General features: G+C 70.7%; 55 protein-coding genes and 1 tRNA gene (1 of these 56 running past the window's edge). 31 read left to right on the top strand and 25 right to left on the bottom strand.

Annotation, left to right across the window (positions count from 1 at the left end):
- A protein-coding gene (locus tag MKK64_RS28120) for a cold-shock protein (protein ID WP_279593245.1) crosses the window boundary here: on the bottom strand, window positions 1–134 show its beginning. It extends 652 nt beyond the left edge of the window; the window shows 134 of its 786 coding nt (coding positions 1–134); its start codon is at window positions 132–134; its stop codon lies beyond the left edge, outside the window.
- A 306-nt stretch (window positions 135–440) separates the two neighbouring features.
- Between MKK64_RS28120 and MKK64_RS18010 the strand changes: the two genes are divergently transcribed.
- The 3 genes from MKK64_RS18010 (at window position 441) to MKK64_RS18000 (ending at window position 2,960) form a co-directional block, all read left to right on the top strand.
- Entirely contained in the window at window positions 441–914 is a 474-nt protein-coding gene (locus MKK64_RS18010; protein ID WP_147729085.1) for a response regulator, read from the top strand.
- A 229-nt stretch (window positions 915–1,143) separates the two neighbouring features.
- Window positions 1,144–2,232 carry a Ppx/GppA phosphatase family protein gene (locus tag MKK64_RS18005; RefSeq protein ID WP_243936247.1) on the top strand — a complete coding sequence of 363 codons (1,089 nt, stop codon included), beginning with the start codon at window positions 1,144–1,146 and terminating at the stop codon, window positions 2,230–2,232.
- Window positions 2,229–2,960 (top strand): RlmE family RNA methyltransferase, encoded by a 732-nt coding sequence (locus tag MKK64_RS18000; RefSeq protein ID WP_147729083.1) that lies wholly within the window; start codon window positions 2,229–2,231, stop codon window positions 2,958–2,960. The genes MKK64_RS18005 and MKK64_RS18000 overlap by 4 nt, the downstream gene beginning before the upstream one ends.
- A 279-nt stretch (window positions 2,961–3,239) precedes the next feature.
- Here MKK64_RS18000 and MKK64_RS17995 read toward each other — a convergent pair whose 3' ends face one another.
- The 5 genes from MKK64_RS17995 to MKK64_RS17975 form a co-directional block, all read right to left on the bottom strand.
- Entirely contained in the window at window positions 3,240–4,472 is a 1,233-nt protein-coding gene (locus MKK64_RS17995; protein WP_243936246.1) for a DUF4167 domain-containing protein, read from the bottom strand.
- Between the two features lie 442 nt (window positions 4,473–4,914).
- Window positions 4,915–5,814, bottom strand: a complete 900-nt coding sequence (gene prmC / locus MKK64_RS17990) for a peptide chain release factor N(5)-glutamine methyltransferase (RefSeq protein ID WP_409567967.1) — start codon at window positions 5,812–5,814, stop codon at window positions 4,915–4,917.
- Window positions 5,811–6,896 carry a peptide chain release factor 1 gene (gene prfA / locus MKK64_RS17985; protein ID WP_243936245.1) on the bottom strand — a complete coding sequence of 362 codons (1,086 nt, stop codon included), beginning with the start codon at window positions 6,894–6,896 and terminating at the stop codon, window positions 5,811–5,813. Before prfA ends, prmC begins: the two co-directional genes overlap by 4 nt.
- A 60-nt stretch (window positions 6,897–6,956) precedes the next feature.
- The gene (gene ptsP / locus MKK64_RS17980; RefSeq protein WP_243936244.1) at window positions 6,957–9,221 is read right to left on the bottom strand and encodes a phosphoenolpyruvate--protein phosphotransferase; all 2,265 of its coding nucleotides are present in this window, start codon (window positions 9,219–9,221) and stop codon (window positions 6,957–6,959) included.
- 85 nt (window positions 9,222–9,306) lie between these two features.
- Entirely contained in the window at window positions 9,307–10,542 is a 1,236-nt protein-coding gene (locus MKK64_RS17975) for an aspartate kinase (RefSeq protein WP_243936242.1), read from the bottom strand.
- A 280-nt stretch (window positions 10,543–10,822) separates the two neighbouring features.
- On the opposite strand from MKK64_RS17975, the gene ubiG reads away from it, so the two are divergent.
- From ubiG to MKK64_RS17960, 3 genes are read left to right on the top strand one after another with little or no spacing between them, the layout of a single operon-like run.
- A complete protein-coding gene (gene ubiG, locus MKK64_RS17970; protein WP_147843242.1) occupies window positions 10,823–11,611 on the top strand; it encodes a bifunctional 2-polyprenyl-6-hydroxyphenol methylase/3-demethylubiquinol 3-O-methyltransferase UbiG in 789 nt (262 codons plus the stop codon).
- Between the two features lie 45 nt (window positions 11,612–11,656).
- Complete coding sequence (locus MKK64_RS17965; protein ID WP_243936240.1) at window positions 11,657–12,217, top strand: YbhB/YbcL family Raf kinase inhibitor-like protein; 561 nt, start codon at window positions 11,657–11,659, stop codon at window positions 12,215–12,217.
- Between the two features lie 49 nt (window positions 12,218–12,266).
- Window positions 12,267–13,241, top strand: coding sequence for an NADPH:quinone oxidoreductase family protein (locus MKK64_RS17960; protein WP_243936238.1), 975 nt, complete (start codon window positions 12,267–12,269; stop codon window positions 13,239–13,241).
- A gap of 4 nt (window positions 13,242–13,245) precedes the next feature.
- Here the strand turns inward: MKK64_RS17960 and MKK64_RS17955 are convergent, their stop codons facing one another.
- The 4 genes from MKK64_RS17955 to MKK64_RS17940 form a co-directional block, all read right to left on the bottom strand.
- Window positions 13,246–14,259, bottom strand: coding sequence for an adenosine kinase (locus tag MKK64_RS17955; protein ID WP_243936236.1), 1,014 nt, complete (start codon window positions 14,257–14,259; stop codon window positions 13,246–13,248).
- A gap of 67 nt (window positions 14,260–14,326) precedes the next feature.
- Window positions 14,327–14,881, bottom strand: a complete 555-nt coding sequence (locus MKK64_RS17950; protein WP_243936234.1) for a Uma2 family endonuclease — start codon at window positions 14,879–14,881, stop codon at window positions 14,327–14,329.
- A 43-nt stretch (window positions 14,882–14,924) separates the two neighbouring features.
- On the bottom strand, window positions 14,925–15,245 hold the full coding sequence (locus MKK64_RS17945; RefSeq protein ID WP_243936233.1) for a hypothetical protein: 321 nt from the start codon (window positions 15,243–15,245) through the stop codon (window positions 14,925–14,927).
- 77 nt (window positions 15,246–15,322) lie between these two features.
- A complete protein-coding gene (locus tag MKK64_RS17940) occupies window positions 15,323–16,204 on the bottom strand; it encodes a sulfite oxidase heme-binding subunit YedZ (RefSeq protein ID WP_243936232.1) in 882 nt (293 codons plus the stop codon).
- Between the two features lie 203 nt (window positions 16,205–16,407).
- Here MKK64_RS17940 and MKK64_RS17935 point away from each other — a divergent pair, with 203 nt between their 5' ends.
- Window positions 16,408–17,427 carry an aldo/keto reductase gene (locus MKK64_RS17935; RefSeq protein WP_243936231.1) on the top strand — a complete coding sequence of 340 codons (1,020 nt, stop codon included), beginning with the start codon at window positions 16,408–16,410 and terminating at the stop codon, window positions 17,425–17,427.
- Between the two features lie 131 nt (window positions 17,428–17,558).
- The gene (locus MKK64_RS17930; protein ID WP_243936230.1) at window positions 17,559–18,680 is read left to right on the top strand and encodes a DUF2336 domain-containing protein; all 1,122 of its coding nucleotides are present in this window, start codon (window positions 17,559–17,561) and stop codon (window positions 18,678–18,680) included.
- 71 nt (window positions 18,681–18,751) lie between these two features.
- Here the strand turns inward: MKK64_RS17930 and MKK64_RS17925 are convergent, their stop codons facing one another.
- On the bottom strand, window positions 18,752–19,090 hold the full coding sequence (locus tag MKK64_RS17925; protein ID WP_147844500.1) for a hypothetical protein: 339 nt from the start codon (window positions 19,088–19,090) through the stop codon (window positions 18,752–18,754).
- Between the two features lie 322 nt (window positions 19,091–19,412).
- Here MKK64_RS17925 and MKK64_RS17920 point away from each other — a divergent pair, with 322 nt between their 5' ends.
- From MKK64_RS17920 to MKK64_RS17910, 3 genes are read left to right on the top strand one after another with little or no spacing between them, the layout of a single operon-like run.
- On the top strand, window positions 19,413–21,308 hold the full coding sequence (locus MKK64_RS17920; protein ID WP_243936229.1) for a PAS domain-containing sensor histidine kinase: 1,896 nt from the start codon (window positions 19,413–19,415) through the stop codon (window positions 21,306–21,308).
- 32 nt (window positions 21,309–21,340) lie between these two features.
- Window positions 21,341–22,060, top strand: a complete 720-nt coding sequence (locus MKK64_RS17915) for a peptidoglycan-binding domain-containing protein (RefSeq protein WP_243936385.1) — start codon at window positions 21,341–21,343, stop codon at window positions 22,058–22,060.
- Between the two features lie 56 nt (window positions 22,061–22,116).
- The gene (locus MKK64_RS17910; RefSeq protein WP_243936227.1) at window positions 22,117–22,458 is read left to right on the top strand and encodes a DUF1491 family protein; all 342 of its coding nucleotides are present in this window, start codon (window positions 22,117–22,119) and stop codon (window positions 22,456–22,458) included.
- A gap of 44 nt (window positions 22,459–22,502) precedes the next feature.
- Here MKK64_RS17910 and gltX read toward each other — a convergent pair whose 3' ends face one another.
- On the bottom strand, window positions 22,503–23,846 hold the full coding sequence (gene gltX / locus MKK64_RS17905; RefSeq protein ID WP_243936226.1) for a glutamate--tRNA ligase: 1,344 nt from the start codon (window positions 23,844–23,846) through the stop codon (window positions 22,503–22,505).
- 173 nt (window positions 23,847–24,019) lie between these two features.
- Between gltX and MKK64_RS17900 the strand changes: the two genes are divergently transcribed.
- Both MKK64_RS17900 and MKK64_RS17895 read left to right on the top strand, forming a co-directional pair.
- The gene (locus MKK64_RS17900; protein WP_243936225.1) at window positions 24,020–24,337 is read left to right on the top strand and encodes a hypothetical protein; all 318 of its coding nucleotides are present in this window, start codon (window positions 24,020–24,022) and stop codon (window positions 24,335–24,337) included.
- 176 nt (window positions 24,338–24,513) lie between these two features.
- Window positions 24,514–24,588, top strand: a tRNA-Val gene (locus tag MKK64_RS17895).
- 129 nt (window positions 24,589–24,717) lie between these two features.
- Here MKK64_RS17895 and MKK64_RS17890 read toward each other — a convergent pair.
- Window positions 24,718–25,629, bottom strand: a complete 912-nt coding sequence (locus MKK64_RS17890; protein WP_243936383.1) for a neutral zinc metallopeptidase — start codon at window positions 25,627–25,629, stop codon at window positions 24,718–24,720.
- Window positions 25,630–25,716: 87 nt separating this feature from the next.
- Entirely contained in the window at window positions 25,717–26,613 is an 897-nt protein-coding gene (locus tag MKK64_RS17885) for a uracil-DNA glycosylase family protein (protein WP_243936381.1), read from the bottom strand.
- Window positions 26,614–26,841: 228 nt separating this feature from the next.
- Here MKK64_RS17885 and MKK64_RS17880 point away from each other — a divergent pair, with 228 nt between their 5' ends.
- On the top strand, window positions 26,842–28,515 hold the full coding sequence (locus MKK64_RS17880) for an electron transfer flavoprotein-ubiquinone oxidoreductase (protein WP_243936224.1): 1,674 nt from the start codon (window positions 26,842–26,844) through the stop codon (window positions 28,513–28,515).
- 277 nt (window positions 28,516–28,792) lie between these two features.
- Window positions 28,793–30,661 carry a tetratricopeptide repeat protein gene (locus MKK64_RS17875; protein WP_147841315.1) on the top strand — a complete coding sequence of 623 codons (1,869 nt, stop codon included), beginning with the start codon at window positions 28,793–28,795 and terminating at the stop codon, window positions 30,659–30,661.
- A 432-nt stretch (window positions 30,662–31,093) separates the two neighbouring features.
- Here MKK64_RS17875 and MKK64_RS17870 read toward each other — a convergent pair whose 3' ends face one another.
- A complete protein-coding gene (locus MKK64_RS17870) occupies window positions 31,094–31,390 on the bottom strand; it encodes a nucleotidyltransferase domain-containing protein (protein WP_243936223.1) in 297 nt (98 codons plus the stop codon).
- A 167-nt stretch (window positions 31,391–31,557) separates the two neighbouring features.
- Here MKK64_RS17870 and MKK64_RS17865 point away from each other — a divergent pair, with 167 nt between their 5' ends.
- A complete protein-coding gene (locus MKK64_RS17865; RefSeq protein WP_243936222.1) occupies window positions 31,558–32,433 on the top strand; it encodes a 4-(cytidine 5'-diphospho)-2-C-methyl-D-erythritol kinase in 876 nt (291 codons plus the stop codon).
- Window positions 32,434–32,492: 59 nt separating this feature from the next.
- On the opposite strand, the gene MKK64_RS17860 is transcribed toward MKK64_RS17865, so the two are convergent.
- Complete coding sequence (locus MKK64_RS17860; protein WP_243936221.1) at window positions 32,493–33,515, bottom strand: polyprenyl synthetase family protein; 1,023 nt, start codon at window positions 33,513–33,515, stop codon at window positions 32,493–32,495.
- Between the two features lie 161 nt (window positions 33,516–33,676).
- On the opposite strand from MKK64_RS17860, the gene MKK64_RS17855 reads away from it, so the two are divergent.
- Together MKK64_RS17855 and MKK64_RS17850 are read left to right on the top strand one after the other, a co-directional pair.
- Window positions 33,677–33,907: a DUF2007 domain-containing protein gene (locus tag MKK64_RS17855; protein WP_243936219.1), complete on the top strand. Its 231-nt coding sequence runs from the start codon at window positions 33,677–33,679 to the stop codon at window positions 33,905–33,907.
- Between the two features lie 2 nt (window positions 33,908–33,909).
- Window positions 33,910–34,659 carry a tRNA1(Val) (adenine(37)-N6)-methyltransferase gene (locus MKK64_RS17850; protein WP_243936217.1) on the top strand — a complete coding sequence of 250 codons (750 nt, stop codon included), beginning with the start codon at window positions 33,910–33,912 and terminating at the stop codon, window positions 34,657–34,659.
- Between the two features lie 73 nt (window positions 34,660–34,732).
- Here MKK64_RS17850 and MKK64_RS17845 read toward each other — a convergent pair whose 3' ends face one another.
- A complete protein-coding gene (locus MKK64_RS17845; RefSeq protein ID WP_187275371.1) occupies window positions 34,733–34,987 on the bottom strand; it encodes a hypothetical protein in 255 nt (84 codons plus the stop codon).
- 228 nt (window positions 34,988–35,215) lie between these two features.
- Here MKK64_RS17845 and MKK64_RS17840 point away from each other — a divergent pair, with 228 nt between their 5' ends.
- The gene (locus tag MKK64_RS17840; RefSeq protein WP_243936215.1) at window positions 35,216–36,070 is read left to right on the top strand and encodes a S49 family peptidase; all 855 of its coding nucleotides are present in this window, start codon (window positions 35,216–35,218) and stop codon (window positions 36,068–36,070) included.
- A 45-nt stretch (window positions 36,071–36,115) separates the two neighbouring features.
- Here the strand turns inward: MKK64_RS17840 and MKK64_RS17835 are convergent, their stop codons facing one another.
- Window positions 36,116–36,379, bottom strand: a complete 264-nt coding sequence (locus MKK64_RS17835; RefSeq protein ID WP_147725407.1) for a hypothetical protein — start codon at window positions 36,377–36,379, stop codon at window positions 36,116–36,118.
- A gap of 211 nt (window positions 36,380–36,590) precedes the next feature.
- On the opposite strand from MKK64_RS17835, the gene MKK64_RS17830 reads away from it, so the two are divergent.
- From MKK64_RS17830 to MKK64_RS17815, 4 genes are all read left to right on the top strand, one after another.
- A complete protein-coding gene (locus MKK64_RS17830; protein WP_147725406.1) occupies window positions 36,591–37,529 on the top strand; it encodes a glycine--tRNA ligase subunit alpha in 939 nt (312 codons plus the stop codon).
- Window positions 37,526–37,972, top strand: a complete 447-nt coding sequence (locus tag MKK64_RS17825; protein ID WP_243936213.1) for a DUF3828 domain-containing protein — start codon at window positions 37,526–37,528, stop codon at window positions 37,970–37,972. Before MKK64_RS17830 ends, MKK64_RS17825 begins: the two co-directional genes overlap by 4 nt.
- A 93-nt stretch (window positions 37,973–38,065) precedes the next feature.
- Complete coding sequence (glyS, locus tag MKK64_RS17820) at window positions 38,066–40,276, top strand: glycine--tRNA ligase subunit beta (protein ID WP_243936211.1); 2,211 nt, start codon at window positions 38,066–38,068, stop codon at window positions 40,274–40,276.
- 217 nt (window positions 40,277–40,493) lie between these two features.
- On the top strand, window positions 40,494–40,847 hold the full coding sequence (locus MKK64_RS17815; protein WP_243936209.1) for an endonuclease domain-containing protein: 354 nt from the start codon (window positions 40,494–40,496) through the stop codon (window positions 40,845–40,847).
- Between the two features lie 9 nt (window positions 40,848–40,856).
- Here the strand turns inward: MKK64_RS17815 and MKK64_RS17810 are convergent, their stop codons facing one another.
- Window positions 40,857–41,858: a magnesium transporter CorA family protein gene (locus MKK64_RS17810; RefSeq protein WP_147841290.1), complete on the bottom strand. Its 1,002-nt coding sequence runs from the start codon at window positions 41,856–41,858 to the stop codon at window positions 40,857–40,859.
- A gap of 213 nt (window positions 41,859–42,071) precedes the next feature.
- Between MKK64_RS17810 and groES the strand changes: the two genes are divergently transcribed.
- Both groES and groL read left to right on the top strand, forming a co-directional pair.
- Window positions 42,072–42,359 carry a co-chaperone GroES gene (groES, locus tag MKK64_RS17805; RefSeq protein WP_055886789.1) on the top strand — a complete coding sequence of 96 codons (288 nt, stop codon included), beginning with the start codon at window positions 42,072–42,074 and terminating at the stop codon, window positions 42,357–42,359.
- An 83-nt stretch (window positions 42,360–42,442) separates the two neighbouring features.
- Window positions 42,443–44,095 carry a chaperonin GroEL gene (gene groL, locus MKK64_RS17800; RefSeq protein WP_147725401.1) on the top strand — a complete coding sequence of 551 codons (1,653 nt, stop codon included), beginning with the start codon at window positions 42,443–42,445 and terminating at the stop codon, window positions 44,093–44,095.
- 326 nt (window positions 44,096–44,421) lie between these two features.
- On the opposite strand, the gene MKK64_RS17795 is transcribed toward groL, so the two are convergent.
- Window positions 44,422–45,075 (bottom strand): peptidase inhibitor family I36 protein, encoded by a 654-nt coding sequence (locus tag MKK64_RS17795; protein WP_243936206.1) that lies wholly within the window; start codon window positions 45,073–45,075, stop codon window positions 44,422–44,424.
- A 348-nt stretch (window positions 45,076–45,423) separates the two neighbouring features.
- Between MKK64_RS17795 and MKK64_RS17790 the strand changes: the two genes are divergently transcribed.
- The 3 genes from MKK64_RS17790 (at window position 45,424) to MKK64_RS17780 (ending at window position 48,434) form a co-directional block, all read left to right on the top strand.
- Window positions 45,424–45,717: a hypothetical protein gene (locus MKK64_RS17790; protein WP_147841289.1), complete on the top strand. Its 294-nt coding sequence runs from the start codon at window positions 45,424–45,426 to the stop codon at window positions 45,715–45,717.
- Window positions 45,718–45,846: 129 nt separating this feature from the next.
- Window positions 45,847–47,961 carry an ABC transporter ATP-binding protein/permease gene (locus MKK64_RS17785; protein ID WP_147841288.1) on the top strand — a complete coding sequence of 705 codons (2,115 nt, stop codon included), beginning with the start codon at window positions 45,847–45,849 and terminating at the stop codon, window positions 47,959–47,961.
- A 173-nt stretch (window positions 47,962–48,134) separates the two neighbouring features.
- Window positions 48,135–48,434, top strand: a complete 300-nt coding sequence (locus MKK64_RS17780) for a hypothetical protein (RefSeq protein WP_147725398.1) — start codon at window positions 48,135–48,137, stop codon at window positions 48,432–48,434.
- 80 nt (window positions 48,435–48,514) lie between these two features.
- Here MKK64_RS17780 and eda read toward each other — a convergent pair whose 3' ends face one another.
- The 3 genes from eda to MKK64_RS17765 all read right to left on the bottom strand — a co-directional run bounded on the left by eda (window position 48,515) and on the right by MKK64_RS17765 (window position 52,245).
- Window positions 48,515–49,129: a bifunctional 4-hydroxy-2-oxoglutarate aldolase/2-dehydro-3-deoxy-phosphogluconate aldolase gene (eda, locus tag MKK64_RS17775; protein ID WP_243936204.1), complete on the bottom strand. Its 615-nt coding sequence runs from the start codon at window positions 49,127–49,129 to the stop codon at window positions 48,515–48,517.
- Between the two features lie 22 nt (window positions 49,130–49,151).
- Window positions 49,152–50,975, bottom strand: coding sequence for a phosphogluconate dehydratase (gene edd / locus MKK64_RS17770; RefSeq protein WP_147725396.1), 1,824 nt, complete (start codon window positions 50,973–50,975; stop codon window positions 49,152–49,154).
- Window positions 50,976–51,135: 160 nt separating this feature from the next.
- Window positions 51,136–52,245 carry a type II asparaginase gene (locus MKK64_RS17765; protein ID WP_147725395.1) on the bottom strand — a complete coding sequence of 370 codons (1,110 nt, stop codon included), beginning with the start codon at window positions 52,243–52,245 and terminating at the stop codon, window positions 51,136–51,138.
- A gap of 178 nt (window positions 52,246–52,423) precedes the next feature.
- On the opposite strand from MKK64_RS17765, the gene MKK64_RS17760 reads away from it, so the two are divergent.
- Complete coding sequence (locus MKK64_RS17760; RefSeq protein ID WP_243936202.1) at window positions 52,424–52,639, top strand: hypothetical protein; 216 nt, start codon at window positions 52,424–52,426, stop codon at window positions 52,637–52,639.
- A gap of 139 nt (window positions 52,640–52,778) precedes the next feature.
- Window positions 52,779–53,027, top strand: a complete 249-nt coding sequence (locus tag MKK64_RS17755; protein WP_147725393.1) for a hypothetical protein — start codon at window positions 52,779–52,781, stop codon at window positions 53,025–53,027.
- A gap of 21 nt (window positions 53,028–53,048) precedes the next feature.
- On the opposite strand, the gene MKK64_RS17750 is transcribed toward MKK64_RS17755, so the two are convergent.
- Both MKK64_RS17750 and MKK64_RS17745 read right to left on the bottom strand, forming a co-directional pair.
- Window positions 53,049–53,324: a hypothetical protein gene (locus tag MKK64_RS17750; RefSeq protein WP_243936200.1), complete on the bottom strand. Its 276-nt coding sequence runs from the start codon at window positions 53,322–53,324 to the stop codon at window positions 53,049–53,051.
- Window positions 53,325–53,333: 9 nt separating this feature from the next.
- On the bottom strand, window positions 53,334–54,224 hold the full coding sequence (locus tag MKK64_RS17745; RefSeq protein WP_409567966.1) for a DNA/RNA non-specific endonuclease: 891 nt from the start codon (window positions 54,222–54,224) through the stop codon (window positions 53,334–53,336).
- 513 nt (window positions 54,225–54,737) lie between these two features.
- Here MKK64_RS17745 and MKK64_RS17740 point away from each other — a divergent pair.
- Window positions 54,738–54,896: 1-deoxy-D-xylulose-5-phosphate synthase N-terminal domain-containing protein (locus tag MKK64_RS17740; protein WP_243936377.1), on the top strand; the 159-nt coding region annotated here is incomplete at its 3' end.

Below are 54,896 nucleotides of genomic sequence, written 5' to 3'. Positions count from 1 at the left end.
CCACCGCCGCCGCCGAAGCCGCCGCCACCGTATCCGCCGCCACTCGGGGGAGCCTGATCAGGCCATCTCGGCTCTGCGCCACCCTCATCGAAGCCGCGCTTCTGCGGCCCCCGGAAATCACGACCACGTCCCATCGAAAGCTCGCCAAAAACCGTCCGCCGACCACGTCTCGAATACCGCGTGCGCGCCATCCCAGACAGCTCACGCCCCGCACTCCCATTACCCCCGGTCGCGGTAACCAAGAATAACGCCTCAGTCCTGACGCAATTGGCCGTTGACCGCAAGGACCTTGTTGTCGATCTGCTCGGAGTTCCATCACTTTCTCGTCGTCGTGAAACCCAGGCTTGCAGAGCGCGCCGTGTTAGGGAAGCGCAAAGGCCGGGCGCGTATGCAGGGGGACAGGCTCCCGCATCCGCCGGGGCCCGCGTGCCGCCCCCTCGATGATCGCGACCCCGACCTTCCCGGACTTCTCCGCCCTCGTGGTCGATGAGAGCCTCTACATCCGTCGAATCGTGCGCGACATGCTGATGCGCGTCGGCATTAAGCGGGTGCTGGAGGCGCCGGACGGGGCCGAGGCGCTCGGCGTGCTCGCCGAGAGCAAGCCCGACCTGACGATCATCGACTGGGACCTGGCGATCCTCTCGGGCGAGGAGTTCATCCGGCTGGCGCGCACGCCCTCGACCTCGCCCTGCCCAACGATTCCCATCATCCTGATGCTCGCCCAGCCGCGTCGGAACGTCGTCGACCGCGCGATCACCCTCGGCGTCAACGAGATCATCGCGAAACCGTTTTCGCCCAAGACGTTGTGGTCGCGCCTCGACGAGGTGATCAACCGGCCGCGACCCTACTCCCAGGTGAAGAGCCTGCTGCGGCCAACCTCCCGCGCCGCCAGCCTCGCCAAGGCGATGGCCTGACGCGACCGCGTGATCGCGCATCGCATCCGATGTCTCGGCGGCCGGGTCTCGGCGTCGGGCGAATGGTTTTCGATCCTCTTCGCCTACTGCGGTCGCGCCGACGGCCGTGGATGCAGTCCCGGCATTCGTGAACGGGACGTTGCAGTTCGCCGCCGAGCGAGTAGGGTCGAGCGTGAATGATGGCCGGGCGGTTCGCCGGGGCCAGAGATGGGAAAGCGCGGCGACGCCGATGAGGGACGAGAGTGGCGCGACCGCGCCGGCCCGCCCCCAGGGCGCGCCACCGGCAGGGGCACCCGGTTCCGCCCCCGCGGTCTCGCATCGCGACGTGCGCCGCAACGCCTACGCGGCCCTGGATCTCGGCACCAACAACTGCCGCCTGCTCATCGCCGAGCCGTCCTCGCACGGCTTCCGGGTGATCGACGCGTTCTCGCGCATCGTCCGGCTCGGCGAGGGGCTCGGCACCTCCGACCGGCTCAGCGAGGCGGCGATCGAACGGACGATCGACGCGCTGCGGATCTGCAAGGGCAAGATGCGCGCCCGCGGCGTCGGGCGGGCCAAGATCATCGCCACGGAGGCCTGCCGGCTCGCCGTGAACGGTGCCGAGTTCGTCGCGCGCGTGCGGGCCGAGGTCGGGCTCGATCTCGAGATCGTCGACCGGCAGACCGAGGCCTATCTCGCCGTCACCGGCTGCGCCGCGCTCGCCGACCCGCAAGCCGAATCGGTGGTGATCTTCGACATCGGCGGCGGCTCGACCGAGATCGCCTGGCTCGACGGCTCGGCCGCCAACCCCTCGACCGATCCGACCCTGCGCATCCGCGCCTGGGATTCGCTGCCGGTCGGCGTCGTCACCCTGGCCGAGCGCCACGGCGGCTCCGAGGTGACGCGGATGATGTTCGAGGGCATGGTCGAGGAGGTGGCCGAGATGCTGGGCCCCTTCGCGATCCGCGCGGCGGCCGCGGCGACGGCGCCCGGCTTCCACCTGCTCGGAACCTCCGGTACCGTCACCACCATCGCGGCGATGCACCTGCGCCTCGTGCGCTACGAGCGCCGCCGGGTCGACGGGCTGTGGATGAGCGACGCCGAGGTCGCCGGTGCGATCGACGACCTGCTCGACACGCGGCTCGACCAGCGGGCGGAGAACCCGTGCATCGGCCGCGACCGCGCCGACCTGGTCCTCGCCGGCTGCGCGATCCTGGAGGCGATCCGCCGTGCCTTCCCGGCCGAGCGCCTGCGCATCGCCGATCGCGGCCTGCGCGAAGGATTGTTGATGAACATGATGCGGGAAGACGGCGTGTGGCGCCGCGGGGGCTACCGGTGACCGACAGGCGTGGCGGAGCGGGCGCGACGGGCGGAGTCCGCGGCGATCTCAAGCAGCGCGTGAAGACCGGGCGCGGGCGCACCCATTCGCAGAAGAGCTGGCTCGAGCGCCAGCTCAACGATCCCTACGTCCAGCGGGCCAAGCGCGAAGGATACCGCTCGCGGGCGGCCTTCAAGCTGATGGAGATCGACGAGCGCTTCAAGCTGCTGAAGCCCGGCCAGCGCATCGTCGATCTCGGCGCCGCCCCCGGCGGCTGGTCGCAGGTCGCGGCGAAGATCGTCGGCGAGACCGGCCGCATCGTCGGAATCGACCTGCTCGAGATCGAGCCGATGCCGGGCGTCGAGTTCATCACCCTCGACTTCCTCGACCCCGAGGCGCCGAAGCGCCTCACCGGCCTGCTCGGCGGCCCGGCCGACCTCGTGCTGTCCGACATGGCCGCCAACGCCACCGGCCACAAGAAGACCGATCACCTGCGCATCATCGGGCTCGCCGAGACCGCGGCCGAGTTCGCCCGGGAGGTTCTGGCGCCCGGCGGCGCCTACCTCGCCAAGGTGCTGCAGGGCGGCACAGAGACCGCGTTGCTCACCGACCTCAAGCGCGACTTCTCCCTCGTGCGGCACGTCAAGCCGAATGCGAGCCGGGCCGATTCGAGCGAGCTCTACGTGCTGGCGACCGGCTATCGCGGGCCGACGCCGGCCCTCGCCCTCGCCGAGGCGGACGGGGACTGATTCGCGGCGCTCCGCCTGCTGCGCGCACGGGTGGTTTGGCTCGAAACGCCGGTGCCGTGGCACCCATGCCGGCTCGGTGACCTGCCGCGAGAGCCTATCGCTCGACGCCCGCTGGCACTGCCGGGAGGCCTGGATCTCACGTCTCTCCGGCCCGTTCTCTGCGTCTGAGCGTATCCCGACCGGGTAAAGGCCGGATCGGCCCTTCGGGGACCGACCTTCGGATACGAAAAAGGCCGCCCCGGAGATCCGGGGCGGCCTGTCTCGCGGGGATGATGGCGTCTACTCGACTGAGGAGGCGCCGTCCGGTGCCTTGGTCTCCGGCGAACCTTCGCCCTCGGTCCCCTCGAAGCGCGGGCGCCGCCGGCGACGGACCTTCGGAGCCGGCGCGTCCTCGCTTTCGGCCGTGGGCGGGCTCGGCGCCTGCGCCTCCGCCACGGGCGCTTCGGCGGCCGGCGGCAGGCGGGGCGGCGTCATCAGGAAGGCCGGGAGGCCGGCCGCATCCTCGGCGACGGGCCGCGGCTCCTCGCGGCGACGCTCGCGCCGGGCCGGAGCCTCGGCCCGGGCCGGCGCTTCCGCACGCACCGGCGCCTCGGCGCGGGCCGGCATCTCGGTCCGGGCCTCCTGGCGCGGCTCGCGGCGCGGCTGCTCCGTGCGTCCGTTCTCGTAACGGTTCTCGCGGGGCGCTTCGGCGCGCGGCTGCTCCTGACGAGACGGATCCTGGCGCGAAAGGTCCTGGCGCGGAAACTCGTCCCGCGGCTGATCGCGGCGGTTGAACTCGGCGCGGTTCTCCTGCCGATTGTCCTGGCGCGGATACTCCTGCCGCCCGTTCTCCTGCCGCCCGCTGTCCTGGCGGTTGAAGGTCTGCCGGGGCGCGTCCTGGCGATCGTAATCGGCGCGCTGGCCGTGCTCCTGGCGGCCCTGATCCTGCCGGCCGCCGTCCTGGCGGTTGCCGTCGGGACGCTGGTTGTCGAAGCGGGCGCCGTTGTCGAAGCGCGGCCGGTCGTTGCGGTTGTTCTGGAACCGGTCGCGGCGCTCCTGGCGGTCGCCGCGGTTCTGGTTCTGGCCGAACCTGTCCTGCTGGTTGCGATCCTGGCCGCGATCTTGGCGCCCGTCCTGCTGGCCGCCCTCGCCGCGGTTGTCGTAGGGCTGCGGCTGTTGGCCCGGATCGCCGTATTCGGGCGCGTAGCCGGCATAGCCCTGGCCGTTGGCCTCGCCGCCCTGCTCGTCGTCGCCGTCCTCCATGTCGTCGTCGTACGACCGCGAGGCGTAGCCGGCGCCGGCCTGCGGGCGGCCCTGCTCCTGCGCGCCGGAGATGATCCGGAAATAGTGCTCGCCGTGCTGGAAGTAGTTCTCCGCCGCCACCGGGTCGCCCGCCGCCTGCGCGTCCCGCGCGAGCTGAGCGTACTTGTCGGCGATGTGCTGGGCGGTGCCGCGGACTTTGACGTCGGGTCCGTTGGATTCGTAGGACCGGGTCAGCGGGTTCGGGCCCTTCGGCCGGTTCCGGCCGCGCACCCGTCGGTTCTGGTTTGGTCTCATCGGTCTCAGATGACCCTCGTTACTGCGAAAGGCGCGTCTGGTCGGGGGGAAGGCTGGGGGCCGGGCTCCCGAGGCGCCGCAGTGCGGGTCCTCGCCGGCGCCCGCGGACGGATCATCGGAATTGATCCACGACCCGCTCGCCTACCAGCCGTCTGTCCCGATCCCTCGGGGCCTACGCTTGCGTCCAAGACGCCCGTCGATTGTCAGGTTCGAAAACCGCCGCGCCGCTGCTCGAACCCGAGCCTACGTCTGATCGACGGTGGAGCGATCGGCCGCCACCCCGCAAAGGATGCGCTATACCGAACCTACGGCTTTCCGTCTTAACGGATCGTCCGCGAACCGCAAGTCGAGACGGGGGATCCAGCGCGAAGTTGATGGGGATTCCGGCGAATTTTGCGTGATCGGTGCCATAAATCCCCTATGCGGGCGCCTTGTCGGGCCGACCGACGAACGACGCGACCCGCGTATGCCCGGCGAGATCGCGCGTGATGCCGCTCTGTCGAAGGCCCGCCTTCCGGCCCAGCTCCGTCACGGCGTCCGCCTGATCGTAGCCGATCTCGAGGTGGAGCGAGCCGCCCGGCGCGAGCAACCCGCCTGCCGTCGCATCGACGATCCGTCGATAGGCCGCAAGCCCGTCGCCGCCGCCGTCGAGCGCGGCCATCGGATCGTGCTCGCGCACCTCGCGATCGAGGCCGGCGATCACGGCGCTGGCGATGTAGGGCGGGTTCGAGACCACCCGGTCGAACCGGCCCACGAGCGCATCGCACCAATCGCCGGCGACGAACAGGGTGCGATCGGCGACGCCGTTGTCGAGCGCGTTCGCGCGCGCCGTGCGCAGGGCATTCCAGGAGCGATCGAGGCCGATGCCGGTCGCGTTCGGCAGCGCGCTCAGCAGCGCGACCAGGATGCAGCCGCTGCCGGTGCCGAGGTCGAGGATGCGGAGGGGGGCCGCCGGGTCCGAAACCGTTTCCAGCGTGGCGTCGACCAACGTTTCGGTGTCGGGCCGCGGCACCAGCGTTTCCGGGGACAGCCGGAACGGCAGGCCCCAGAACTCCCACGTTCTGAGAATGCGGGCCACCGGTTCTCCGGCAACGCGCCGGCGCGCGGCGGCCTCCAACCTGTCCGCGCCCTCCGACCCGAGGGCTCGGCCGCCGTGCAGCGCGAAGTCGACGGCGCGGAGATCGAGCACGCCGAGCATCAGGAAGCGGGCATCGCCCTCGGGTATGCCCTCCGCGGCGAAGCATTCGGCAAGGCGCCGCAGGGCAAGGCTGCGCGTATGATCCGGGCGGACGATGCGCGCGTCGGCCCGTCCGCTCACGCCATGCCTTCGGCAGCGAGCAGCTCGGCCTGATGCTCCGTCACGAGCGCGTCGACCAGCTCGTCGAGGGCGGTGCCGGCGAGCATCTCCTCCAGCTTGTACAGGGTGAGGTTGATGCGGTGGTCGGTCACCCGGCCCTGCGGGAAGTTGTAGGTTCGGATGCGCTCCGAGCGGTCGCCGGTGCCGACCTGCGACTTGCGGTCGGCGGCGCGGACCGCATCCTTGGCCGAGCGCTCCGCATCGTAGAGCTTGGCCCGCAGCAGCGACATCGCGCGGGCGCGATTCTTGTGCTGGGAGCGCTCCTCCTGGACGAAGATCACGATCCCCGACGGCAGGTGGGTGATGCGGATCGCCGATTCGGTCTTGTTGACGTGCTGGCCGCCGGCCCCCTGCGAGCGCATGGTGTCGATCTTCAGGTCGGCGTCGTTGACGACGATGTCGACCTCCTCGGCCTCGGGCAGGACCGCGACGGTGGCGGCGGAGGTGTGGATCCGCCCCTGCGCCTCGGTGTCGGGCACGCGCTGGACCCGGTGGGCGCCGCTCTCGAACTTCAGGCGGGCGAACACGCCGCGGCCCTTCACCTCCGCCACGACCTCGCGATAGCCGCCGACGGTGCCCTCGCTCTCGGAGATGACCTCGACCTTCCAGCCCTTGGTGTCGGCGTACTTGGCGTACATCCGGAACAGGTCGCCGGCGAATAGCGCGGCTTCGTCGCCACCGGTGCCGGCGCGGATTTCGAGGATCGCGCTCTTCTCGTCGGCCGCGTCCTTGGGCAGCAGCATCAGCTGCAGGTCGCGGTGCGCCTTGATCAGCGCGTCCTCGGCGTCGGGCTTCTCGGCGGCGGCGAGCGCGCGCATCTCCGGGTCGCCGCCGGGCTCGTCGATCAGCGCCTCGACCTCGGCCAGGTTGGCGGCGGCGGCGCGATAGGCGTGGATGCCGGCGATCACGGGATCGAGATCCGACAGCTCGCGGGAGAGCTGGACGATGCTCTCCGAGCTCGCATCGCCGGCGGCGAGGGTGCCGGTGACGATGTCGTGGCGCACGAGGATGGCGTCGAGGCGGTCGGGGGGAAAGGGGATCATCGACCGGGGTCTACTCTGGGACGCTGACGGAAACGAGCCTGGTCTTCACGCTGGGCGGGGTCAGACCGGGATGCCGTGGGCCTTGGCGAAGGCGGCGAGCGCCGGGCGGATCGAGGCGCCGTCATGGGCGCGGGCCATCTCGGCGTCGATCACGTCGGCGATCGCCCGCGCATTGAGGCTCAGCACCATCGCCTTGATCGGGCCGATCGAGGCGGGCGACATCGAGAGGTCGCGGAAGCCCATGCCGATCAGCGCCATCGCCTCGAGCGGCCGTCCGCCGATCTCGCCGCACACCGTCACCGGGCATCCGGCCGCGTTCGCGCGCTCGGCGATCAACCGGAAGGCGCGGATCGCCGCGGCGCAGAGCGGATCGAACCGGTCCGCGACGCGGCGGTTCTCGCGGTCGACCGCAAACAGGAACTGCATCAGGTCGTTCGAGCCGACCGACAGGAAGTCGGCCACCTGCGCGATCTCGTCGATCTGGAACAAGAGCGAGGGCACCTCGACCATCGCGCCGAGGCGGCAATCGCTCGGCAGCGGATGGCCGTGGCGGCGCAGATGCGCCTTCTCGCGATCGACGATCGCCTTGGCCCGGACGAACTCGTCGACCGTGGCGACCATCGGGAACATGATCTTGAGCGGGCGCCCGGCCGCCGCCCTCAGCAGCGCGCGCAGCTGCACACGAAGCAGCGCCGGTCGGTCGAGGCCGATCCGGATCGCGCGCCAGCCCAGCGCCGGGTTCTCCTCCTCGAGCTTGGGCATGTACGGCAGGATCTTGTCGCCGCCGATGTCGAGCGTCCGGATCGTCACCGGCCGATCGCCGGTGGCGGCGAACACCGCCTCGTACAGCGCCTGCTGCTCGGCCGCCGAGGGCATCCGCTGCGCCACCATGAACTGCAGCTCGGTGCGGAACAGGCCGATGCCCTCCGCGCCCGTCTCGTTGAGGTGGCCGAGGTCGACGAGCAGGCCGGCATTGAGGTGCAGGCCGATGCGGATGCCGTCACGGGTGGTCGCGGGGACGTCGCGCAGCGCCCGGTACTGCTCCTGCCGCTTGGCGCGCAGGCGCACCATCTCGGCATAGGCCGCCTCGATCTCCGGCCCCGGGCGGACCTGGACCTCGCCGGAGACGCCGTCGACGATGATCGCGTCGCCCGAATCGCACAGCGCCGTCGCGTTCTCGACCTCGCCGACGGCAGGGATGCCGAGCGCCCGCGCGACGATCGCGATGTGGCTCGTCGGGCCGCCCTCCTCCAGCACGACGCCGCGCAGGCGCGACGGATCGTAGTCGAGCAGCGCCGCCGGGCCCATCGAGCGGGCGACCAGGATCGCGTTGTCGGGCAGGTAGGCGTCCGCGCCCGCGCCCTCCTGCCCGGTCAAGCGGCGCAACAGGCGGTTGGCGAGGTCGTCGAGGTCGTGCAGGCGATCGCGCAGGTACGGGTCGCTCTGGCGCATCATCCGGGCGCGGTTGTCCGACTGGACGCGCTCGACCGCCGCCTCCGCGGTCAAGCCCGAGACCACCGCCTCGCGCATCCGGCGCAGCCAGCCCTTGTCGTGGGCGAACATGCGCACCGTTTCCAGCACCTCGCGCGATTCGCCGGTGCCGATCTTGTCGCCGCGCTCGACCAGGTCGTCGATCGCCGAGCGCACCGCCTCGATCGCGGCCTCGAGCCGGGCGATCTCGGCCTCGACGTTCTCGGCGATCAGCGTCTTCACGACGATGCGCGGCTCGTGCAGCACCACGTGGCCGAGGCCGATGCCGTCGGCGAGCACGACGCCGCGAGCGTTGACGGCGCGGCGCGCCGCGGTGCCGGCGTCGGGAGCCAGCCCCTGCAGCTCGCCAGACGCGATCATCTCCGAGAGCACCATCGCGGTGGTCTGGAGCGCCTCGATCTCCTCGTCGGAATAGACGCGGTAGGTCTTGTTCTGGACGGTGAGCACGCCGAGCGTGTTGCCGGCCCGGAGCAGCGGCACGCCGAGGAAGGCGTGATACGCCTCCTCGCCCGTCTCCGGGCGGTAGGAGAAGGCCGGGTGGGTCTGCGCGTCGGAAAGCGACAGCGGCTCGGCCGTCTGCGCGATCAGGCCGACGAGGCCCTCGTCGGCGCGCATCCGGGTCAGGTGGACCGCCTCGCGGTTCAGGCCCTCGGTAGCGAACAGCTCGAGCGTGTTGTCGTCGCGCAGGACGTAGACCGAGCACACCTCGGCGATGACGTTGGCGGCGATGACCACGACGATGCGGTCCAGGCGCGCCTGGGGGCTGACCGGCTCCGCCATGGCTTCGCGGAGGCGGCGCAGCAGCAGGCGCGGGCCTCCGGGCGCAGCGGGCATCGTCTGGTCAATCCCCTGTCAGCGCGACGCCGGGTGTCGGCGCCGGGCAATCTCAGGTCGCACCCGTCGGACGGGCCTGCAAGCCTCAGGCCTGATCCAGGCCGTATAGCGAGTGGAGCGTGCGGACGGCAAGCTCGGTATAGGCCGCGTCGATCAGGACGGAGAACTTGATCTCGGAGGTGGTGATCGCCCGGATGTTGATGCCCTTGTCGGCCAGCGCTCGGAACGCCTTGGCCGCCACGCCGGCATGGCTGCGCATCCCGACGCCGATCGCCGAAACCTTCACCACGTCGGTGGCGCCCTCGATCTGCGCGAACCCGATCGTGTCGTGCGCCCGGTCGAGCACCGTGCGCGCCCGGTCGTAGTCGGCGGCCGGCACCGTGAAGGTCATGTCGGTGGTCGACTGGTCGCCCGACACCGTCTGGATGATCATGTCGACGTTGATGTTGGCGTCGGCCAGCGGCCCGAAAATCGCGGCGGCGACGCCGGGGCTGTCCTTGACGCGGCGAAGCGTGATCTGCGCCTCGTCCCGCGCGAAGGCGATCCCGGTGATGATCTGCTGTTCCACGTCTGTGTCCTCGTCGCAGATGAGGGTGCCGGGGCGCGCGGCGTCCGGCGGATCGAAGGAGGAGCGGACCGTGGTCGGCACCCGGTGCACCATGGCGAGCTCGACGGAGCGGACCTGCAGCACCTTGGCGCCGAGCGAGGCCATCTCCAGCATCTCCTCGAAGGTGACGCGCTCCATGCGCCGCGCCTTCGGCACGACGCGCGGGTCGGTTGTGTAGACCCCGTCCACGTCGGTGTAGATGTCGCAGCGCTCGGCGCCGATGGCGGCGGCGACGGCCACCGCGCTGGTATCCGACCCGCCGCGGCCCAACGTCGTGATCCGGCCGGTCTCGGCATGGATGCCCTGGAAGCCGGCGATCACCGCGACCTCGCCGCGCTTGAACCCTGCGTCGAGCCGGGCGCCGTCGATCTCCTCGATGCGGGCGGATCCGTGCGCGTCGGAGGTCAGGATCGGCACCTGCCAGCCCTGCCAGGAGCGGGCCGGGATCCCGGCCTTGCGCAGCGCGATCGCCAGGAGGCCCGAGGTCACCTGCTCGCCCGAGGCGACCACGGAATCGTACTCGGCGGCCTCGTATTCGGGGTCGGCGTCCTTGACCCAGCCGACGAGCTCGTTGGTCTTGCCCGACATCGCCGAGACCACGACCGCGACCTCGTAGCCGGCCGCGACCTCGCGGGCGACGTGGGCGGCCACGTTGCGGATGCGCTCGACGTTGGCGACCGAGGTGCCGCCGAATTTCATCACCAGACGGGGCATGCAGCGTCCGCGTTTCTCAAACTTCGTCGAACGACCGATCCGGGCTCAGATGTCCGGGCGTGTTCGGCGGCCTCCAACGATTCGCGAACGGCCGCGCCGCCGGCTGTACCGGACCGGCGTCCGGCGGGTACAAGCGGGGTCGGGGGCTGTCAACACGCCGCCAAGCTCCACTTACCCGGAATGCAGGGTCGGCCGCACCCGCTCCGCCGGTCGCCCGTGCGCGGTCGGCGCGGGACTGCGACCACCGAGCGCGCGCCGTCCCCGAATGGAAAGAGATCGGATGACCATCGACGAGACCGCCGCCGGGATCGAGGCGGGTGCGAGCAGCAGCGCGGGCCTCGGCTTCGTCGACCCCGGCGAGGTCGCCCGGTTCGATGCGCTCGCCGCGACGTGGTGGGATCCGCGCGGTCCGATGCGGGTGCTGCACCGCTTCAACCCCGTCCGCCTCGCCTACATCCGCGACGCGGTCTGCCGTCATCACGGGCGGTCGGTCGAGACGCCGTTCGCGCTGCAGGGCCTCTCGATCGTCGATGTCGGCTGCGGCGGCGGCGTGCTGTCGGAGCCGCTCGCGCGCCTGGGCGCCGACGTCACCGGCCTCGACCCGGCGGCGCAGAACATCGCCGCCGCGCGACGCCACGCGGAGGCCGAGGGCGTGCCCGTCGACTATCGCGCCGAGACCATCGAGTCTGTGGTCGCCGCGGGCGAGACCTTCGACGTGGTGCTGATCATGGAGGTGATCGAGCACGTGACCGACATGCCGGCCTTCGTCCGCACGGCGGCGTCGGCGGTGAAGCCCGGCGGCCTGCTCTTCGCCGCGACGCTCAACCGGACGATGCGCTCCTTCGCGCTCGCCATCGTCGGCGCCGAGTACATCCTCGGCTGGCTCCCCAAGGGCACCCACGACTGGGAGAAGTTCGTGACGCCGTCCGAGCTGTCGGCGGCGCTCGGCGGCGGCGGCCTGTCGGTCACCGACACCACGGGCGTCGTCTACAATCCGCTCACCGATGGCTGGCGGCTGGGCCGCGATACGGCGGTGAACTACATGCTGGCGGCCGAGCGCCCGGCCTAGGATGCCGGGCGCTGTTCGACCGGCGTCAGAAACGAAGGAGACCCGATGCTCGAGAAGATCCCCGCAGCGGTCGGTCAGGCCTTGTCCGGCCTCAAGGCCGGCCTCGAGAAGACCGTCTTCCACGCCGATTTCGCCGATGCCCCGGAGACGATCGCGCTGACGAGCCCGGCCTTCGCCGACGGCGCCGGCATGCCGGTCCGCTTCACCGCGGATGGCGACGGGACGTCGCCGCCGCTCGCCTGGAGCGGCCTTTCCGCGGGCACGGCGAGCGTCGCGATCCTCGCCGAGGATGCCGGCAGCCCGACGCCGCAGCCGCTGGTGCACCTCATCGTCTGGAACCTCGCGCCGGACGTTTCGGATCTGGCCGAGGGGGCGGCCTCCGCGAACGCGCGCGTCGATCTCGGCAAGAACAGCTTCCTCAAGGACGGCTGGCTTCCGCCCGACCCGCCCACCGGCCACGGCCCGCACCGCTACCTGTTCCAGGTCTACGCCCTCGACCGCCTCCTCGACCTGCCGGCCTCGCCGGGCCGCGGCGCCCTGGTCGATGCGATGCGCGGCCACGTCCTGGCCAAGGGATCGCTGGCGGGAACCTACGAGCGGCGCTGAGGCGATCGGCTGGCCTTGGGCAACTGGTGAAACGAACGGAAGGCGCGCGATGAAGGCTCTCCTGTGCACCCGGCTCGGCGGCCCGGACGACCTGTCGATCGCGACGCTGCCCGATCCCGTCCCCGGCCCGGGCGAGGCCCTGGTGCGGGTCACTGTCGCCGCGCTCAACTTCTTCGACACGCTGATCATCGCCGGGCGCTACCAAGTGAAGCCCGAGCTGCCGTTCTCGCCCGGGGGCGAGGCCTGCGGCGTGGTCGAGGCCCTGGGACCGGGCGCGGACGGCGTGCGGGTCGGCGATCGGGTGATCGTGCATGCCAAGCACGGCACCTGCCGCGAACGGCTCGCGGTGCCCGCACGCATGCTGACGCCGGTTCCGGCCGGGGTGAGCGACGAGCAGGCTGCCGGCCTCTCGATCACCTACGGCACGTCCCTCCATGCCCTGCGCAACCGCGCGAAGATCCGGCCCGGCGAATGGCTCGCGGTGCTCGGGGCGTCGGGCGGGGTCGGTCTCGCGGCGGTCGAGCTTGGGGCGCTGCTCGGGGCGCGGGTGATCGCCTGCGCCTCCTCGGAGGACAAGCTTGCCATCGCCCGGCAGCACGGGGCGGAGGTGGGCCTCGTCTACGATCCGGCCACCCTGCGCGACGCCCTGAAGGACGCGACCGGGGGCAAGGGCGTCGACGTGGTCTACGACGCGGTCGGCGACGCCTTCTCGGAACCGGCCTTCCGCGCGCTGACCTGGCGCGGCCGCTTCCTCGTCGTCGGCTTTGCCGCGGGCAAGATTCCCCGCCTGCCCCTCAACATCATGCTGCTGAAGGAGCTCGACGTGATGGGCGTCCACTGGGGTGTCTTCACCGAGCGCAAGCCGGAGGTGCACCGCGAGAACCAGCGCCAGATGCTCGCATGGGTCGCCGAGGGGCGGCTGACCGCGCGGGTGCACGGCGTCTACCCCCTCGAGGACTACGCCGCGGCCCTCGGCATCCTGAGCCGGCGCGAGGCGGTGGGCAAGGTGCTGCTCCGGCCCTGATCCTTCAGATCAGCCCCTGCGCCTTGGCGAGCGCGACGAGGTCGCCCTGCGGCCGGGCGCCGATGTGCTGGATCACCTCCGCCGCCGCGAGCGCGCCGAGGCGGGCCGAGGTGACGTAGTCGAGGCCGCGGGCGTGACCGGCCAGGAAGCCGGCGGCGAAGAGGTCGCCCGCGCCGGTGGTGTCGACCACCTCGCGCACCGGCGAGGCCTCGACCGAGCGGATCTCGCCGCCCTTCACCACCATCGCGCCCTCGGACGAGCGCGTGACGAGGCCGAGCAGGTGCCGCCCGCGGGCGTCGCGCTCGTCGCGGAGCGCCTTCAGCGCCGCGTCCGCGTCGTCGGTCTGGTACAGGCTCTGCAACTCGCCGATGTTGGCGAACAGGATGTCGACGCTGCCGTCGCGGATCAGCCCGAGGAACTCGTCGCGGTAGCGGCCGACGCAGAACGCGTCCGACAGGGTCAGCGCCACCGCGTTGCCGGCGCCGTGGGCGATCGTCACCGCCTTGCGGAACGCATCCTTGGCGGCCGGCGGATCCCAGAGGTAGCCCTCGAGGTAGACGACGCGGGCGCTCGCGACCGTCGCCTCGTCGAGGTCGGCCGGCGACAGGCCCTGGCAGGCGCCGAGATAGGTGTTCATCGTGCGCTCGCCGTCGGGCGTCACGAGGACGAAGCAGCGGGCGGTGGCCGGCCCGTCGGTCGCCACCGGCACGTCGAACGCGACGCCGGTCGCCTTCAGGTCGTGGCTGAACAGGCCGCCGAGCTCGTCGTCGCGGACCTTGCCGACGAAGCCGGTCTTGGCGCCGAGCAGCGCCGCGCCGACCGCCGTGTTGGCGCCCGACCCACCCGACACGATCGTCGCCGGCCCCATCGCGGAGAACAGCGCCTCGGCGCGCGGCTCGTCGATCAGCGCCATCGCGCCCTTCGGCACGCCCTGGTCGGCGAGGAAACCCTCGTCCGTGCGGGCGATGACGTCGACGATGGCGTTGCCGAGCACCAGGAGGTCGAGGCGAGCGGTCATGCGGGCGTCCCTTCGGAAATTCGCTCGCGCTCTCGCACCGGCGCCCGGCAGGGTCAAGCGAGGCGGCTCAGGCGTCGTCGTAGAGTTCGGCGAGCGGGACGGTGATGCCGGGAGGATCGAAGGTCAGCACGCCGTCCGAGACGATACGCGTCTCGATGACGTCGTCGGCGCGACGATGATGGTGGACGGCGAGGCGTTTGACCGTGTCGATGAGGAGGTAATGCATCACGCTCGGGATGCCGAAGTAGCCTGCGAATTTCGCGCCCGTATCGATCGAACGCGTGCTCGGCGAGAGGACATCGACCACGATGACCGGATCCGTCACTTCCACCGTGTCCGGATCGAGACGAGGTCCGCAACGGACAAGGGCGTCAGGCTCGAAAGCCGTGGTGCGTTCGATCCGAATCGTCATTCCGTCCGGGAGCACTTGGCAGGGCAAGCCTTCCCGCCGAATGGCAGCCCGCAACGCGAGTTGGGCGGCGAATTTCGTCTCGGCATGCCGGACCCGTTCCGGCGACATCGCGAAGACCTCGCCGTCGAGCAACTCATGCCGCCCCGGTCGTCCCTCGCCCCAGGCCATGAACTCGTCGACGGTCATGCGCGGTTTCGGCTTCACGCTCATGCGGCGAGCGTAACATGTTCCGATCGGGCCGCGAAGGCGGCCGCTACTGCATCGACTTCACTTCGCACTGCGCGTAATCGGCGCTCGCCTTCACGTAGGCGTTGAGCTTCTGCACGTAGCCTTCCGCGATCGGCCGGAACGCCTGAAGCTGCAGGTTGTAGGCCTTGATCGCGTCGTTGTAGCTGTAGGCCTCCCAGCCGGGGCACCCACCCTTGGCATCGAGGCAGGCGGGTTTCGCCGGCAGGGCCGGCTTCTCCGGCTTGGCCGAGGCGGGCGGCGGCTCCGGCAGCGGGCAGGCGGCGAGCGCCGCGCCGGGGCAGACCAGCGCGAAAACGAGCGAGGATCGGCTCAGGAAACCGCGCATGGACAGGTCGAGCTCCGTTCGGCCCACCGCGGGGCCGCGCCGGGTTGTGCGTCAGCGTGCCGGCGGGAGCAAGGCGCCTATGCGGCCGGCTGGACGCGCTGCGGACGGCCCGCACGCGGCGCTGGCGCCTTCGCACCCGGCGGCACGCGCACGAGGGCGACGACGGGCAGCGTCAGGCCGACCGCGAGGACCCACCAGGCCGGGCGGATCACGTCGGAAAAGTCGAGGTTGGCGCCGAGCACGAGGTCGGCCGGGATGCCGCTCTTGATCCCGTACCAGGCCGCCTCGATGCCCGCGGTCGCGAGGGCGGCGGCAACGGCGAGCAGCGCGAGCGACCACGGCCGCATCGGCAGCCTGAACCGTTGCATCAGGCGCCAGCCCATCAGCAGCACGAACAGCCCGGTCCAGAACACCGGATCGGAGACGTCGATCTTCGATTGCAGAAAGTAGTGCAGCAGCCCGAGGATGCCGATCGCGTAGGCCGCCTTGTGCAGGCGCGACCAGCTCGCGCCCATCCGCCGGATCGCGGCGTCGGTCGAGGTCGCCCCGAGGGCGATGAGGCCGACGAGCGCGACGAAGCCGATCGTGAGGTAGAACCGCAGCGCGATCTCGGAGACGACCTTGGCGAGGTCGAAGTTCTGGTCGACCACGTACAGCGCGAGATGCGCCAGCGCGTAGGCCGCCGTGATCACGCCGAGCAGGCGCCGGACGTTGATCAGCTTCGGCCAGTTCGCCACCCGCCGCAGCGGCGTGACCGCGAGGGAGGCCAGCAGGAAGCGGATCGTCCACTCGCCGGTCTCGTGGATCAGCGCCGTGATCGGCTTCGGCCCGAGCGCGTTCGTCGCGTAGGCGCCGGCGAGGTAGACGGCCGGGGCGACGGCGAGCAGGAACGCGACGAGCTTCAGGAGCGAGAGGCGTCCGGCGCGGTCGAGCCAGGGCAGCGGCAGGGCGTGGGACATCTCGGCTCTTCGCATGCGGTGTCGATGACGGTCAGCGGCCCGGTCGGCCGGCACGGCGCGGGGAGCGCACGCGACCCATTCGCCGCGATGTGCCTCCGGTTACGGGCACGGGCCATTCCCGGTTCCGAACCTGCGACGACGGTTGACCCTCCGCGATCCCGGCCAAGATACCCCCGCAACCCCACGACGCAGGACCGCTTCCGATGGATTACCGCACGCTCGGCCGCTCGGGCCTCAAGGTCTCGCCGATCTGCCTCGGCACGATGATGTTCGGCGGTGCCACCGACGAGGCCGATTCCGCGCGCATCGTCGCGAGCGCCCGGGATGCGGGCGTCAACTTCATCGACACCGCCGACGTCTACAATTCCGGCGCCTCGGAAGCGATCACCGGCCGCGCGATCGCGACGGATCGGCATGCCTGGGTGCTGGCCACCAAGGTCGCCAACCCGATGGGCGACGGGCCGAACGATCGCGGCCTGTCGCGCGTCCACGTCCTTCGCGCCGCCGAGGAGAGCCTGCGCCGGCTCGGGACCGACTTCATCGACATCTACTACCTCCACAAGGAGGACCACGCGACGCCGCTCGACGAGACCGTGCGGGCGATGGAGACCCTGGTTCGCCAGGGCAAGATCCGGCACTTCGGGGTCTCGAACCACCGTTCCTGGCGGATCGCCGAGATCTGCCGCCTGTGCGACGCCTACGGCATCGACCGGCCGGTGGTGAGCCAGCCGTACTACAACGCGCTCAACCGCATGCCCGAGACCGAGCACCTGCCGGCCTGCGCGCATTTCGGCCTCGGCGTGGTGCCGTACTCGCCGCTCGCCCGCGGCGTGCTGACCGGCAAGTACGATCCCGACGCGCCGCCGCCGGCCGACACCCGCGCCGGCCGCCAGGACGCGCGGATGATGCAGACGGAATGGCGCCCGGAATCGCTGCGCATCGCCCGCACCCTGAAGGACCATGCCGAGGCGCGCGGCATCACCGCCGGGCAGTTCGCCTTTGCCTGGGTGATGAACAACCGCGCCGTGACCGCGGTGATCGCCGGCCCGCGGACCATGGAACAATGGACCGACTACCTCGGCGGGCTCGACTATCGCTTCACGCCCGAGGACGAGGCCCTGGTCGACGGCCTCGTCGTGACCGGCCATCCCTCGACGCCCGGCTACAACGATCCGGCCTACCCGATCGAGGGCCGGGTGACGGTGAGCGGCACGAAGGTCTGAGGCGGATCGGCCTCGTGCCGATCCGATCTTGGCGCAGGACGACACGTCGCTTCGGCGAGCGGCTTAAAGGTCGATTCACGCAAACGACCCTAGCGTGATGGTCGATCCGGTTCCTGCGTATCCGAAGTGCCATGCCCCCATCCGTCGAGGTCGCGCCCGACCTGTCCGGGCTGATCGAACTGTCGCGCATCGCGCATCTCGACCTGAAGCCCGTCATCCTGCGGGTCCAGACCGATCTGTTCGTGCAGGCGGCCAACCGCGACAAGTCGGAGCTCGAATCCTTCGCCTCGCTCGCCGGCGGTCTGATCCCGATCGTCGATGAGGAGACGGCGGCGATCGTTGCGGAGAAGCTCGCGCCCTTCGCCGACACGCCGCAATCCGTCCTCGCCACGCTGGCCGCCCGCGGCGGACGCGTCCGCGACATCGTGCTGGGGTCGGCGGTGACGCTTTCGCCCGCCCTGATCGATGCCGCGCTCCTCGACGGTGCCGATCTCGGCTCGGCGATGGCCGGCCGACCCGGCCTCCCCCGCGCGGTGATCGCCGAGCTGGCGCAGCGCGGCGATCCGGCGATTGACAGGGCGCTTGCCGGCAATCTCGGGATCACGCTCCGCGGCGGCGACGTCCGGCACCTCGTCGGCCGCGGCCGGACCGATCCGGACCTCGCTGGCCTCCTGCTCGCCCGCCCGGATCTCGCCGCCGGCGAGCTCGCTCCGCTCTACCTGCACGCCGACCCGATCCGGCGCGACGCGATCCGCGAGGCGATCGCCGCCACGGCCGCGCTTCGCCCCTGCCCGCCCCCGCCGCGCGATCTTGGCGGCATGCTGCTCGGCCTCTCCGCCGCCCACGACGTCCCGGGCTTCCTCGCCGCCCTGTCGGACGGGCTCGGGCTGCCGGCGAATTTCCTGCGCAGCGCGCCCGACGCCGGCTCGCGCTACGACCTGCTCACGCTGTGCCTGCGCGCCGCCGACCTCCACGAGGAGGAGGCGGTCTACGTCTTCCTGACCCTCGACGAGGCGGTCTCGCGCTCGGCCGAGCGGGTGTTCGAGCTCGTCCGCCTGTTTCGGACCACCGATCGTCCCGCCGCCCGCGACCTGCTCTCGGCGATCCTCGACCGGCCGCTGCGCGAGCGCAGCGGCGCGTCCGACGCCCACCAGCCGCACCATGCGCCGGACACGGGCAAGATCCGGCAGGCCGCGGCCGAGCGGCCGGCGAACTGGACGCCCCTGCCGATGCGGGCTCGGAAGTCGTCCTGAGATCGGCCGGCGCCGGCCGCCGGCTCGGGCTCACGCACTCCGCGTCGTCGTATCGTCCAGCACGAACGGCCTCAGCGCCCCTCCGATCCCCGCCACGGAGCCTTGCGATCGGCATCCGCGAGGGTGTCGCGCGAGGCGGCCTGCGGACCGACGTGCCGGCCGAGCTCGGTCATGGCCTCCTGCGCCAGGCGCTGCCGGGACTCCGCCGGCATCGCGCTCCAGGCGGCCGTGGCGGACCCGACCGTGGCGAGCAACGTCGATCCCGTCGCGGGCGCCGGGAACGCCGCGTCGCGCGGACCGGCCATCTCGGGTGCGGACGGAACGCTCGCGCGTGTCCCCGGCTGGTCGCGGGTGGCCGCGAGGTACGACAACGCGCCGATCACCAGGGCGGCTCGCAGCAGGAACGACATGGACGGTGATCCGGGAAGCGTGCGGGTCGAAGACGCCCGGGGGTGGGGCCGTTTTCCTGAATCCAACGTCAACCGATCGCCTAAAAGGCATTCGATGGTGAACGAGCCCCGACGGGGACACCCTGCGCGTAGTCACGGTTACGTTGTGGAAAGCATCCCGGCCATCGCGGGCCGACGCGCAACACTCGTTTAAGCCGGGTCTGCGAGGGTCGGGATCTAGTCGTTCGTCACCGAACCGGGGGGCGCGAAGGCCGAGTATTGCCAGGCATGCCGCGTTGTTGGCCGTCCTGGTCTTGGGTCTTGTGCGTTGCGCGTATCTGTCTTGCGTATTCAACACCGGCTGCCCGCGCTGCTCGACGCCCGCCTCGCGAGCTTCGTGCATGAATCGGCGATCGAGGATGCCAGCGTGCGCTTCCGCCACGAGCGCTTCCTCGTGTCGCGCCTCGCCACCGGCGCGGTGATGATGGCCGGCCTGCCGCCCTACCTACTGTGGCGCGGCGTGCCGTCGGGCATCGAGGTCCTGGCGATCGCCAGCCTGTTCCTGCCCGTGCTCGCCGCCGTCCTGCTCTCGCGCACCGGCTCGCTGTGGATCGCGCACGCCGTCTCGTCGGCCGGCCTCACCGGCCTCGTCGTGTGCCTCGCCAGCCTCACCGGCGGCGTGCAGTCGGCCGCCGCGATCTGGCTCGTGGCGATCCCGCTCGAGGCGGTGGTCTCCGGCTCGAAGCGCGCCACCGTCGCGGCGTCGCTGCTCGCGATGGTCGGCGTCCTCTGCGTGGCGTTCACCGGATCGTGGATCATCACGAGCCCGACCATGGCGCTGTCGGCCTCCGTCGCGATGCCGGTCTTCGCCATCACCGCGATCGGCCACGTCGCCGCGCAGGTGCTGGAGCAGATGCGCAACGAGGGCCAGTGGCGCAAGCGCATGCGGGACAACGAGGCCCGCGACCGGATGCTGCTCGCGGCCATCGACGACCTCGTGACCTGGCACGACGTCAACGGCCGGGTGATCGAGGCGTCGGCCTCGGCCGAGACGCTCGTCGGCACCGATGCGATGCGCCTGCGCGGCCACGGCCTGCTCGAGCGGGTGCACGTGGCCGACCGCCCCGCCTTCCTCCAGGCGATCAGCGATGTCGCGGCTCTCGGCAAGCCGGCGACGGTGCAGCTGCGCCTCAACGTCGACCCGACCGCCCGACGCCAGGACGGCGCGCGGCTGATCCATGTCGAGATGCGCGCCCACCGGATCGCGCAGTCGCCGTCGGGCCCGGTCGGCGTCGTCGCGGTGACCCGCGACGTGACCGAGCATCGCCGCCACGCCGAGGAACTTGAGCGCGCCCGCGCCGAGGCGGAGCGCGCCGACGAGGTCAAGAGCCGGTTCCTGGCCAACGTCACCCACGAGCTGCGCACGCCCCTGAACGCCATCATCGGCTTCTCCGAGGTCCTGGCCGGCGAAGGCGCGGTCGTGCTCGCACCGGAGCGGGCGCGGGAATATGCCGGCATCATCGGCGCCTCGGGCCAGCACCTGCTCAGCGTCGTCAACACGCTGCTCGACATGAGCCGGATCCAGAGCGGCAACTTCGACTACGCGCCCGAGCTGGTCGACGCGGCGGCGCTGACGCGCAGCTGCTGCGACCTGATGAAGCTCAAGGCCGATGCGGTCGGCGTCGTGCTCGCGCAGGTCGCCGAGCCCGGCCCGATCGAGATCACCGCCGATTCGCGCGCCTGCCGTCAGGTGCTGATCAACCTGATCTCGAACGCGGTGAAGTTCACGCCGGCCGGCGGCCGCGTCGAGGTGGCGCTGCGCCGGACCGCGGCCGGCCTCGACCTGATCGTGTCGGATACCGGCATCGGCATCCGCGAGGCCGACCTGCCGCGACTCGGAACGCCGTTCTTCCAGGCCGGCTCCGGCGGCTACAAGCGCACCCACGAGGGCACCGGCCTCGGCCTCTCGGTGGTGCAGGGCCTCGTCGGCCTGCACGGCGGCACGATCGCGATCGAGAGCGCGCCGGATGCCGGGACCACGGTCACCGTCAGCCTGCCGAGGGCCTGCCGGTCGGCCGAGAGCCCGGTCGGCACCGCGCCGCTCACCGCCCGGGTTCGCCCGGCCGGCAGGGCTTCGGCCAACGGCGCCGTGGTGCGGCTGCCGCTCGGCCTGTTCGACACCGGGCCGACGGTGGTGCGGGAGATCGACGATCCCGCGCGCCTGCGCCGCGTCGGCTGATCGAAACGCAACGGGGAGACAGAATGTCCGAGATGCGCGACCATCGCGAGATCACCGTCGCCGGAGACGCCCGCAGCGCCCGCCCGGCCAAGGCCCCCCGCCGCCCGGCGCAGCGCCGGCCCGCCGCCGACGTGTCGGAATGGCGGATGATGCTCGGCGCCGTCGCCAGCGGGACGTTCCGGATGTGCCGGCGCAATCCCGGCGCGCTGTTCGGCGGCGTGGTCGCGTTCGGCGCGGTGGTGGTCGTCTCGATGAACGCCCTCGGCTACCAGAACGGGCGCCACCCGGCCCCGATCCTGCCGAAGATCGCGATCCGCCAAGATGCGATGAGCAAGGATGCGGCGAGCAAGGATGCCGCGAGAAAGGACCCCGCCGCGAGGTCGGTACCTGAGAAGGTCGCCGATGCCGACCGGCCGGCCGAGACGGCGCGCACGCCTCTCAAGGCAGCAGAGGCCGCTAGGCCCGCCGCCCGCGATCCGATCGCCGACCTGATCCGATCCGACGAGACGACCGCTTCGGTGACGCCCAAGAGTGCCGTCGCGCCGCCCAAGCCGCAGCCGGCGGTGATGCAGGCGCAGAAGGCCTTGTCGAAGCTCGGCTACGGCCCGCTCAAGGCCGACGGGCTGATGGGAGCGACCACCCGCGCGGCGATCGAGAAGTTCGAGCGCGACCGCAAGCTGCCGGTGAAGGGCGAGGCCGCCGGCCGCACGCTGCGCGAGCTCGCCGCCCGCGCGGCCCTGCCCCCGGCCTGATTGCATCGCGGTCCGGCGCGGCGCATGCCCGGCGCGCATCCGCACCGGGAGGGTCCATGCCGCGCCTGCGCTCCGATTTCTGGGTTTCGGCCCATCTGCGGCGACTGGCCGTCGAGGGGATCTCCGCGGTGCAGCGCCGCCGGGGCGCGGCGGAGGCCGGCGCGATCTTCGTCAAGGTCGATCGCCTCGACGGCCGCGCCGACCTCTACGGACCGGCGCCGCAAGCGCTGTTCGAGGACGAGGATACCGGCGGGCGTCGCTTCGTGGCGATGGTCTGGGAGGGCATCCCGCTCGATGCGGAGGAGCGCCTGACCAAGGAGATCCGGTTCGATTCCGACCTGTGGATCATCGAGATCGACGATCGCGAGGGCCGCCATCTCCTCGATCTCGCCGAGTAGAGCCGGCCGACGTTTTTTCCAGGATCCGCCCGGGAGGCGGCGTCTCAGGCGGTCTCTCCGGCGAGCCGTCGCCCGGTGCGGTCCCAGCCGATCAGCGGCAGCAGGCCCGCGAGGTCCGGCCCGTGCTCCAGCCCCGTGAGCGCCAGGCGCAGCGGCATGAACAGCGCCTTGCCCTTGGCGCCGGTCCGCTCGCGGATCGTCGTCGTCCAGGCCTTCCAGGTTTCGGGTCCGTAGGGTTCGGGCGGGAGGGTGTCGAGGGCCGCCGCCGTCACGGCGGCGTCTGCGATCACCGGTGTCACCGGCCCGGCCACCACCCCCCACCAGTCCCGGACCTCGTCGATCCTGTGCAGGTTGGCCCGCACCGCGAGCCACAGCGGCTCGGCGGCCGCGGCCGGGATGCCGAGCGCGTCCAGGCGCTCGGCGGCGTCGGCGAAGGGCATCGCGTGCAGGATGCGGGCGTTGAGCCCGTCGAGCTCGTGCGGGTCGAACTTGGCCGGCGCCCGCGAGATGTGGGCGAGGTCGACGAGGCCGGCGAGCTCGTCCAGCGTCGCGACGGCGCGGACCGCCTCCGCCGATCCGGTCAGCACGGCGAGCGAGCGGACGGCGGCCGGCTCGTAGCCCGCCTCGCGCAAGGACCGCAGCGAGAGGTGGCCGAGGCGCTTGGAAAGCCCCTCCCCGTCCGCCGTGGTCAGCAGGTTGTGGTGGCCGAAGATCGGCAGCGTCGCCGCCAGCGCCTCGAAGATCTGCACCTGAACGCCGGTGTTGGTGACGTGGTCTTCGCCGCGGATCACGTGGGTGACGCCGAGGTCGGCGTCGTCGACCACCGAGGGCAGCGTGTAGAGGTAGCTGCCGTCGGCCCGCACCAGCACCGGGTCCGAGAGCGAGGCGCAGTCGACATGGGCCTCGCCGCGGACGAGGTCGTCCCAGGCGACGACGCGCGGTTCGAGCTTGAAGCGCCAATGCGGGATGCGGCCCTCGGCCTCCATCGCCGCCCGCTCGTTGGCGGTGAGGGCGAGCGCGGCGCGGTCGTAGATCGGCGGCAAGCCGCGGCCGAGCTGGCGCTTGCGCCGCCGCTCCAGCTCCTCCGACGTCTCGTAGCAGGGATAGAGCCGGCCGAGCGCCTTCAACCTGTCGGCGGCCGCGTCGTAGATCGCGGTCCGGTCGGATTGGCGGGCGCGTAGATCCGGCACGATGCCGAGCCAGGCGAGGTCGGTCTCGATCGCCTCGGCGAAGGCCTCGGTCGAGCGTTCGCGGTCGGTGTCGTCCAGCCGGAGCAGGAAGCGGCCGCCGCGCGCGCGGGCGAACAGCGCGTTCAGCAGCGCCGGGCGCGCATTGCCGATGTGGAGGAAGCCGGTCGGAGACGGCGCGAAGCGGACGAGAGCAGCCATGCTGGGCTCATAACCCCCAATCGACCTGCTCGGCCACAGCCCGTCGGACGGAGGGAGCCGCACGCCCCGCGAGGACCGACGGAAACGCGCGCCGGGTTTCGCGGTTGAAGACCTGTGTCGTTCGACCGGCTGCGCGCAGCGCGGCGTCCACTATCCAGGGAGATCACCCTCCGATGCGATCGATTCTCCTCGCCACCGTCGTCGCCGCGGCGACGCCGGCCTTCGCCCAGAGCAACGCACCGGCACCGATCCGCCAGCCGAACCCGCCTCAGCAGGTCGCGCCGGGCACGCCGGGCACGCCGCCGGGCACCGTGGCGGTTCCGGGAGGCGCCACCAACAGCGGCTCCGGGGCCGGCGCCGTGGTCGCGCCGACCGGCACCGGCGCGGCGACGGTCACGACGGATTCCGCGGCGGGCGGCAACGCCGACCAGCCCGAGCGCGGCGTTCCCCAGATGGGCCGCGGCGGCGGCGGCAACGCCGGCGGCCAATAGGGCCCGGGGCGGTTTTCCGATCGGAGCCGGCGCGGCCGTCGACATTGGTGGGCGGTCGCGCCGGTTCTGCAGCTTGACGCCGCCGCCTACCCCGCCCTAGAAGGCCCTCGTCCCGGGATCGAAGGCGCCAGCGCCGGTCGCCCCGGTCGCGGCGACGGCGTGTCGCCGCGCGGTACGGACGGTTAGCACAGCGGTAGTGCGTTCCCTTCACACGGGAAAGGTCGCAGGTTCGATCCCTGCACCGTCCACCATTCTCTCCCGCATCGCCGTCACGGCATCGTTCGACGCGCGGCGAGCGCTCGTGCGTGCCAGCCCGAGCGCTCGAAATCGCCGTGAGCCGCATCGCTCCCCCCGCAGAGGAGGGAGCAAGCTAGCCAGGATCAGTTGTTCGCGGTCCGGAACGTGTCGCAGGACTTCGTCTGGCCGCTCTTGTAGCCGTTCATGAACCAGCGCTGGCGCTGCTCGGACGAGCCGTGGGTGAACGAATCCGGCACGGCGTAGCCTTGGCTCTGCTTCTGCAGCTTGTCGTCGCCGATCGCGCTCGCCGCGTTCATCGCCTCGTCGATGTCGCCCTGCTCGAGCGTGTTGTACTTGTCGTTGGAGTTCTTCGCCCAGACGCCGGCAAGGCAGTCGGCCATCAGCTCGATCCGCACGGAGAGCGCGTTGGCGTCTCGCTTCGAGGACGCCTGCTGCTGCCGGGCCTGAACCTTGCCGAGAATGCCGAGGACGTCCTGCACGTGGTGGCCGACCTCGTGAGCGATGACGTAGGCGTAGGCGAAGTCGCCCTTCACGCCGAACTTCTGCTCCATCTCCTTGAAGAAGCCCGTGTCGAGATAGACCTTCTTGTCGAGCGGGCAGTAGAACGGGCCCATCGCGGCCTGGGCCGAGCCGCAGCCGCTGCGGGTGCCGCCGGTGTAGAGCACCATCGTCGTCGGGGTGTACTGCTTGCCGGTCTGGTTCGGCAGGATCTGGCTCCATACGTCCTCGGTGTTGCCGAGGATCTTGGAGGCGAAGCGGCCGCTGTCGTCGGTCGGCGCGGTCTTGCGGCGCGTCTGGGTCTGCGGATCGGCCGGTTCCTCGCGCTGGCTGCCGCCGCCACGGGTGATCTGCTCGGCGCCCCCCATCAGGATCGCCGGGTTGATGCCCGTGACCCAGCTGATGATCAGGATGACGACGATCGCGCCGATGCCGAGGCCGCCGGCGCCGCCGCCCGGGAAGCCCATCCCGCCACCGCCGCCCTCGCCGCGACGATCCTCGACGTTGTCCGAACTCCGAAAATCGTCCCAGCGCATGGTCTCGACCGCCACTCGTTCTCACGACGCCGTTATCGCGAGTCGCAGGGTAATGACACAGGCCGAAGGACGGTTCCGCCGGAACGGTCAAGCTTTTCCGTCGAGCGCGGTGCGCAAAAGCCGGAAATCGCGCCAGGCGAGCCGCTTCTGCATCGGCTGCCGCAGCAGGTAGGCCGGGTGCAGGGTGGCGAGGGCCCGCACGGTGCGGTGAGGCATCGCGTAGGGATAGAACCGCCCGCGCGCCTTCAGGATGCCGTCCTTGGTGCCGGTGATCGCCTTCGTCGCCGGGCTGCCGAGGCAGACGATGATGTCGGGGTCGGCCAGCTCGATCTGGCGCTCCAGGAACGGCCGGCACACGGCCAGTTCCTGGATCGTCGGCTCGCGGTTGCCCGGCGGACGCCACGGCACCACGTTGGCGACGTAGGCCTTGGTCCGGTCGAGGCCGATCGCCGCCATCATCCGGTCGAGCAGCTGGCCCGAGCGGCCCATGAACGGCTTGCCGATGCGGTCCTCGTCGGCGCCGGGCGCCTCGCCGATGAACATCAGCTTCGCGGCCGGATTGCCGTCGGCGAAGACGAGGTTCTTCGCGGTGAACTTCAGCGGGCAGGCGTCGAAGGTCGCCATCAACGCCTCGAGCTCCTCGAGCGTCCCGACATCCTTCGCCCGTGCCCGCGCATCGATCGCCGCATCCTCGGGCTTCGCCGATGCCGACTGCCCGTAGGTACGCGGCGGAGCCTTCTCGGGCGCCGGCGGCGGATCGCCCCGCGGCGGCAGCTCGCGGCGCGGCGCTTCCGGCTGTTCCAGGCGCGGCGCGTCCACCTGCGCCTCGCGCACGGGCGCGCTGCGGCGCAGGGTCGGCGCCGGGGTGTCGGCTTCCCGGAAGCGATCGTGCGGCGCCTCGTCGAGGGCGAGGTCGACGCCGCTCTCCACATGGAAATCGAGGTACGCGATCAGGTCGCGCTGTGCGTCCGCCGACAAGGTCATGAGCATCATGTGGGGCTTCGCACGCCTGTGGACAACGCGGCATTCCGGTCGGCGTCAGGCTGGGACGCTGCGCAACTTGGCCGCTCCCGCGCCCGATCCCCTGCCAGCAGCGGCTTGCCAACCTACATTGGAACGGGTTCAGAACGACGGCAACGGCGCATCGAACGGTCGGACGGCGGAGACGCACGGTCCGCGCGCACGAACGAGACACGGCAGGAGACGACAGGCATGGCGCATCCCGAACGCGAGGGCATGGATTTCGACGTGGTCGTCGTCGGCGCGGGGCCGGCCGGGCTCGCCGCCGCCATCCGCCTGAAGCAGCACGCGCTCGAAAGCGGCAACGAGGTCAACGTGGTCGTCGTGGAGAAGGGCTCCGAGGTCGGCGCCCACATCCTGTCGGGCGCCGTGATCGACCCGTCGGGCCTCGACGTCCTCGTGCCGGACTGGCGCGACGATCCCGAGCGGCCGCTGAAGACCGCGGTGGAGCGCGACGAGTTCCTGTTCCTGACCAAGAACAGCGGCGTCACCCTGCCGAACCTGTTCTTCCCCAAGTTCATGTCGAACCACGGCAACTTCGTCGGCTCGCTCTCGAACGTGACCAAGTACCTCGGCGCGAAGGCCGAGGCGCTCGGCGTCGAGATCTATCCCGGCTTCCCGGCCTCCGAGGTGCTCTATGACGACCGGGGCGTCGTCGTCGGCGTCGCCACCGGCGACCTCGGCATCGCCAAGTCGGGCGAGCCGCGCGACGACTACACCCGCGGCATGGAGCTGCGCGGCAAGTATGTGATCTTCGGCGAGGGGGCGCGCGGCTCGCTGACCAAGACGGTGATCGACCGGTTCCAGCTCAACCGGCACAGCGACCACCAGAAGTACGGGCTCGGCGTGAAGGAGCTGTGGCAGCTCGCGCCCGGCAAGTTCGAGCCGGGCCTGGTGCGGCACTCGATGGGCTGGCCGCTGCCGAACAAGGCCGGCGGCGGCTCGTGGCTCTACCACTTCGACGACCACCTGCTTTCGGTCGGCTTCGTCACGCACCTGAACTACGAGAACCCGACCCTGTCGCCGTTCGAGGAGTTCCAGCGCTTCAAGACCCACCCGATGATCCGCGAGGTGTTCGAGGGCGCCAAGCGCATCGGCTACGGCGCCCGCGCGATCATGGAAGGCGGATGGCAATCGGTGCCGAAGCTCGTCTTCCCCGGCGGTTGCCTCGTCGGCGATTCCGCCGGCTTCGTGAACGTGCCGCGCATCAAGGGCTCGCACAACGCGGTGCTCTCCGGGATGCAGGCGGCCGACGCCATCGCCGCCGCGCTGAAGGCCGGGCGCCAGGGCGACGAGCTCACCGCCTACGATGCCGGCTGGCGCGACAGCGCGATCGGCACCGACCTCAAGGCGGTCCGCAACGTCAAGCCGCTGTGGTCGCGCTACGGCACGCTCGCGGGCGTGGGCTTGGGCGGCCTCGACATGTGGTCCAACACCCTGCTGAACGCCTCGATCTTCGGCACGCTGAAGCACGGCAAGCCCGACTACGCCTGCACCAAGCCGATCTCCGAGGTGACGCCGATCGTCTACCCGAAGCCCGACGGCAAGCTCACCTTCGACCGGCTGTCCTCGGTCTACCTCTCGAACACCAACCACGAGGAGGACCAGCCGGCCCACCTTCAGGTCAAGGACATGGGCCTGCAGAAGACCTCCGAGCACGACGTGTTCGGCGGGCCCTCCGCGCGCTACTGCCCGGCGGGCGTCTACGAGTGGGTCGAGGATGCGGCCGCCGGCGACGGCGTGCGCTACCAGATCAACGCGCAGAACTGCGTCCACTGCAAGACCTGCGATATCAAGGACCCCAACCAGAACATCAACTGGGTGACGCCGGAGGGGCCTGGCGGGCCGAACTACCCCAACATGTGATCGGATCGATCCGCCTCGTCCGCTCCGCGCGATCCACGTCGCGGGGAGCGGATCCATCCCGCGAACCCGCTTCGCGGGAACCGGACGCGCGAGCCGAAAGGGTCGTCCGTCGGGGCCTGGAACGATCGAATCGCGGCGGGTCCAGCGGCGTCCGGCGGTCGGGCCCGCGCCATCCTTTCGCCTTGCGGGCATGGCGGGAAGAGTCCAGTGTCCCCGCCGAATTCGGCGCCGCCTGGCCGCGATGGGCAGGCGCCCGCAGGAGCCGTGAACGGTGCCCATGACCGATGTCCGTCCCCGCCGCACCCGCACGGTGCTCGCCCTGACGCTCGCCGCGAGCGTGTCGCTCGGCGGGCAAGCGTTCGCGATGCAGCCGCGCGAATCCAGCCCGATGTCGGAGTACGAGCCGGCGGAGTCGCTCGAGGGCAACTTCCTCTCGGCCTACATCGCCGGGGCCTCCCGCGACACCGCGGCGGCGGCGAGCTTCTACCGCGAGGCGGTGAAGGCCGACCCGCGCAACACCGATCTGCTGGAGCGGGCCTTCGTCTCGCTGCTCGCCGACGGCGCCCTGCCCGACGCGTTCCGCGCGGCCGAACGCCTCGTCAACCGCGACTCGACCAACGGGCTGGCGCAGCTGTCGCTCGGCGTGCGCCAGATCAAGGCCGGCCAGTGGGCCGCCGCCCGCCAGAACTTTTCGCGCAGCGGACGCGGGGCTGCCGCCGACCTCACCGCGACACTCCTCACCGCTTGGGCCTATGCGGGTGCCGGCGACGGCAAGCGCGCGCTCGAGACCGTGAGCAAGCTCAAGGGCGAGCGCTATTACAACACCTTCCGCGATTATCATGCCGGCCTGATCGCCAGCGTCACCGGCGACCAGGCCGAGGCCGAGCGCCGCCTCAAGGCGGCCTACGACGCCGACAAGAACACCCTGCGCATCGTCGACGCCTACGCGCGGTTCGAGGCCAATGCCGGCCGTACCGACCTCGCGATCCAGGCCTATACCGACTTCGACGCGCTGATGCCGCGCCACCCGATCGTGCGCGACGCCCTCGACAAGCTGAAGGCCGGCAAGCCGCTCGCCCGCCTCGTCACCACAGCGCAGGAAGGCGCCGGCGAGGTCCTGTACGGGCTCGGCTCGGCCGGATCGACGCAGGGCGACGAGCTGCCGGCGGTGGTCTACCTCCGGCTCGCCCTCTACCTCGCCCCCGAGCATGCGCTGGCGCGCCTGACGCTCGCCGACACCCTCGACCGGATGAAGCAGCCGGAGAAGGCGAACGAGGCCTACGCCCAGATCCCGGCGACCTCGCCGCTGAAGCTCAACGCCGACATCCAGATCGGCCTCAACCTCGAGCAGGCCGGCAAGGGCGATGAGGCGCTGCAGTACCTCGACGCCGCGATGAAGGCGCATCCCGACGACATCGACGTCATCACCGCGCTCGGCAACGTGCAGCGCTCGCGCAAGAAGTACGAGGAGGCGGCCGAGACCTACAGCCGCGCGATCGCGCTCATCGGCGACCGGCCGCAGGCGAACTTCTGGACGACCTACTATTTCCGCGGCACCGCCTACGAGCGCGCCAAGCAATGGCCGAAGGCCGAGGCCGACCTGAAGAAGGCCCTGGAGCTCGTGCCGGCGAGCCAGCCGGCGGCGAAGGCGCAGGTGCTGAACTATCTCGGCTATTCCTGGGTCGACCAGAAGATCAACATCGACGACGCCTTCAAGCTGCTCAAGCAGGCGGCCGACGCCAGCCCGCGCGACGGCATGATCGTCGACAGCCTCGGCTGGGCCTATTTCCGCCTCGGGCGCTGGGACGACGCGGTGCGCGAGCTCGAGAAGGCCGTGGAGCTGAAGCCGGGCGACCCGACCATCAACGACCACCTCGGCGACGCCTACTGGCGCTCCGGCCGGCGCCTCGAAGGCAAGTTCCAGTGGCAGCACGCCAAGGACCTGAACCCCGAGCCCGACGACCTCGTGCAGATCAACGAGAAGCTGAAGAACGGCCTGCCCGATACCGACAAGCCGACCGCCACGGCGGAGAACCCGCCGGCTCCGGTGGCCGCGCCGCACAACGCCGAGAACCCGGAACTGCCGAAGGGCGCCCCGGCCCCGAGCGAGGCGCCGGGCTCGGCCGACAAGAAGAGCGGCGGCTGAAGCAGGCTTATCGACGCGGGACCGGGTTCGACGCGGTCCCGCCGACTTCGGCTTCGACCGCGAAATGCTTTTCGAGGGATACGATCAGCCCATCGATCGCTGCCAGTGCGTCCTCGACGCGGTCGGATGACGGGGTCGCCGGAACACGCCCTGTCGGTGTCCCGTAGCGATAGCTGGTCGCGTAGGCTTCCAGGAACGTGATCGCTGCGAGCGCCCGGCGATCCGGGTTTTCCTCCGGGATCTTCTCGAACGATGGTATCGAGCTGGTGGGCGTCCTTCCGCTCGATGTGGATGCCCTCGGCCGTGGCGACGGCTGTGATCAGGTGTTCGGCGGCCTGCGACGCCAAGTAGGCAGCGTTCCGCGACTCGGCCTTCAGCAGGATGCGAGCATCCTTCGCACAATCGCGGGCAAGCTCGAGGCAGGTCGCGATCCTACGCCCCTTGGACATCGAGTCTCTGGCCTTCGCGGGCGAGGGCATAGCTCAGCGTATTCGGGACGCCCCAGCTTTCGGCCAGCTCGCTTTCGCGGGCGGCCAGGATCGTGGCGGAGATGCCGGCTTCGCGGCCGATCGACCACCCGATGATGGGATCGAGCGCATCGTCGGAAACATCGTCCGGCACCGCGACGACGAGGTCCCAATCGCTGTCGGCACGATGATCGCCGCGGGCCCTGCTCCCGAACAGCCAGATCGCCCGCGGTCGCATGCGGGTGCGGATCGCCGCGATCAACGTGGCGAGGTCGTCCGGCAGCGGATCGGCGTAGTTGGATCGGGACACCGTGCGATCCTAGGCCGGCCTTGGCGGGCCGACAATGCCGGGCGTACGCCTGCGGGTTGCCGCGCTGGCGCCCGCCTCGTATGGCCTGCCGCTCCAAGTCATCGCCCCGACGAGAGCCCGTGCCCCTGCTCACCACCCGCGCCCCGGCGAAGATCAACCTGACCCTGCACGTGCTCGGGCGTCGCCCCGGCGACGGCTATCACGTGCTGGAAAGCCTCGTGGCGTTCGCCGGCGTCGGCGATGCGCTGACGCTCGATCCCGGCCCGGAGCTGTCGCTCTCTGTGAGCGGCCCCACCGCGGGACCGGCCGGCCCGACCGGCGACAACCTCGTCGTGCGGGCGGCCCGGCACCTCGCGGAGGCGATGCCGGATCTCAAGCTCGGCGCGTTCGATCTCGTCAAGCGCCTGCCGGTGGCGGCGGGGATCGGCGGAGGGTCGTCGGATGCGGCCGCGGCGCTGCGCCTGCTCGCGGAGCTGAACGGCCTGCCCCTCGACCATCCGGCGGTGGTCGCCGCCGCGCGGGCCACCGGGGCCGACGTGCCGGTCTGCCTTGATCCGCGGGCCCGCATGATGCGCGGCGCCGGCGAAGAGATCGGCCCGGCGCTCGGGATGCAGCCGTTCCCGGCGGTGCTGATCAACCCCGGCGTGCCGGTGCCGACGGCACCGGTGTTCAAGGCGCTCGGCCTCCGGGTCGGCGATGCCTTGAACGGCGTGCCCCATCCCGAGATCGGCCCGGGATCCGGGGTCGAGGCTCTGGTCGCGGCGATCGGGCCGGCGCGCAACGACCTCGAAGCCCCGGCGCTCACCGTGGCGCCGGCGATCGGCACCGCGCTCGCGGCGCTCCGCACCCAGGCGGGCTGCCGGCTCGCGCGGATGTCGGGTTCGGGCGCGACGGTGTTCGCGGTCTTCGCCGATCGTCATTCGGCGTCGCGGGCCGCGCGCGCCATCGGTTCGACGCAGCCGACGTGGTGGACGGTCGCGACCTACCTGCGCTGACGGACGGGCGGAAGCGTCGAGAGGATCTGTGAAGTGGTTCGAGGGCCGCCGCGTGCGGATCAGTGGACGCGCGAAACGCAGAAATCCACGACCTGCAGCAGCGCCGACTTCATCGGGCTTTCGGGGAAGGGATCGAGCGCATCCCGTGCCAGCGTACCGTAGTCGCGCGCGCGGGCGACCGTCTCCTCGAGGGCGTGGTGCCGCCGCAGGATCGCGTGCGCGGTCTCGAAATCGCCGTCTTCCAGCGCACCCTGCTCCAGAGTCCGGCGCCAGAAGGCGCGCTCCTCCTCGGTGCCGCGGCGGACGGCGAGCACGATCGGCAGGGTGATCTTGCCTTCGCGAAAATCGTCGCCGACGTTCTTGCCGAGCGCTGCGCTGGTGCCGCCGTAGTCGAGCACGTCGTCGATGAGCTGAAAGGCGATGCCGAGGTTCATGCCGTAGGCGCGGCAGGCCTCCTGCTCGGCGACCGGGCGCCCGGCGAGGACCGGACCGACCTCGCAGGCGGCGGCGAACAGCTCCGCGGTCTTGGCACGGATCACCGCGAGGTACGCGTCCTCCGAGGTGCCGGTGTTCTTGGCGGCGGTGAGCTGCATGACCTCGCCCTCGGCGATCACCGTCGCGGCGGCCGAGAGGATGTCGAGGGCGCGCAGGGAGCCGACCTCGACCATCATCCGGAACGCTTGCCCAAGCAGGAAGTCGCCGACGAGCACGCTCGCCTCGTTGCCCCACTTGATCCGTGCCGCGACCCGGCCGCGGCGCATGTCGCTGCCGTCCACCACGTCGTCGTGCAGCAGGGTCGCGGTGTGCATGAACTCGACGCTGGCGGCGAGCTTCACGTCCCCGTCGTGGCCGGAATAGCCGCAGAGGTCGGCGCTCGCCAGGGTGAGGATCGGGCGCAGGCGCTTGCCGCCGGAATCGATCAGGTGGTTGGCGACCTCGGGGATCATCGCCACGTCGGAACCGGTGCGCGACAGGATCTGGGCGTTCACCCGCTCCATGCCGCCCGACACCAGGGCCACGAGGTCGGCGAGGCTCGCTTCCGCGTCGGGGCGGCCTTCTTCGATGGAAACGACGACACCCAAGGTCCGATGCCTCCAGACCGATTTCGACTGCAGCGCGCGATGCGCCACCCCTTCGCATGCGCTTGAGGGCACCGCAACATGCGTCCGCGAAACCGGATATGGTGCCGGCGCACGCCAGCGCGCACGCGACGAAAGCGCCCTCCACCGCGAACAGGGTTGTGATGACCGAGCTGATCCGCACCAACGACATCGTCCTGATCGGCTTCGCGCAATCGCGACTCGAAGGCGCCGACATTCCGGTGCTCGTTGCCGACAACCACATGAGCCTGATGGAGGGCTCGATCGGCGCCTTCGCCCGGCGCCTGCTGGTGCCCGGCGATCATGCCGCGCAGGCGCGCCGGCTCCTGCGCGACGCCGGGCTCGCGCACGAGCTTCGCGATGCGAAGCCCTGATCATGGCCGAGGTGCCGGACGACTTTCTCGGCGGAACCCTGCGCCTGCTGCAGCCGCCGCGCGGCAGCCATCGAGCCGGAACCGACGCGGTCCTGCTGGCGCGGTGGATCGAGCCGAGGCCGGGCGACGTCGTCTGCGACGTCGGGGCCGGGACGGGAGCGGTCGGGCTCGCCGTCGGCATCCGCGCACCCGGCAGCCGCATCGTGCTGGTCGAGCGCGCGCCCGAGATCGCCGCGCTGGCGCGCCGGAACGCCGAGCTGAACGCGATGGCCGACCGGGTGACGGTGGTCGAGGCCGACGTGCTCGCCTCCGGTGCCGATCGCCGCAGCGCCGGCCTCGCAACCGGTTGCGCCGACATCGTGCTCACCAACCCGCCGTTCTTCGAGGCGGGACGTCACCGCCCGTCGCCGGACGCGGGCAAGGCCGCCGCCCACGACTTCCCTGTGGGCGGGTTGGAGCGCTGGATCCGGACCTGCACCGACCTGCTTCGACCGGACGGTCGGCTCGGGTTGATCCACCGGGCCGACGCCCTGCAGCTTTGCCTCGAAGCCCTGCGCAACCGGTTCGGCGGCGTCGCGATCCGTCCGGTCCACGCCCGCGCCGAGCGTCCGGCGATCCGCATCCTCGTCCGCGCGACCAAGGGAAGCCGTGGCGCGCTCGAATTGCATCCGCCGCTCGTCCTGCAGGGGGCGGACGGCGGCTTCACCGCCGAGGCGGACGCCCTGCACCGTGGCCGGCCCTGGCCGGCGTGAAGGTGCATGCGGCGCAAATCATCCGCGACGCATGAAAAGAGGGGGGCGTCCCGGACGCCCCCCTCGCAAAACCTCAGTAGAACCGCAGCCGGCGATGATGACCGTGATGGTGGTGGTGATGATGCCGGCGCCAGTGATGGTGACGGTGCCAGCGGTGATGCCGGTGCCAGCGATGGTGGCGGTGCCAATGGCGGCGGCCGTGCCAGCGGGCATTCTGCACCAGCGGCGCGGCATCGTTCTGCGCGGCGGTGATCGGCACCGTCATCGGGGCGGCCTTCGCCGAGAGGCTCAGGCCCGTCGCGCCGCCGAGCAGCGCGAGCACGACCATCAGAAATCTCCAGGATCGCATCGAGACGTCCTCTCCTTGCCTGTGGGACGGGCGAGGGGTCGGGCCCCGCCCGGGCGGAGAACGCTCCGCCGCGCCGGAAACGGCGGCCGGCGCGATTCGGTTCGATCGGCAGGCCGCGAAACGACGCGCCCTGCTCCGCAAGCCTTGCCGCGGGGCCGGCGATGACCACCTCCCACGACGCGGGCCTTCTCCCACCATCGGATCTCCATGTCCTTCGCCGTTCCGGATTTCGTGCGTGCGCTCCTGCCGGCGCGCTTTCGCAAGACGCGGCCGCGCGTCGCCGTGGTGCGCCTGAACGGCGCGATCGGCGCGGTCTCGCCGCTGCGCCCGGGCCTTTCGATCGCCACGGTGGCGGGCAGCCTTGAGCGTGCCTTCGCGATGCCGGGCGCGGTCGCCGTGGCGATCGTGATCAACTCGCCGGGCGGCGCGCCGGCGCAATCCCACCTGATCCACCGGCGCATCCGGGATCTCGCCGTGGAGAAGAACCTGCCGGTCTACGCCTTCGTCGAGGACGTGGCGGCGTCGGGCGGCTACATGATCGCCTGCGCGGCCGACGCCATCGTCGCCGACCCGACCTCGGTGGTCGGCTCGATCGGCGTTGTCTCAGCCGGCTTCGGGTTCGACAAGCTGCTCGCACGCATCGGCGTCGAGCGCCGTGTCCACACCCAGGGCGACGCCAAGGCGATGCTCGATCCGTTCCGGCCGGAGGACCCGGCCGACGTCGAGCGCCTGCTGCGCATCCAGGCCGACGTGCAGGGCCTGTTCACCGGTCTCGTCACGACGCGTCGCCCGACATTGAAGTCCGGCGAGAACCTGTTCACGGGGGCGATCTGGACGGGACGGCAGGCTCTCGAGCTCGGGCTCGTTGACGCGATCGGCGACATCCGCTCGACGCTGCGCGCCCGATTCGGGGAGGGCGTCGACCTGAGGCTGATCGCCGAGGCGAAGGGGTCGTTCGTCGCCCGCCTGCTGCGCCGCGGGGCGCCGGGCGGGATCGGCTTGGCCGACGAGGCCATCGCCGCGATCGAGGAGCGTGCGGCCTGGGCGCGTTACGGCCTGTGAGGCGACGTCGCGCGCAGGCCGCAAGGCCGCCACACGACGGCGCGCTCAGCGTGCGAGGCAGGCGGCGTCCGGCGTGCCGTACCCGCTGTAGACCACCCGCACCTTGCGGGTGCAGCCCTCGGCCTTGACGGCCGGCGCGGCGACGGGCGCCACCTCCACCGGCACCACCGCGACCGGCACGGCCACCGCCGAGACGTCGTCCACGGTGGCCAGGGCGCTGCTGGCGCTCATCACCAGCGGTGTCGCGACGAGCGAGGCGGCGACGAGGACCGCGAAGACGGTGACGTTCTTCTTGGCGAGGCTGCGCATGACTGTTGTTCCGTCGCGTTCGGCCGGGGCGGGCGGCCGATATCCCAATGTTGGGCAATAAACTTGGCCGTCGCGATACGGTTCCGCTTGTCTGCCGAAATTGCGCCGCAATCGGTGTGCGCCCGCACCCGCGCCGGCGTCGCGGTTGCCCAATGCGGTCGCCCGCGCTTAAACGCTGCCGCCTCCCCTGCCCGACGACGAAGAAGCGCCCATGCCGAGCGATGCCGATCTCAGCCCGAAAACGTCGTTCCAGGGCCTGATCCTGACCCTGCAGCGCTTCTGGGCCGCCAAGGGCTGCGTGATCCTGCAGCCCTACGACATGGAGGTCGGGGCGGGCACGTTCCACCCGGCGACGACGCTGCGCGCGCTCGGCCCGAAGCCGTGGAAGGCCGCCTACGTCCAGCCCTCGCGTCGGCCGAAGGACGGGCGCTACGGCGAGAACCCGAACCGGCTGCAGCACTACTACCAGTTCCAGGTCATCCTGAAGCCGAACCCCGAGAACCTGCAGGAGCTCTACCTCGAATCGCTCGCCGCGATCGGCGTCGATCTCGCCCTGCACGACATCCGCTTCGTCGAGGACGACTGGGAAAGCCCCACGCTGGGTGCCTGGGGTCTCGGCTGGGAATGCTGGTGCGACGGCATGGAGGTGAGCCAGTTCACCTACTTCCAGCAGGTCGCCGGCCTCGAATGCGCACCGGTCGCGGGCGAGCTGACCTACGGGCTGGAGCGCCTGGCGATGTACGTGCAGGGCGTGGAGAACGTCTACGATCTGAACTTCAACGGCGGGGCGGGCGCGGAGAAGGTCACCTATGGCGACGTGTTCCTGCAGGCCGAGCAGGAGTATTCGCGGCACAACTTCGAGGCGGCCGACACGGCGATGCTGTTCCGCCAGTTCGCCGATTCCGAGAAGGCCTGCCGCCTCTACCTCGACGCCGGCGCGCCCGAGCGCGCGGGCGCGCGCCACCGCATGGTTCAGCCGGCCTACGACCAGTGCATCAAGGCGAGCCACGTCTTCAACCTGCTCGACGCCCGCGGCGTGATCTCGGTGACCGAGCGCCAGAGCTACATCCTGCGGGTGCGTGAGCTGGCCAAGGCCTGCGGCGCGGCCTGGCTGCTCACGGAGGCCGGCGGCGCGCCGGCGGCGGCATGAGCCGGTTCGCGTTCGCCGCCCTGGCCTTGCTCGCCCTCGGCGCTGCTCCGGCCTTCGCCCAGTCCGCCACCGACCCGGTCGAGACCGTGCGCGCGTTCTACGCCAAGGACGATATCGACGCGGTCGGCTTCTATGCCGCGCGCCTGCGCTCGCTCTACGAGCGGGACCGGCGCGAGGCCGGAAACGAGGTCGGCCGACTGGATTTCGCCTTCTACGTGAATGGGCAGGACACGGAGGCGAACTGGGAGAAGACCCTGAAGCTCACCATGCTCGCATCCGACGACGCGCGTGCGGAGGTGCAGGCGACCTTCCACAACGGCACGCCGCAGGACCTGCGCTACGATCTCGTGCGCGAGAACGGGCGCTGGCTGATCGCCGACGTGCGCTCGACGACGGCGCAAACCTGGGATCTCGTGACGATCCTTTCTGCGAAGCTGCCCTAGCCCGAGCGCGACGCGCAGATCAGCGGCGGCATCCCGCGCCTCTCCGCACGCTCCGTCTCGACGGACGCGGAGCGGGCGTCTATTCCCGCGGCCATGCCCGATTTGCTGCTCGAACTCCGCTCCGAAGAAATCCCGGCCCGCATGCAGCGGCGCGCGGCCGAGGACCTGAAGAAGCTCGTCACCGACGCGCTGGTCGAGCGCGGCTTCCTCTACGACGGCGCGAAGGCCTTCGCGACCCCGCGCCGGCTGGCGCTCCACATCGCCGGCTTGCCCGCGCGCGGCGAGGCTTTGCGCGAGGAGCGGCGCGGACCGAAGGTCGGCGCGCCGGACGCCGCGGTGCAGGGCTTCCTGCGCGGCGCCGGGCTGACGAGCCTCGACCAGGCGCGGACGATCATCGACCCGAAGAAGGGCGAGTTCTACCTCGCGGTGATCGAAAAGCCCGGCCGCGAGACGCTGGACGTGCTGGCCGAGGTCCTGCCGGCGATCATCAAGAGCTTCCCCTGGCCGAAATCCATGCGCTGGGGGGCGGCCTCGGCGCAGGCGGGCGCCCTGCGCTGGGTGCGCCCGCTGCAATCGATCGTCGCGACCTTCGGCCCGGAGACCGAGACGCCGGACCTGGTGCCGTTCGAGGTCGGCGGCATCACGTCGGGCACCACCACCTACGGCCACCGCTTCCTGGCGCCCGGCGCGATCGAGGTCCGTCGCTTCGACGACTACGTCCGGAGCCTGGAGCGCGCCAAGGTCGTGCTCGATGCGGATCGCCGCAAGGACATCATCCTGCACGACGCCCGCGACCTCGCCTTCGCCCGCGGCCTCGAGCTCGTGGAGGACGAGGGCCTGCTGGAGGAGGTCGCAGGCCTCGTCGAATGGCCGGTGGTGCTGATGGGCACCTTCGACCAAAGCTTCCTCGACATCCCGGGCGAGGCGGTGCGCGCTACCATCCGCGCCAACCAGAAATGCTTCGTCGTGCGCGACGCCGGCGGCGCGCTGGCGCCGGCCTTCATCCTGGTCTCGAACCTCGTCGCCACGGACGGCGGCGCCGCGATCACCGCGGGCAACGAGCGCGTGGTCCGCGCCCGGCTCTCGGACGCGAAGTTCTTCTGGGAGACCGACAAGGCGATCCGCCTCGCGGACCGCCTGCCGAAGCTTGACACCATCGTGTTTCACGAAAAGCTCGGGACGCAGGGCGAGCGGGTGCAGCGCATCGCGGCGCTCGCGCGTGAGCTTGCCTCCCTCGTCGGCGCCGATGCCGACCTCGCCGAGCGCGCCGCGCGGCTCGCCAAGGCGGACCTCGTCACCGAGATGGTCGGCGAGTTTCCCGAGCTGCAGGGCTTGATGGGCGCCCGCTACGCCGCGCTCCAGGGCGAGAACCCGAGCGTCTGTGCCGCGATCGAGGAGCACTACAAGCCGGTCGGGCCGAGCGACCGCGTGCCGACCGATCCGGTCTCGGTGGCGGTGGCGCTCGCCGACAAGCTCGACACGCTGGTGGGCTTCTGGGCGATCGACGAGAAGCCCACCGGGAGCAAGGACCCGTACGCGCTGCGGCGGGCGGCTTTGGGGGTGATCCGGACCACGCTGGAGCGGTCCCTGCGGCTGCCGCTTTCGAGCGTCGCCAACCGACAGTTCGCCATCGCGGAAACCCGTGGCGCGCCGGCCGCCTCCGCCGAGCCCGCAAGCATCCGCGAGGACGATTTCGGCTCGGCCGGCTTCCATTTCTCCGCAATCGTCGAGACCGACGGCGAGGCCGACCGAAGCCCGTCGGCCCAGCGCGTCGCCGACCTGCTGGCCTTCTTCGCCGACCGCCTCAAAGTCTACCTGCGCGACAAGGGCGCCCGCCACGACCTGATCGATGCGGTCTTCGCGCTGCCCGGCCAGGACGACCTGCTGATGGTGGTCCGCCGGGTCGAGGCGCTCGGCGCCTTCCTCGACACCGCGGACGGCAGGAACCTGCTCGCCGGCGTGAAGCGCGCCTCGAACATCCTGCGCATCGAGGAAAAGAAGGACGGCCGCGCCTACGATGCCGAGCCCGATGCCGCGTTCGCCGCCGCCGGCCAGCCCGAGGAGCGGGCGCTCGCCGAGGCACTGGCGACGGCGCGGGTCGAGGCTTCGGCGGCGGTCGCGAAGGAGGATTTTGCCGGCGCGATGCGGGCGCTCTCGCACCTGCGCGCCCCGGTGGACGCCTTCTTCGAGCACGTCACCGTCAACGCCGACGACGCGGCGCTTCGCGAGAACCGCCTCGCCCTCCTCAACGCGCTGCGCGCCGCAACCCGAGAAGTCGCAGACTTCTCGGCGATCGTGGGGTGAACCGCGGGTCCCTTCTCCCAGGGGGAGAAGGGCAGGACGATCTACACTTCCTATAGGGGGAAGCGCGGGTCCCCTCTCCCGTCCGGGAGAGGGACAGGGTGAGGGATGCGCCTTCTCCGGATGAACCTGTCCCCTTACCCCAACCCTCTCCCGAACGGGAGAGGGTGTGCGTCGCGCATCCGCGAGGTCGCGTCGGCGTGTGAGGTCAGGTCATGGCATGCCGAACCCGACGCAGCGTGCGACGAATTTGCGGGCGACGCAGACCGGTGCGGAGGCACGGCTCTGGCGCGTCCTCCGCAATCGGCAGCTGAACGGGCGCAAGTTCCGGCGGCAATGGCCGATCGATCGCTACGTCGTCGATTTCGCCTGCATCGAGGCGAAGCGCGTCGTCGAGGTCGTGGGTGCGACGCATGGATCGCAGGCCGCGATCGCGTCCGATGCCGTTCGGACCGAATGGCTCGGACGATGCGGGTTCGAGGTCGTGCGCATCGCCAACGCCGAGATCGACGAAAACCTCGACGGCGTCCGCGGGACGATTCTCGCCGCGATCGAGCGGCGCGATGTCCTCTGATGCGCCGCCTCAGAACCAACCCTTGATCCGGAACACCACGATCGGGATGATCGCGCTCGCGAGGATCAGGCTGAGCGCGTAGGGGTAGCCGTAGGCCCAATCCAGCTCGGGCATGTGCTTGAAGTTCATCCCGTACATCGACGCGATCAGCGTTGGCGGCACGCCGACCACCGAGACGACGGTGAGGACGCGGAAGACGTTGTTCTGCTCGATGTTGATCAGGCCCAAGGCCGCGTCGAGGAGGAACTGGACGTTCTCCGAGAGCCGGGTCTCGAACTCGTCGAGGGATTCGATGTCCCGGCGGATCGTCTCGAAGCGCGCATCGGTCTCTTCCTGGGCCAGCACCTGCTCGCAGGCTCCGGCGACGAAGGGCACGATGCGCTCGAGGCCGAGCAGGCTCGCCCGGATCTTGCCGAGCACCTTCCCGCGGCGGGCGATGCCCCGCAGGATGCGCTTCAGCGCCAGGTCGCGGCGGCGCGGGGGGGCCTTCTCGTCGGATTTCGACGGCCGGGCGCGCACGTCGAAGTCAAAGATCCGCGTCGAGAGGCCGTCGAGCTCGGCGCCCATGTCCTCGAGCGCATCGGCGAGGCTGTCGACCAGCTCCTCCATCAGCAGCAGGAAGACCTCGATCCCGGTCTTGGCGACCTCCCCCTCGTCGATCCGCTTGCGCACCTCGGTGAAGGCGCGGAGCTCGTGGAAGCGCACGGTGACGAGGTGGTCCGGCGTCAGGACGAAGCCGAGCGGCTTGAGCAGCGAGTCGGTGCTCTCGAAGGTCACCATCGGCGTCGAGAGGGACAGGCCGTTCTTCAGCCGGCGCAGGCGGCTGGAGCTCTCGACCTCGGACAGCGCCTTGCGCGAGGGCACGCGGATGCCGGTGGCCTCCTCCACCGCCCGGGCCTCCTCGGGGGTCGGATCGTTGAGGTCGATCCACACGGTCTGGGTCGGGACGGCGGCGCGGCCGCCGGTGTCGCTCGGCGCGAGCGCGCCCTCGGGGCCGTGCAGGCTGAGCATGAAAGGGAATTCCGTCGGCGCTTGCGATGAGGGGGGGAGAAACCCGGCGCGCGACGGCCGCCGCGGGGTGCGACAGACTTGACTCGCCAAGGGGCCGCCGCTATCTCGCCCGCAGCCTTGGCACTCATCTTCCACGAGTGCTAACGGCCAGGGTTGGACGCGGGTCTCCGCGGCATCAACGCCGATTTGCGAATTCAAACAAGAGGGCAGCTCATGAAGTTCCGTCCGCTGCACGACCGGGTCGTCGTCCGCCGCATCGAAGGCGAAGAGAAGACCAAGGGCGGCATCATCATCCCCGACACCGCCAAGGAGAAGCCGCAGGAAGGCGAGATCGTCGCCGTCGGCCCGGGCGCCCGCGACGAGGCCGGCCGCATCAACGCGCTCGACGTCAAGGCCGGCGACCGCGTCCTGTTCGGCAAGTGGTCGGGCACCGAGGTCAAGATCGACGGTCAGGATCTCCTGATCATGAAGGAATCCGACATCATGGGCGTCGTCGCCTGAGGTCTTCGGACACCTGACGTAACCGCCCTTCGAGGCCCGCCCGGGTCTTGGGGCTTCTCCACCAACGAAAAGGAATCCTGCACATGGCAGCGAAAGACGTTCGTTTCTCCTCCGACGCGCGCGACAAGATGCTCCGCGGCGTCGACATCCTCGCGGATGCCGTCAAGGTGACGCTCGGCCCCAAGGGCCGCAACGTCGTGATCGAGAAGAGCTTCGGCGCGCCGCGCATCACCAAGGACGGCGTCACCGTCGCCAAGGAGATCGAGCTCTCCGACAAGTTCGAGAACATGGGCGCCCAGATGGTGCGCGAAGTGGCCTCGAAGACCAACGACATCGCCGGTGACGGCACCACCACCGCGACCGTGCTCGCCCAGGCGATCGTCCGCGAAGGCGCCAAGTACGTCGCCGCCGGCATGAACCCGATGGACCTGAAGCGCGGCATCGACCTCGCCACGGCCGCCGCGGTCAAGGACATCATCGCGCGCTCCAAGAAGGTCGCCTCGTCCGAGGAGGTCGCCCAGGTCGGCACGATCTCGTCGAACGGCGACAAGGAAATCGGCGAGATGATCGCCCACGCGATGCAGAAGGTCGGCAACGAGGGTGTCATCACCGTCGAGGAAGCCAAGACCGCCGAGACCGAGCTCGACGTCGTGGAGGGCATGCAGTTCGACCGCGGCTACCTGTCCCCGTACTTCATCACGAACGCGGAGAAGATGGTCGCCGAGCTCGAGGACCCCTACATCCTCATCCACGAGAAGAAGCTGTCGTCGCTCCAGGCGATGCTGCCGGTGCTCGAGGCCGTGGTGCAGACCGGCAAGCCGCTGGTCATCATCGCCGAGGACATCGAGGGCGAGGCGCTCGCCACCCTCGTGGTCAACAAGCTGCGCGGCGGCCTGAAGGTCGCGGCCGTGAAGGCGCCGGGCTTCGGCGATCGCCGCAAGGCGATGCTCGAGGACATCGCGATCCTCACGCAGGGCCAGATGATCGCCGAGGATCTCGGCATCAAGCTCGAGAACGTCACCCTGCCGATGCTCGGCCGCGCCAAGCGGATCCGCATCGAGAAGGAGACCACGACGATCATCGACGGTTCGGGCGAGAAGGCCGACATCGAGGCGCGCGTCGGGCAGATCAAGGCGCAGATCGAGGAGACCACCTCGGACTACGACCGTGAGAAGCTCCAGGAGCGCCTGGCCAAGCTCGCCGGCGGCGTCGCGGTCATCCGCGTCGGCGGCGCGACCGAGGTCGAGGTCAAGGAGAAGAAGGACCGCGTCGACGACGCGCTCAACGCCACCCGCGCTGCGGTGGAAGAGGGCATCGTCCCCGGCGGCGGCACCGCCCTGCTCCGCGCCAAGAAGGCGGTCGCCGCCCTCTCGAGCGACAACCCCGACGTCCAGGCCGGTATCAAGATCGTGCTGAAGGCGCTCGAGGCCCCGATCCGTCAGATCGCCCAGAACTCTGGCGTCGAGGGCTCCATCGTCGTCGGCAAGATCACCGACAACACCAGCTCCGAGTCCTACGGCTTCAACGCCCAGACGGAAGAGTACGTCGACATGATCCAGGCCGGCATCATCGACCCGGCCAAGGTCGTGCGCACCGCCCTGCAGGACGCGGCCTCGGTCGCCGGCCTGCTCGTCACCACCGAAGCCATGATCGCCGACTCTCCGAAGAAGGACAGCGGCGCCCCCATGGGCGGCGGCGGCGGCATGGGCGGCATGGGCGGCGGGATGGACTTCTAAGTTTGAGCCACCATTGCAACGTCGGAAGGGGGTCGCCGCGAGGCGGCCCCTTTTTTCGTTGCGCTTGGGCCCGGGTCGGCGCCGTCTTCCCGACGCTGTGAAACGATCGGCGAGCGGACGCTTGGACGACGAGGGGGCTCGGGCGGCTTCGGGGAAGCCTGCAGCAGATCTGTCTCGACCATTGGCCGCGCGCGCGGCCTCCCGCGGACATCCTGAGCGGGAGGCTCTGCCGCGACGCGCTTCAAGCCTTTCAACCGGGAAGTCGACGAGAGCCGCGGCGGCGATTCTGCGAAAAGGACGACAGGAGCGATCGACGACGCGCCGTGTCAGCCCGCCCGCTTTCCGCAGCGGACGTAGGATGCGGTGCCCTTGCCGCTCGTCCAGGTCAGGCGGTCGCCGTCGACGACGAGGCGGACCTGGGAGGACCAGCGCCGGCCGCGCTCGGCGCAGTCCGCGGCCATGGTCCAGGCGTTCCCGACGCGTCGGCCGTCGTGGAAGCTGCAGATCGTCCGCCCGGCACTGGCGCGCTCGGGCGTGATCGTCGCGGGGATGTAGCCGCGTCGGCGCGAGCGCTTGCCGCAGGCGGCCTCGGTCGGGCCCCAGGTCCCGACGTACTCGGCGCGCTCCACCCGCGGCGGCGGTGCGAGCACCGAAGCAGCGGCCGGTGCCGAGACCGCCGCGACGACCGGAGCCGGCGCTTCGACGACGCGCGGCACCTGTACCTCGGGCACCGGCGTCGCGGCCGCGACGGCGATGGTCTGCGGCAAGGGGGGGAAGCCGAAGGCGGGCACCTCCGGCGGGGCGGCGGCGGCCGGCCTGAACGGGAGATCTTCGCTGAGGAACGTCACGCTATACCCGAACAGCGTGCCCCAGCCGGCGGCGAGCGCGACGAACAGCGCGACCCAGCGCTTCGAAACGGGACGGCCCGCTCCGCTGCTCTGTTCCGTCGGGTACGCCTCGAGCCCCGCCGCCATCGTCATCCCGCCCTCCCCTTCGTGGGCCGCACGCATCCGACGCCGAAATCTTCCGTGCGCCCGTCCGTCGCGACGCGGGAGCGATGGAGATGCCGAAGGTCCGCCGGGACGCCGCCTCGAAGATCCAGCGATTCGCAGACTGCGCACCGCGGGCGACGAAATCTTAACAAGTCTTGCGCGGCGCGAAATCCCTAAACGCGCGAATACGGCGCTGCGGCGGCGACGGATCGCAGGTGGGTCTTCGACGCGACACTTCCGGCGTTGCATCGGTGCAATGGCGGGTGCGCCAATTCACTGCCATGCTCGCGCGCCGCTCCCTTCAGGGCGAGCCAACGAGGCGCCCGATTCCCAGCGATGAGATGCTTCGCCACGGCTCTTGTGATCGCCCTCGCGTCGGGGCCGGCCTCGGCGCAGACGCGGCAGGCGACACCGCGCATCGCCTGCGCGGACGCGATGGAGATGGTCAAGCGCGGCGGCGACGTGACGATCGCGGTCGGCGGCGCGCAGCCCGAGCGCATCGTGCGCGACCGCAGCTTCTGCGACCTGTCCGAGATCGCCGAGCTTCGCCTCGTGCCCACCCGCGACAACCCGCAATGCCCGATCGGCTATCGCTGTCGCGAGCCGGGCTTCGAGGAATGGAACTGGTAGGCGGCCGGCTCACGCGCGGTTGAGCGTCGCGCCCTGGCCGGTGCCACGATCTCGCCACGACCCGCGGTCACTGCCGCCGGGAAGGGCTTCGCGAACGGAGCCGATCGTCAAGATTTCCGGGAGACGCGCGTGGCCGCACTTCGAAGCGGGCTCGGCCTGCAGGCCGTCCTCACGGCGCTCGCCGCCCTCGCGCTGCTGGCGGCACCCGGCGTCCCCTCCCCGCCGCTCTACGTCTCGCTCGCGGGCTTCGCCATGGCCGGCATCCTGCTCGCCTCGGCCAACCTCTCCGCCTACCTGAAAGTCTTCGTCTCGGTCTACGGGATCGGCTACCTCGTGCTCGCCGGCGGTAAGACGCTGGCCGCGATGGGAGCGCTGCCGCCGACGCTCGCCGCCCTGCTCCCGCCGGACTTCGCGGCCACGGGCGCCGTGGTGTTCGGCGGGTTGGTCCTGGCGATCTCCTACCTGAAGCCGATCCGCGCGATCACCCTGATCGCCGATCCGTACTTCGCCAGCCGCGAGGCGCCGACCCGGGAGATCGGCCCGTTCCGCTTCTTCGGCAACACCGAGGGCAAGGTCGGGCAGCGGCTGGTGGCGCTGTCGATCTTCATCACCTTCGCCCAGGTGGCGCTGCAGCTGCGCCTGAACTTCTGGTTCCGCGACCTGTTCAATGCGCTGCAGGAGTACAATGCCGACGCGTTCTGGTACCAGCTCGTCTGGATCTTCGCCCCGCTCGCCACGATCTGGGTCGTGGTCGGCATGTTCGACACCTTCGTTGACGCGTCGCTCCACCTGCGCTGGCGGACCTGGCTGACCCGGAGCTTCTACGAGCGGTGGCTCGACGGCGGCACGCATTACCGCATCCCCTTCACCGGCGAGCACGCGGACAACCCGGACCAGCGCATCCAGAGCGACGTCAACCTGTTCATCTCGCAGACGACGACGCTCTCGATCCGCCTGCTGTCGCAGGCGGCGACCCTGGTCTCGTTCATGGTCATCTTGTGGGGCCTGTCGCGCGATTTCGTCTTGCCGTTCACCGACACCGTGGTCCCGGGCTTCCTGGTCTGGCTCGTCGTCGGCTACGCGCTGGTCGGCACCTGGCTGACGCACCTGATCGGACGCCCGCTGATCGGGCTCGACTTCCGGCAGGAGAAGGTCGAGGCCGACTTCCGCTTCTCGCTCGCCCGCTCGCGGATCTACTCCGAGCAGATCGCGCTCCTGCGCGGCGAGCGCGCGGAGAACGTCAGGCTGAAGAGCCTGTTCGGCGAGATCATCGACAACTACCTCGGCATCATCTACCGGCGGATCAAGCTCGGCAGCTTCACGCTGTCCTACAGCCAGATCAGCGTGGTGTTTCCCTACATCCTCGCCGCGCCGAGCTACTTCCTCAAGAAGATCACCCTCGGACAGTTCCAGCAGACCGGCGACGCCTTCTCCAGCGTGCAGTCGTCGCTGTCGTTCTTCATCAACTCCTACGTCACGATCGCGGCCTACAAGGCCAACACCAACCGTCTCGCCTCGTTCAAGCGCGCGATGACGCTGGCCGAGGCTTATTCCGCCGCCTCCGACGGGCTCGGCCACGGCAACGCCACCGGGTCCGACGTGACCGCGACCGGGCTGACGCTCGCCCTGCCCGACGGGCGGACGATCGTCACCGCCGACAGCCTCGCGATGACGAAGGGCGCGTCGACGCTCGTCACCGGCCCCTCGGGCTCCGGCAAGTCGACCCTGTTCCGCGCGATCGCCGGGATCTGGCCGTTCGGCAAGGGCCGGATCGACGTGCCCGCCGGCCAATCGGCCCTGGTGCTGCCGCAGCGGCCCTACATTCCCCTCGGCACGCTGCGCGGTGCCGTGTGCTACCCGAACACCACCGACCAGTTTCCGGACGCGGCGATCCGCGAGGCGCTGGTCGCGGCGCAACTGCCGGCTCTGGTCGATCGCCTGGACGAGGTCGACGCCTGGGACCAGCGCCTGTCCGGCGGCGAGCAGCAGCGCCTGGCGATCGCCCGCGCGGTGCTGGCCAAGCCCGAATGGCTGTTCCTCGACGAATCCACCGCCGCCCTCGACGAGCCGAGCGAGGCCGGCATCTACCGGATGCTGCGCGAGACCCTGCCCAACACCACGATCGTCTCGATCGGCCATCGCTCGACCCTGCACGAGCACCATCAGCGCCGGGTCGACATGCAGAGCACGGGGGACGGCCGGTTCAGCCCGCGCGAGCTTCGCGCCGCCGCGCCAGCGGAATAGTCCCGGCTCCAAAACGTAAGACACCGACGTTAGACGGCTCATCGTCGTCGCTCGAAGTCGCCGTACAGCAATGCGGGAGGGTTCACCCGTCCGCATTGCCAGTTGAAATAATAAAGGAACCCTCCGGCAGTCCTGACGTTTGATACCCGCCTCAAGAAACTGCGGAGAAACGCATGACCAAGATCACCACTTTCGCCGGTGCCGCCGCCCTCGTTCTGATGTCGTCGGCCGCGTTCGCGGCGCCGTGCTCGACCGGAACCACCGTCACCCCCGACAAGGACGCCAGCAAGGCCTCGACGGTCGATCCGAAGGCCACCGCCAACACCAGCCCCGGCGCCAAGGGCGAGTCGCCCGGCACCGTCGGCGCGATGAACAAGGCCGGTTCCGCCGCCGGAGCCACCTCGCCGGCGGATGTCAACGCCCAGGACAAGGGCAACCCGACCGCCGCGCAGGCTGCCAAGAACGATTGCTGATCGATGATAGCGGATCGGCATCGATCCGGTTCGAGACGTTGCGCCCGCTCCGGGAAACCGAGGCGGGCGTTTTCGTGCGCCTAGCGCCGCAGGCCGGTCGCCGCCAGGGCGGCCTTCCGGATCGCGTCCACGTCCGGCGCGCCGGGCTTCACGACCCAGCTTCCGCCGACGCAGAGAACGGCGTCGAGCGCGAGCCAGTCCGGCGCCGTCGCCTCGGAGATGCCGCCGGTCGGGCAGAACCGGACCTGCCCGAACGGGGCGGCCAGCGCCTTCAGCGCCTTGATCCCGCCGGACGCTTCCGCCGGGAAGAACTTGAACCGGTCGAGCCCGTGGTCGAGCCCGCGCATGATGTCGGCGGCATTCGCCACCCCCGGCAGGTAGGGGATGCCGCGCTTCAATGCCGCCTCGGTGAGCGGCGCGGTGAGGCCGGGGCTGACGATGAACGTCGCGCCGGCTTCGATCGCCGCGTCGAGGTCGCGATCGTTGAGGACCGTTCCCGCCCCCACCACCGCGCCCTCCACCCGCGACATCGCGCGGATCACGTCGAGGGCGGCCGGCGTGCGGAGCGTGACCTCGAGCGCGGTCAGGCCGCCCTCGACCAGGGCTCGGGCGATCGGCTCGGCATGCTCGACGTCCTCGATCACGAGGACGGGGATCACGGGGACGGTGCGCATCAGCGCGTCGATGCCGGTCATGGTTGGATCTCCCGTTTCGTGATCAGAGGCCGGCGGCCGCGAGCATCGCCGAGGCGCCCTGCTCGGCCCCGTCGGCGCCGTGGCGCATGAAGGCGAACAGCTCCCGCCCGGTCCCGGTGGCCGGCGGCGGCGCCGCGGCCTCGTCGCGGGCGGCGAGTTCCGCGTCGTCGACGAGCACCTGCAGCAGCCCTTCCTCCGCGCTGAGCCGCACGATGTCGCCGTCGCGGATCTTCGCGATGAGGCCGCCGCCGAGCGCCTCCGGGCTGAGATGGATCGCCGCCGGCACCTTGCCCGACGCACCCGACATCCGGCCGTCCGTGACCAGGGCGACCTTGTGGCCGCGGTCCTGCAGCACGCCGAGCTGCGGCGTGAGCTTGTGCAGTTCCGGCATCCCGTTGGCGCGGGGGCCCTGGAAGCGAACCACAACGACGACGTCGCGCTCGAGCTCGCCCGCCTTGAACGCCTTCAGCACGTCGTCCTGGTCGTCGAAGACGCGGGCCGGCGCCTCGATCGTGCGACGGTGCTCGTCCACGGCGCTGGTCTTGAAGGTGGCGCGGCCGAGGTTTCCCTTCACCAGGCGCATCCCGCCATCGGCCTGGAACGGCGCGGCGGGCTTGCGCAGCATCGTGTCGTCGAGGCTCTCGGGCACCGCCTCCTCGAAGGTCAGCGCGTCGCCCGACAGCTTCGGGTCGCGGGCGTGGTCGCGCAGGCGCGAACCGGACACGGTGAGGATGTCGTCGTGCAGCAGGCCGGCGTCGATGAGGCTCGCCATCACGAAGCTCATCCCGCCGGCGGCGTGGAAGTGGTTCACGTCGCCGGAGCCGTTCGGATAGACCCGGGCGATCAGCGGCACCACACCGGACAGCCGGTCGAAATCCTCCCAGTCGAGAACGATGCCGGCGGCACGCGCCATCGCCGGCAGGTGGATCGCGTGGTTGGTCGAGCCGCCGGTGGCGAGCAGCCCGACCACCGCGTTGACGATCGCCTTCTCGTCGATGCAGCGCCCGAGCGGCCGGTAGTCGTTGCCCGATGCGCCGATCTCCGACAGCCGGTGGATCGCGGCGCGGGTCACGGCCTGTCGCAGCTTGGTGCCCGGATTGATGAACGAGGCGCCGGGCATGTGCAGGCCCATCACGTCCATCATCATCTGATTGGAGTTCGCGGTGCCGTAGAACGTGCAGGTGCCGGCCCCGTGATAGGAGGCGGATTCCGATTCCAGCAGCTCCTCGCGCCCGACCTTGCCCTCGGCGTAGAGCTGGCGGATGCGCTGCTTCTCCTTGTTGGCGATCCCCGTCGGCATCGGCCCGGCCGGGATCAGGATCGTCGGCAGGTGGCCGAAGCGCAGCGCGCCGATGATCAGGCCCGGCACGATCTTGTCGCAGATGCCGAGCAGGGCGGCCCCGTCGAACATGCCATGGCTGAGCGCGACCGCCGCCGACAGGGCGATGGCGTCGCGCGAGAACAGCGACAGCTCCATGCCGCGCTGGCCTTGGGTGACGCCGTCGCACATCGCCGGCGTGCCGCCCGCGACCTGCGCCGTCGCGCCGACCTCGCGGGCAAACAGCTTGATCTGCTCGGGGTAGCGTCCGTAGGGCTGATGCGCCGACAGCATGTCGTTGTAGGCGGTGACGATGCCGATGTTCATCGCGCGGCCGGAGCGGATCGCGGCCTTGTCCTCGCCGGAGGCCGCGAAGCCGTGGGCGAGGTTGCCGCAGGCCAGCGTCGGCCGGTGCACGCCCGAATCCCGCTCGCGCCGGATGAGGTCGAGATAGGCGGCCCGCGAGTCGCGCGAGCGCTCGACGATGCGGGCCGTCACCGCCGCGACCACCGGATGAATCTCTGTCATCGCATGCCCTCTCGACGGCTCGGAGCCGAAGCGCTCCGAGACCGTCCTGTCCTTGGTCGGGCTCGGGTGAGCCGACCGTGATGCGAACGTCTAGGCCCGCTGCCCGACCGTAAGATGGCGGCGACGGGCAAGACGGCAGGGGAAGCCGGAGCGTCGAGCCTCAGTACTGCCAGAAGATCCGCTGCAGTTCCTTGGTGTCGCTGGTCTTGGTCAGCGCGACCGCCGCGAGGATCTTCGCCTTCTGCGGGTTCAGGTCGTGCGCGACGACCCAGTCGTAGGTGTCGTCGGGCTGCTCGGCGTTGCGCAGCACGAACCCGTCGGGCACCCGCGACGAGCGGATGATCAGCGTGCCCTTGGCGCGGATGTCCTTCAGCGTGTCGACGAGATAGCCCGGCACCGAGCCGTTTCCGGTGCCGGCATTGACGATCGCCTTGGCGCCGGCATCGACCGCGGCCTTGTAGGCGCCGGGGAACATGTTGCCCGAGCCGTAGACGATCGCCACCAGCGGCAGGCTGTCGATCGTGTCGATGTCGAACTCGGAGCTGGTGCCGTGGCGCTTGTCGAGGCTGCGGAAGAAGTAGGTCTTGCCCTCGACCACCATGCCGAGCGAGCCCCACTGGCTGAAGAACGCGCTCGGCACGATGTTGGTGCGCTTGGTGGCGTCGCGACCGGACTGGATCTGGTCGTTCATCGTCACCGTCACGCCCTTGCCGATCGCCTCCTTGCTGCCGGCGACCGCGACCGCGTCGAGCAGGTTGAGCGCGCCGTCGGCGGAGATGGCGGTGGAGGGGCGCATCGAGCCGACGACGACGATCGGCTTGTCGGTCTTCACCACGAGATTGAGGAACAGCGACGTCTCTTCCAGCGTGTCCGTGCCGTGGGTGACGACCACACCGTCCACGTCGCTCTGCTTGACGAGCTGCGAGACGCGCTTGGCCAGCTGCACCAGCTGCGCGTCGGTGAAGCTCTCGGAGGCGATCTGGAAGACCTGCTCGCCGCGGACGTTGGCGATGGCCGACATCTGCGGCACCGCCGCGATCAGCTTCTCGACGCCGACCTTGGCCGCTTGGTAGGTCGCGCTGTTGGCGGCATCCGCGCCGGCGCCGGCGATGGTGCCGCCGGTGGCCAGGATCACCACGTTGGGCTTGCCGACCTTCGCCTCGACCGCCGCGTCGGGCATCTCGCGCGCGATCGCCGCCCCCGGCAGCGACAGGCTCGCCAGGAGAACGGCCGCGACCGCGGCACACCGGCTGGATCTGACAGACAGCATCGACAATCCTTCGTCATGACCGCCGCGGCGCGGCGTGCCGGCCGCATGGTAGGCCGGCCGTCCTACGAGGCAAGAACGAAGCCGCTCGCCGAAGCGTCGCCCTCGCCGAACCGTTATGCCGGATCGTTCCGCGAGCTTGAGCGTTTCCTCGAAACGTTCGTCCGGGAGAGGCGCCCCCATGCTGACCTTCGCCAGCCTCCTGGAAGACGTGAAGGGCAACGCGCCCGCCCGTGCAGCGATGTCGCTTCTCGACGCGGCGCTCGCGCGTCGCACGTCGGACGAGCAGGGCGCCTTCTGGCGTGCGATCGACCTGTATTACGTGTCGCGCAAGGCGCCGGGCGCCGAGCCGCAAGCGACGGAGGCGGGTTCGTCTCCCACCACGCAGGCCCCGTGACGATCGGGCCTCGTCCGGCGAGACCGAGGGGTTGATCTCCGGCGGGGCTTGCGCGCCGGTCCCGCTCCGGCCGATCACGCGCACGGCGCGGCACTGCCGAGCCTTCGTGCGACCGCGATCCACAACAGTCAGGAACCCCATGTCCGAACCCGACGACGAGCCCCTCGACGCCGTCTCCCGCCTCTACGCGAAGATGCTGGCGATGGAGATCGTGATGGGCGTGCTGATCGGGCGCCTGTCGGAGGAGGACCCCGAGGTTCGAGAGGATGTGAAGCGCGACGTCGCGGTGCTCCTGGCCGACATGCCGATCGACGGGGCGAGCGAGGAGCTGATCGCCGCCGAGGTCCGCCGCGCTGCCGAGGCGCTGACGAGCGTGCGGATCGCCTGAGCGAGCGGATCGCCGTCGCCGTCAGGCGAAAGGGTTCTTCACGATGGTCGGTTTCGTCGCCGATTCGGCGACCTTGCCCGGCAGGTCCGCCGCCTCGAGCGACGCGACGATCGCGTCGACCGTGGCCTTGAGCGCACGCGCCTGGGCCAGGCCCGCCGCGTCCCGCGTCAGGTCGAGGGAGCCGTGGAGCGCGATCGTCTCCGGGCCGTTCTCGAACGCGAGCGCCCCGATGGTCCTCACCGCGGCCCCGTCGGCGAAGGGCTCGAAGGCGGCCTCGCCGTCCGTGGATTTCTTCATGGCTGATCCTCAGAAGATCGCGCGGAGCAGTTGCCGCAACGCACGGTGCAGCGCGCGCACGGCCTCGTGGCCGAGCCAGTCCTGCCAGGTCTGCTCCCGTCCGCGGGGACGATGGTTGGCGATGTCGTCGCGGGAATAGGCGCGCGGCTCCGGTAGGGTAATCGCCGAGGCCTTCTGGCCCGGCGGCAGCGACGGGAAGGCGTCGATCCCGGCGATGGTGCGGAGCGCAGCGAGGGACACCGACTGGAAGGTCCCGCTGCCGTCGTTCGGCGCGAGCCAAGCACCGCCCTCCCCGGCCACCGGATCGTAGATCGCCTTGAACATCTGCGTCGGCACCAGCACCCGGCCGTTGATCGAGGCGAGCCCGTCGCCCGCGTAGACCGGCCCGGTCACGACGAAGAGCTGCCCGCGCCGGGTCGCGAGCCGGCGGGTGCTCTCCTCGATCGCGGCCCACAGGCTCCGGTTCAGCACGCGATCCTGCGGCACGATGTTGGCGAGGCTGAAGGACTGCGCCTGCGCCTCGCCGGTCGGCATGTCACCGGCCGGCGCGAGGTGGCCGCGGTCGAAGCCGCTGCGGACGTAGTCGTCGAGCCGCGCGCGGTCGTCCGGCGGGACGCGGTCCTCGTCATGGAAGGCGTCGATCCGCTCCACCAGCCGCGCCGCCGCGACGCTCGCTCGCGTCAGGTGCTCCGCGGCGTAGAGCGGCGTTCGCGCCACGCCGGAATGGAGCACCGCGTAGGCATCGAAGCACAGGGCCAGCGTCCTGGGGGCGAGCTTCGGGTTGGTCAGCTCCGGCGCTCGGCCGTCGGCGAACAGCGCCGGGCAGGCGTCCGACGACCGCGCCGCGCCGCATCCGAGCAGGAGGACGACGGCGGCGAGGCGAGCCGGCTTCAGGAGCACGTGCGGACCCTTCGCGGGCCCGACGGCGTCGGGCGCTCGCGCCACGCGCACGGCCGCCCGAGCGTCCCCTCGAACGGGCGCACGTCGCGGTCGGGCCCACCCGGCACGATCCGCGGCGGGCAATCTCCGAGATAGGCACACGCGAACGTGAAGTCCCCGTCGACCGGGCGGGGATCGGCCTCGGCTCCGGTGCTGAAGACGATGGTGAGAATGGTCAGGATTCCGGGCAGCACAGGGCGAAGCGACGCGGGCCTCATGTGGCAGCGAAGGCACGAAACCGGGAAAAGGGAGGGATGAAACATTGATCGGATCCCACAAGGTCCGTAATTGGCACTATCATGACAGCGGCCGTACCAACGTTCCCGCGAGCGGGCGACGGCGAATTCGGTCGAGGCGTGGTCGGAACGACCCCGTCGTCACACGAGAGGCGGACCGCGTGCCGTTCGCCTCGGATCGACGCGGCCTGCCACGGATGCCTTTCGGGCCGGACGTCATAAGCGAGCGAGTGGTTCATTGACACCTCAAGAAAACGCCCCCTCGATTTTGGACGGTTTGTCCGAGACGTCCGCGTTGCGGTTGCTTCCGGAGAGCGATCTCCGGGCGGTGGCGGACGCGGTTCGCTCGGAGATGATCGAGGCCGTGTCGGTGACGGGCGGTCATCTCGGGTCGGGG

The organism is Methylobacterium sp. E-025, from assembly GCF_022829705.1.
Taxonomy (GTDB): domain Bacteria; phylum Pseudomonadota; class Alphaproteobacteria; order Rhizobiales; family Beijerinckiaceae; genus Methylobacterium.
Note: the sequence above shows the minus strand (reverse complement) of the source record. Positions and strands in the feature narration are given on the sequence as shown.

Bases quoted from the DNA above. Each gene is read 5' to 3' on its own strand.
- groL (WP_147725401.1), top strand. From the start codon at position 42,443: ATGGCAGCGAAAGACGTTCGTTTCTCCTCCGACGCGCGCGACAAGATG.
- groES (WP_055886789.1), top strand. From the start codon at position 42,072: ATGAAGTTCCGTCCGCTGCACGACCGGGTCGTCGTCCGCCGCATCGAA.
- MKK64_RS17950 (WP_243936234.1), bottom strand. From the start codon at position 14,881: ATGAGCGTGAAGCCGAAACCGCGCATGACCGTCGACGAGTTCATGGCC.
- MKK64_RS17930 (WP_243936230.1), top strand. From the start codon at position 17,559: ATGCCCCCATCCGTCGAGGTCGCGCCCGACCTGTCCGGGCTGATCGAA.
- MKK64_RS17840 (WP_243936215.1), top strand. From the start codon at position 35,216: ATGTCCTTCGCCGTTCCGGATTTCGTGCGTGCGCTCCTGCCGGCGCGC.
- MKK64_RS17960 (WP_243936238.1), top strand. From the start codon at position 12,267: ATGAAGGCTCTCCTGTGCACCCGGCTCGGCGGCCCGGACGACCTGTCG.
- MKK64_RS17890 (WP_243936383.1), bottom strand. From the start codon at position 25,629: ATGCGCTGGGACGATTTTCGGAGTTCGGACAACGTCGAGGATCGTCGC.
- prfA (WP_243936245.1), bottom strand. From the start codon at position 6,896: ATGATCCCCTTTCCCCCCGACCGCCTCGACGCCATCCTCGTGCGCCAC.
- MKK64_RS17850 (WP_243936217.1), top strand. From the start codon at position 33,910: ATGGCCGAGGTGCCGGACGACTTTCTCGGCGGAACCCTGCGCCTGCTG.
- MKK64_RS17750 (WP_243936200.1), bottom strand. From the start codon at position 53,324: ATGAAGAAATCCACGGACGGCGAGGCCGCCTTCGAGCCCTTCGCCGAC.
- MKK64_RS17880 (WP_243936224.1), top strand. From the start codon at position 26,842: ATGGCGCATCCCGAACGCGAGGGCATGGATTTCGACGTGGTCGTCGTC.
- MKK64_RS17885 (WP_243936381.1), bottom strand. From the start codon at position 26,613: ATGACCTTGTCGGCGGACGCACAGCGCGACCTGATCGCGTACCTCGAT.
- MKK64_RS17955 (WP_243936236.1), bottom strand. From the start codon at position 14,259: ATGACCGCTCGCCTCGACCTCCTGGTGCTCGGCAACGCCATCGTCGAC.
- MKK64_RS17910 (WP_243936227.1), top strand. From the start codon at position 22,117: ATGCCGCGCCTGCGCTCCGATTTCTGGGTTTCGGCCCATCTGCGGCGA.
- MKK64_RS17845 (WP_187275371.1), bottom strand. From the start codon at position 34,987: ATGGTCGTGCTCGCGCTGCTCGGCGGCGCGACGGGCCTGAGCCTCTCG.
- MKK64_RS17815 (WP_243936209.1), top strand. From the start codon at position 40,494: ATGCCGAACCCGACGCAGCGTGCGACGAATTTGCGGGCGACGCAGACC.
- MKK64_RS17825 (WP_243936213.1), top strand. From the start codon at position 37,526: ATGAGCCGGTTCGCGTTCGCCGCCCTGGCCTTGCTCGCCCTCGGCGCT.
- ubiG (WP_147843242.1), top strand. From the start codon at position 10,823: ATGACCATCGACGAGACCGCCGCCGGGATCGAGGCGGGTGCGAGCAGC.
- MKK64_RS17935 (WP_243936231.1), top strand. From the start codon at position 16,408: ATGGATTACCGCACGCTCGGCCGCTCGGGCCTCAAGGTCTCGCCGATC.
- MKK64_RS17830 (WP_147725406.1), top strand. From the start codon at position 36,591: ATGCCGAGCGATGCCGATCTCAGCCCGAAAACGTCGTTCCAGGGCCTG.
- MKK64_RS17810 (WP_147841290.1), bottom strand. From the start codon at position 41,858: ATGCTCAGCCTGCACGGCCCCGAGGGCGCGCTCGCGCCGAGCGACACC.
- MKK64_RS17780 (WP_147725398.1), top strand. From the start codon at position 48,135: ATGACCAAGATCACCACTTTCGCCGGTGCCGCCGCCCTCGTTCTGATG.
- gltX (WP_243936226.1), bottom strand. From the start codon at position 23,846: ATGGCTGCTCTCGTCCGCTTCGCGCCGTCTCCGACCGGCTTCCTCCAC.
- glyS (WP_243936211.1), top strand. From the start codon at position 38,066: ATGCCCGATTTGCTGCTCGAACTCCGCTCCGAAGAAATCCCGGCCCGC.
- MKK64_RS17975 (WP_243936242.1), bottom strand. From the start codon at position 10,542: ATGCCCCGTCTGGTGATGAAATTCGGCGGCACCTCGGTCGCCAACGTC.
- MKK64_RS17755 (WP_147725393.1), top strand. From the start codon at position 52,779: ATGTCCGAACCCGACGACGAGCCCCTCGACGCCGTCTCCCGCCTCTAC.
- MKK64_RS17900 (WP_243936225.1), top strand. From the start codon at position 24,020: ATGCGATCGATTCTCCTCGCCACCGTCGTCGCCGCGGCGACGCCGGCC.
- MKK64_RS17965 (WP_243936240.1), top strand. From the start codon at position 11,657: ATGCTCGAGAAGATCCCCGCAGCGGTCGGTCAGGCCTTGTCCGGCCTC.
- MKK64_RS17925 (WP_147844500.1), bottom strand. From the start codon at position 19,090: ATGTCGTTCCTGCTGCGAGCCGCCCTGGTGATCGGCGCGTTGTCGTAC.
- MKK64_RS17875 (WP_147841315.1), top strand. From the start codon at position 28,793: ATGACCGATGTCCGTCCCCGCCGCACCCGCACGGTGCTCGCCCTGACG.
- MKK64_RS17855 (WP_243936219.1), top strand. From the start codon at position 33,677: ATGACCGAGCTGATCCGCACCAACGACATCGTCCTGATCGGCTTCGCG.
- MKK64_RS17835 (WP_147725407.1), bottom strand. From the start codon at position 36,379: ATGCGCAGCCTCGCCAAGAAGAACGTCACCGTCTTCGCGGTCCTCGTC.
- ptsP (WP_243936244.1), bottom strand. From the start codon at position 9,221: ATGCCCGCTGCGCCCGGAGGCCCGCGCCTGCTGCTGCGCCGCCTCCGC.
- MKK64_RS17945 (WP_243936233.1), bottom strand. From the start codon at position 15,245: ATGCGCGGTTTCCTGAGCCGATCCTCGCTCGTTTTCGCGCTGGTCTGC.
- MKK64_RS17760 (WP_243936202.1), top strand. From the start codon at position 52,424: ATGCTGACCTTCGCCAGCCTCCTGGAAGACGTGAAGGGCAACGCGCCC.
- MKK64_RS17765 (WP_147725395.1), bottom strand. From the start codon at position 52,245: ATGCTGTCTGTCAGATCCAGCCGGTGTGCCGCGGTCGCGGCCGTTCTC.
- MKK64_RS18005 (WP_243936247.1), top strand. From the start codon at position 1,144: ATGAGGGACGAGAGTGGCGCGACCGCGCCGGCCCGCCCCCAGGGCGCG.
- MKK64_RS17795 (WP_243936206.1), bottom strand. From the start codon at position 45,075: ATGACGATGGCGGCGGGGCTCGAGGCGTACCCGACGGAACAGAGCAGC.
- MKK64_RS17940 (WP_243936232.1), bottom strand. From the start codon at position 16,204: ATGTCCCACGCCCTGCCGCTGCCCTGGCTCGACCGCGCCGGACGCCTC.
- MKK64_RS17915 (WP_243936385.1), top strand. From the start codon at position 21,341: ATGCGCGACCATCGCGAGATCACCGTCGCCGGAGACGCCCGCAGCGCC.
- eda (WP_243936204.1), bottom strand. From the start codon at position 49,129: ATGACCGGCATCGACGCGCTGATGCGCACCGTCCCCGTGATCCCCGTC.
- edd (WP_147725396.1), bottom strand. From the start codon at position 50,975: ATGACAGAGATTCATCCGGTGGTCGCGGCGGTGACGGCCCGCATCGTC.
- MKK64_RS18010 (WP_147729085.1), top strand. From the start codon at position 441: ATGATCGCGACCCCGACCTTCCCGGACTTCTCCGCCCTCGTGGTCGAT.
- MKK64_RS17790 (WP_147841289.1), top strand. From the start codon at position 45,424: ATGAGATGCTTCGCCACGGCTCTTGTGATCGCCCTCGCGTCGGGGCCG.